Annotated in this window: 53 protein-coding genes and 1 riboswitch (2 of these 54 only partly in view); of the genes, 50 read left to right on the top strand and 3 right to left on the bottom strand. The window is 38.9% G+C overall.

All coding sequences use genetic code 11. The features are described 5' to 3' along the window. The 31 genes from pcrA to IGI42_RS02325 form a co-directional block, all read left to right on the top strand. Positions 1-2,018, top strand: partial view of a DNA helicase PcrA gene (gene pcrA / locus IGI42_RS02475; RefSeq protein WP_438714083.1) — the 3' portion only. Its footprint begins 226 nt before the window's first position; only the last 2,018 of its 2,244 coding nucleotides appear in the window; its start codon lies beyond the left edge, outside the window; its stop codon occupies positions 2,016-2,018. An 11-nt stretch (positions 2,019-2,029) separates the two neighbouring features. Then, a complete protein-coding gene (ligA, locus tag IGI42_RS02470; protein ID WP_438714081.1) occupies positions 2,030-4,063 on the top strand; it encodes an NAD-dependent DNA ligase LigA in 2,034 nt (677 codons plus the stop codon). A gap of 186 nt (positions 4,064-4,249) precedes the next feature. Next, positions 4,250-4,555, top strand: coding sequence for an Asp-tRNA(Asn)/Glu-tRNA(Gln) amidotransferase subunit GatC (gene gatC, locus IGI42_RS02465; RefSeq protein ID WP_010758828.1), 306 nt, complete (start codon positions 4,250-4,252; stop codon positions 4,553-4,555). After that, positions 4,555-6,024, top strand: coding sequence for an Asp-tRNA(Asn)/Glu-tRNA(Gln) amidotransferase subunit GatA (gatA, locus tag IGI42_RS02460; RefSeq protein ID WP_438714079.1), 1,470 nt, complete (start codon positions 4,555-4,557; stop codon positions 6,022-6,024). Before gatC ends, gatA begins: the two co-directional genes overlap by 1 nt. Beyond that, positions 6,024-7,454 carry an Asp-tRNA(Asn)/Glu-tRNA(Gln) amidotransferase subunit GatB gene (gene gatB / locus IGI42_RS02455; protein ID WP_438714078.1) on the top strand — a complete coding sequence of 477 codons (1,431 nt, stop codon included), beginning with the start codon at positions 6,024-6,026 and terminating at the stop codon, positions 7,452-7,454. The genes gatA and gatB overlap by 1 nt, the downstream gene beginning before the upstream one ends. Before the next feature lie 13 nt (positions 7,455-7,467). Continuing rightward, the gene (locus IGI42_RS02450; protein WP_438714077.1) at positions 7,468-8,478 is read left to right on the top strand and encodes a diacylglycerol kinase; all 1,011 of its coding nucleotides are present in this window, start codon (positions 7,468-7,470) and stop codon (positions 8,476-8,478) included. A gap of 117 nt (positions 8,479-8,595) precedes the next feature. Continuing rightward, entirely contained in the window at positions 8,596-9,960 is a 1,365-nt protein-coding gene (rlmD, locus tag IGI42_RS02445) for a 23S rRNA (uracil(1939)-C(5))-methyltransferase RlmD (RefSeq protein WP_438714076.1), read from the top strand. A 2-nt stretch (positions 9,961-9,962) separates the two neighbouring features. Continuing rightward, the gene (locus IGI42_RS02440; RefSeq protein WP_438714074.1) at positions 9,963-10,094 is read left to right on the top strand and encodes a hypothetical protein; all 132 of its coding nucleotides are present in this window, start codon (positions 9,963-9,965) and stop codon (positions 10,092-10,094) included. 33 nt (positions 10,095-10,127) lie between these two features. After that, the gene (locus tag IGI42_RS02435; RefSeq protein ID WP_438714072.1) at positions 10,128-10,541 is read left to right on the top strand and encodes a hypothetical protein; all 414 of its coding nucleotides are present in this window, start codon (positions 10,128-10,130) and stop codon (positions 10,539-10,541) included. Positions 10,542-10,588: 47 nt separating this feature from the next. Continuing rightward, positions 10,589-11,257: a 2,3-bisphosphoglycerate-dependent phosphoglycerate mutase gene (locus tag IGI42_RS02430; protein ID WP_438714071.1), complete on the top strand. Its 669-nt coding sequence runs from the start codon at positions 10,589-10,591 to the stop codon at positions 11,255-11,257. Between the two features lie 33 nt (positions 11,258-11,290). Further along, a complete protein-coding gene (locus tag IGI42_RS02425; RefSeq protein ID WP_438714070.1) occupies positions 11,291-11,902 on the top strand; it encodes an HAD-IA family hydrolase in 612 nt (203 codons plus the stop codon). Between the two features lie 33 nt (positions 11,903-11,935). After that, on the top strand, positions 11,936-12,322 hold the full coding sequence (locus tag IGI42_RS02420; protein WP_438714068.1) for a DUF1149 family protein: 387 nt from the start codon (positions 11,936-11,938) through the stop codon (positions 12,320-12,322). A 202-nt stretch (positions 12,323-12,524) separates the two neighbouring features. Continuing rightward, entirely contained in the window at positions 12,525-13,913 is a 1,389-nt protein-coding gene (locus tag IGI42_RS02415; RefSeq protein ID WP_438714066.1) for an L-cystine transporter, read from the top strand. Between the two features lie 71 nt (positions 13,914-13,984). Continuing rightward, positions 13,985-14,356, top strand: coding sequence for a VOC family protein (locus IGI42_RS02410; protein WP_438714065.1), 372 nt, complete (start codon positions 13,985-13,987; stop codon positions 14,354-14,356). Positions 14,357-14,387: 31 nt separating this feature from the next. After that, a complete protein-coding gene (locus IGI42_RS02405) occupies positions 14,388-15,119 on the top strand; it encodes a metallophosphoesterase (RefSeq protein ID WP_438714063.1) in 732 nt (243 codons plus the stop codon). A 108-nt stretch (positions 15,120-15,227) separates the two neighbouring features. Continuing rightward, the gene (locus IGI42_RS02400) at positions 15,228-16,127 is read left to right on the top strand and encodes a DMT family transporter (RefSeq protein WP_438714062.1); all 900 of its coding nucleotides are present in this window, start codon (positions 15,228-15,230) and stop codon (positions 16,125-16,127) included. A 63-nt stretch (positions 16,128-16,190) separates the two neighbouring features. After that, complete coding sequence (locus tag IGI42_RS02395; RefSeq protein WP_438714061.1) at positions 16,191-18,371, top strand: Tex family protein; 2,181 nt, start codon at positions 16,191-16,193, stop codon at positions 18,369-18,371. Further along, on the top strand, positions 18,364-18,819 hold the full coding sequence (locus tag IGI42_RS02390; RefSeq protein WP_438714059.1) for a SprT family protein: 456 nt from the start codon (positions 18,364-18,366) through the stop codon (positions 18,817-18,819). Before IGI42_RS02395 ends, IGI42_RS02390 begins: the two co-directional genes overlap by 8 nt. Before the next feature lie 114 nt (positions 18,820-18,933). Continuing rightward, complete coding sequence (murC, locus tag IGI42_RS02385) at positions 18,934-20,268, top strand: UDP-N-acetylmuramate--L-alanine ligase (RefSeq protein ID WP_438714058.1); 1,335 nt, start codon at positions 18,934-18,936, stop codon at positions 20,266-20,268. A gap of 187 nt (positions 20,269-20,455) precedes the next feature. After that, the gene (locus tag IGI42_RS02380; RefSeq protein ID WP_438717000.1) at positions 20,456-20,911 is read left to right on the top strand and encodes a MaoC family dehydratase; all 456 of its coding nucleotides are present in this window, start codon (positions 20,456-20,458) and stop codon (positions 20,909-20,911) included. Further along, positions 20,904-21,584, top strand: coding sequence for a Bax inhibitor-1/YccA family protein (locus tag IGI42_RS02375; protein ID WP_438714057.1), 681 nt, complete (start codon positions 20,904-20,906; stop codon positions 21,582-21,584). Before IGI42_RS02380 ends, IGI42_RS02375 begins: the two co-directional genes overlap by 8 nt. Positions 21,585-21,731: 147 nt before the next feature. Continuing rightward, positions 21,732-24,371, top strand: a complete 2,640-nt coding sequence (gene polA, locus IGI42_RS02370; RefSeq protein ID WP_438714056.1) for a DNA polymerase I — start codon at positions 21,732-21,734, stop codon at positions 24,369-24,371. A gap of 46 nt (positions 24,372-24,417) precedes the next feature. Continuing rightward, complete coding sequence (gene mutM / locus IGI42_RS02365; RefSeq protein WP_438714055.1) at positions 24,418-25,248, top strand: DNA-formamidopyrimidine glycosylase; 831 nt, start codon at positions 24,418-24,420, stop codon at positions 25,246-25,248. Between the two features lie 4 nt (positions 25,249-25,252). Beyond that, positions 25,253-25,849, top strand: a complete 597-nt coding sequence (gene coaE, locus IGI42_RS02360) for a dephospho-CoA kinase (RefSeq protein WP_438714053.1) — start codon at positions 25,253-25,255, stop codon at positions 25,847-25,849. Between the two features lie 97 nt (positions 25,850-25,946). Further along, entirely contained in the window at positions 25,947-26,423 is a 477-nt protein-coding gene (nrdR, locus tag IGI42_RS02355) for a transcriptional regulator NrdR (RefSeq protein WP_438714052.1), read from the top strand. Between the two features lie 66 nt (positions 26,424-26,489). After that, on the top strand, positions 26,490-27,815 hold the full coding sequence (locus tag IGI42_RS02350) for a replication initiation and membrane attachment family protein (protein WP_438714051.1): 1,326 nt from the start codon (positions 26,490-26,492) through the stop codon (positions 27,813-27,815). Further along, positions 27,815-28,741 carry a primosomal protein DnaI gene (gene dnaI / locus IGI42_RS02345; RefSeq protein WP_438714050.1) on the top strand — a complete coding sequence of 309 codons (927 nt, stop codon included), beginning with the start codon at positions 27,815-27,817 and terminating at the stop codon, positions 28,739-28,741. The genes IGI42_RS02350 and dnaI overlap by 1 nt, the downstream gene beginning before the upstream one ends. A 113-nt stretch (positions 28,742-28,854) precedes the next feature. Continuing rightward, positions 28,855-29,565: a tRNA (adenine(22)-N(1))-methyltransferase gene (locus IGI42_RS02340; RefSeq protein WP_438714049.1), complete on the top strand. Its 711-nt coding sequence runs from the start codon at positions 28,855-28,857 to the stop codon at positions 29,563-29,565. Beyond that, positions 29,552-30,667, top strand: coding sequence for a Nif3-like dinuclear metal center hexameric protein (locus tag IGI42_RS02335; protein ID WP_438714048.1), 1,116 nt, complete (start codon positions 29,552-29,554; stop codon positions 30,665-30,667). Before IGI42_RS02340 ends, IGI42_RS02335 begins: the two co-directional genes overlap by 14 nt. A 22-nt stretch (positions 30,668-30,689) precedes the next feature. Further along, complete coding sequence (gene pepT / locus IGI42_RS02330; RefSeq protein ID WP_438714047.1) at positions 30,690-31,919, top strand: peptidase T; 1,230 nt, start codon at positions 30,690-30,692, stop codon at positions 31,917-31,919. A 144-nt stretch (positions 31,920-32,063) separates the two neighbouring features. Beyond that, the gene (locus tag IGI42_RS02325) at positions 32,064-33,113 is read left to right on the top strand and encodes a lysylphosphatidylglycerol synthase transmembrane domain-containing protein (protein WP_438714046.1); all 1,050 of its coding nucleotides are present in this window, start codon (positions 32,064-32,066) and stop codon (positions 33,111-33,113) included. A 23-nt stretch (positions 33,114-33,136) separates the two neighbouring features. Here the strand turns inward: IGI42_RS02325 and IGI42_RS02320 are convergent, their stop codons facing one another. Continuing rightward, entirely contained in the window at positions 33,137-34,147 is a 1,011-nt protein-coding gene (locus IGI42_RS02320) for a zinc-binding alcohol dehydrogenase family protein (RefSeq protein ID WP_438714045.1), read from the bottom strand. A 249-nt stretch (positions 34,148-34,396) separates the two neighbouring features. On the opposite strand from IGI42_RS02320, the gene clpB reads away from it, so the two are divergent. The 7 genes from clpB to IGI42_RS02285 all read left to right on the top strand — a co-directional run bounded on the left by clpB (position 34,397) and on the right by IGI42_RS02285 (position 43,851). Then, a complete protein-coding gene (clpB, locus tag IGI42_RS02315) occupies positions 34,397-37,000 on the top strand; it encodes an ATP-dependent chaperone ClpB (protein WP_438714044.1) in 2,604 nt (867 codons plus the stop codon). A gap of 93 nt (positions 37,001-37,093) precedes the next feature. Continuing rightward, a riboswitch (purine riboswitch) is annotated at positions 37,094-37,191 on the top strand. Between the two features lie 75 nt (positions 37,192-37,266). Further along, positions 37,267-37,848 (top strand): xanthine phosphoribosyltransferase, encoded by a 582-nt coding sequence (locus IGI42_RS02310; RefSeq protein WP_438714042.1) that lies wholly within the window; start codon positions 37,267-37,269, stop codon positions 37,846-37,848. A 2-nt stretch (positions 37,849-37,850) separates the two neighbouring features. Further along, a complete protein-coding gene (locus IGI42_RS02305) occupies positions 37,851-39,173 on the top strand; it encodes a nucleobase:cation symporter-2 family protein (protein WP_438714040.1) in 1,323 nt (440 codons plus the stop codon). Positions 39,174-39,322: 149 nt separating this feature from the next. Next, positions 39,323-39,811, top strand: coding sequence for a 5-(carboxyamino)imidazole ribonucleotide mutase (purE, locus tag IGI42_RS02300; RefSeq protein ID WP_438714039.1), 489 nt, complete (start codon positions 39,323-39,325; stop codon positions 39,809-39,811). Next, a complete protein-coding gene (gene purK / locus IGI42_RS02295) occupies positions 39,804-40,925 on the top strand; it encodes a 5-(carboxyamino)imidazole ribonucleotide synthase (protein WP_438714038.1) in 1,122 nt (373 codons plus the stop codon). The genes purE and purK overlap by 8 nt, the downstream gene beginning before the upstream one ends. Positions 40,926-40,939: 14 nt before the next feature. Further along, a complete protein-coding gene (purB, locus tag IGI42_RS02290) occupies positions 40,940-42,235 on the top strand; it encodes an adenylosuccinate lyase (RefSeq protein ID WP_438714037.1) in 1,296 nt (431 codons plus the stop codon). 53 nt (positions 42,236-42,288) lie between these two features. After that, positions 42,289-43,851, top strand: coding sequence for a hypothetical protein (locus IGI42_RS02285; RefSeq protein ID WP_438714036.1), 1,563 nt, complete (start codon positions 42,289-42,291; stop codon positions 43,849-43,851). A gap of 124 nt (positions 43,852-43,975) precedes the next feature. On the opposite strand, the gene IGI42_RS02280 is transcribed toward IGI42_RS02285, so the two are convergent. Next, positions 43,976-44,347 (bottom strand): hypothetical protein, encoded by a 372-nt coding sequence (locus IGI42_RS02280; RefSeq protein WP_438714035.1) that lies wholly within the window; start codon positions 44,345-44,347, stop codon positions 43,976-43,978. A gap of 253 nt (positions 44,348-44,600) precedes the next feature. Between IGI42_RS02280 and purC the strand changes: the two genes are divergently transcribed. From purC to guaC, 12 genes are all read left to right on the top strand, one after another. Further along, positions 44,601-45,320: a phosphoribosylaminoimidazolesuccinocarboxamide synthase gene (gene purC, locus IGI42_RS02275; protein ID WP_438714034.1), complete on the top strand. Its 720-nt coding sequence runs from the start codon at positions 44,601-44,603 to the stop codon at positions 45,318-45,320. Positions 45,321-45,323: 3 nt separating this feature from the next. Next, positions 45,324-45,578: a phosphoribosylformylglycinamidine synthase subunit PurS gene (gene purS, locus IGI42_RS02270; protein ID WP_438714033.1), complete on the top strand. Its 255-nt coding sequence runs from the start codon at positions 45,324-45,326 to the stop codon at positions 45,576-45,578. Between the two features lies 1 nt (position 45,579). Then, positions 45,580-46,260 carry a phosphoribosylformylglycinamidine synthase subunit PurQ gene (gene purQ / locus IGI42_RS02265; protein WP_438714032.1) on the top strand — a complete coding sequence of 227 codons (681 nt, stop codon included), beginning with the start codon at positions 45,580-45,582 and terminating at the stop codon, positions 46,258-46,260. Continuing rightward, positions 46,260-48,479, top strand: a complete 2,220-nt coding sequence (purL, locus tag IGI42_RS02260) for a phosphoribosylformylglycinamidine synthase subunit PurL (protein ID WP_438714031.1) — start codon at positions 46,260-46,262, stop codon at positions 48,477-48,479. The genes purQ and purL overlap by 1 nt, the downstream gene beginning before the upstream one ends. Next, positions 48,464-49,909: an amidophosphoribosyltransferase gene (purF, locus tag IGI42_RS02255; protein WP_438714030.1), complete on the top strand. Its 1,446-nt coding sequence runs from the start codon at positions 48,464-48,466 to the stop codon at positions 49,907-49,909. Before purL ends, purF begins: the two co-directional genes overlap by 16 nt. Before the next feature lie 46 nt (positions 49,910-49,955). Next, positions 49,956-50,999: a phosphoribosylformylglycinamidine cyclo-ligase gene (gene purM / locus IGI42_RS02250; protein WP_438714029.1), complete on the top strand. Its 1,044-nt coding sequence runs from the start codon at positions 49,956-49,958 to the stop codon at positions 50,997-50,999. Next, positions 50,999-51,571, top strand: coding sequence for a phosphoribosylglycinamide formyltransferase (gene purN, locus IGI42_RS02245; RefSeq protein ID WP_438714027.1), 573 nt, complete (start codon positions 50,999-51,001; stop codon positions 51,569-51,571). The genes purM and purN overlap by 1 nt, the downstream gene beginning before the upstream one ends. Beyond that, positions 51,568-53,103 (top strand): bifunctional phosphoribosylaminoimidazolecarboxamide formyltransferase/IMP cyclohydrolase, encoded by a 1,536-nt coding sequence (gene purH / locus IGI42_RS02240; RefSeq protein WP_438714025.1) that lies wholly within the window; start codon positions 51,568-51,570, stop codon positions 53,101-53,103. Before purN ends, purH begins: the two co-directional genes overlap by 4 nt. 14 nt (positions 53,104-53,117) lie before the next feature. Continuing rightward, complete coding sequence (purD, locus tag IGI42_RS02235; RefSeq protein WP_438714024.1) at positions 53,118-54,368, top strand: phosphoribosylamine--glycine ligase; 1,251 nt, start codon at positions 53,118-53,120, stop codon at positions 54,366-54,368. A 503-nt stretch (positions 54,369-54,871) separates the two neighbouring features. Beyond that, entirely contained in the window at positions 54,872-55,786 is a 915-nt protein-coding gene (locus IGI42_RS02230) for an aldo/keto reductase (RefSeq protein ID WP_438714022.1), read from the top strand. 21 nt (positions 55,787-55,807) lie between these two features. Beyond that, positions 55,808-56,245, top strand: coding sequence for a DUF3788 family protein (locus IGI42_RS02225; RefSeq protein WP_438714020.1), 438 nt, complete (start codon positions 55,808-55,810; stop codon positions 56,243-56,245). A gap of 123 nt (positions 56,246-56,368) precedes the next feature. Next, the gene (gene guaC / locus IGI42_RS02220) at positions 56,369-57,346 is read left to right on the top strand and encodes a GMP reductase (protein WP_438714018.1); all 978 of its coding nucleotides are present in this window, start codon (positions 56,369-56,371) and stop codon (positions 57,344-57,346) included. 212 nt (positions 57,347-57,558) lie between these two features. Here the strand turns inward: guaC and IGI42_RS02215 are convergent, their stop codons facing one another. Further along, positions 57,559-57,671, bottom strand: the end of a protein-coding gene (locus IGI42_RS02215; RefSeq protein WP_438714017.1) for a transposase. The gene runs 604 nt beyond the window's last position; 113 of the gene's 717 nt are visible here — the last part of the coding sequence; its start codon lies off the right edge, out of view; the stop codon is at positions 57,559-57,561.

Raw genomic sequence — 57,671 nt, 5'->3', positions numbered from 1 at the left:
GTATTCTCGGTCAGGGTGGTGAAGATGTATGGGTTTCAACCTTTCACTCAATGTGTGTCCGGATGCTTCGAAGAGATGTAGATAAAATTGGTTATGATCGTAATTTTACGATTTTAGACGGTTCTGATCAATTAACCTTGATGAAAAGAATTTTAAAGGATTTGAACATTGATCCTAAGAAATATGACCCGCGTTCGATTTTAGGTACCATCAGCAACGCAAAAAATGAATTAGTAACTCCTGAAAAATACGCCCAATTACAAGGCTCTTTTTTTGAAGAAATTGTAGCCCGTTGCTATGATGCATACCAGCGTGCACTGCGTAATAATCAAAGCATGGATTTTGATGATCTAATCATGAATACTATCCGTTTATTCGAAGACGAGCCTGATGTCTTAACTTATTATCAACATAAATTTCGCTATTTGCATGTTGATGAATATCAAGATACAAACCATGCGCAATACACGCTAGTGAACATGTTGGCAGCTCGTTTCCGCAATTTATGTGTTGTTGGAGACGCCGATCAAAGTATATATGGTTGGCGTGGCGCTAATATGCAAAACATTTTGGATTTCGAGAAGGACTATTCGGATGCCTCGGTTATTCTACTTGAACAAAACTATCGATCAACTAAAAAGATTCTAGAAGCTGCTAATCAAGTGATTCAAAACAATAGTAACCGTCGAAAAAAAGATTTATGGACAGACAACAAAGAGGGCGAAAAAATAACATACTATCGAGCGGATAGTGAACGAGATGAAGCGCAATTTGTGATAAGCCGTATCAAAGCTGAAGTTCAAAATAAGCAACGGACGTACAATGATTTTGCTGTCCTTTACCGAACCAACGCCCAATCTCGAACAATTGAAGACACGTTAGTTAAATCCAACATTCCCTACACGATGGTGGGGGGACATAAATTCTACGATCGCAAAGAAATCAAAGATATCATTGCCTATCTGAACGTGATCAATAATCCTCGTGATGGCGTAAGTTTTGAAAGAATCATAAATACGCCAAAGCGAGGAATTGGTGCAGCTTCGGTGGATAAGCTAAGAACTTTTGCCCAGATGCATGACTGGTCGATGTTAGAAGCTGCTCAAAATGTGGAGTTAGCGAATATTTCTGGTAAAGCTGGTCGTACGATCGCTGAGTTTGGCGTGATGATGGGGCAATTTCAAGAAATGGTTGCCTATTTACCAGTAACTGAATTGGTTGATCAAGTATTAGAACGTAGCGGATACCTTGAGGACTTAAAAAATCAAAAAACCTTAGAAGCTGAGTCACGCTTAGAAAATTTAGAAGAATTCCGAACAGTTACTCAAGAGTTTGACAAGCGTGATGCCGAACAAAGTGAGGAAGACGCAGAAGCTCCAGAAGATAAATTGGCTGTCTTCTTGAATGATCTAGCTTTAGTATCTGACTTAGATGACTATCAAGAGGATACGGCGCAAGTAACATTAATGACGCTCCATGCTGCAAAAGGACTGGAATTTCCAATCGTATTTTTGATTGGAATGGAAGAAAACCTTTTCCCTTTGTCCCGTTCATTAATGGAAGAATCTGAATTGGAAGAAGAACGCCGTCTCGCTTATGTGGGAATTACCCGGGCAGAAGAAACATTGTACTTAACTAATGCCTTTTCACGAACACTTTATGGAAAAACTCAGTATAATCAGCCCTCGCGTTTTGTAGCTGAAATTGATGATTCGTTGGTTAATCCAGAGGGTATGCAGCCCCAAAAAGCAAGTGTTGCAAATCCATTTTCAAAGGCTAGACCACTGACTCAAGCAAAATATCAGCAGGCAACTCGTCAACCAGTAAGTAGTAAAACTGCTTCTGGTGGTGAAAAGGAGAACTGGAATCCTGGTGACAAGGTAAAACACAAAAAATGGGGGACGGGAACGGTTGTAAAAGTTTCTGGTACTGCCAATGATGTTGAATTAGATATAGCCTTCCCACAGCAAGGTGTGAAACGCCTGCTGGCAGCATTTGCCCCGATTGAAAAAATTTAGGAGGGATCACAGTGGAACAATTATCTTTTCAAGAAGCGCAACAACTAGCTGAATCTTTACGCACTGAGTTAAATCAGTATGCTTATGAATATTATGTTAATGATCAACCTTCTGTGGAAGATTACGTTTATGATAAAAAATACCAAGAACTGGTTAATTTAGAAACAGAATATCCTGATCTGATTACGATTGACTCACCTACTCAGCGGGTTGGCGGAAAAGTATTAGATGGCTTTGAAAAAGTCGTTCACGATACGCCTTTATATAGTTTGAATGATGTTTTTAGTAAAGAAGAGTTGCTTGCTTTTGATGAACGAGTAAAAAAAGCGGTAGGTCATGCTGTCTCTTATTGTTGTGAACTAAAAATTGATGGCTTATCCATCTCATTAAAATACGAAAATGGGTTATTTGTTCAAGGAGCTACTCGTGGAGATGGCAGTGTAGGTGAAAACATTACCGAAAATCTAAAAACCGTTAAGTCCATCCCAATGCGTTTGACAGAGCCCCTGACAATTGAAGTTCGCGGGGAATGTTATATGCCGAAAACTTCCTTTGTTAAATTAAATGAACGTAGGGAAGAAGAAGGCAAAGAAGTTTTTGCTAATCCTCGCAATGCGGCAGCCGGAAGCTTACGACAACTGGATTCAAAAGTGACAGCGCATCGGAACCTAAGCACTTTTTTATATACTTTGGCTGACTTCGGTCCGTTGGAAGCAACTACTCAGGATCAAGCCTTAAATGAGTTAGCTCGTTTGGGTTTCCGTACGAATAATGAAAGAAAATTGTGTGAAACCATTGATGAAGTATGGGAATACATCGAAGACTTCCACGAAAAACGCAGTCAGCTATCGTATGATATTGATGGAATTGTAGTAAAAGTAAATGAGTTTGCTTTGCAAGACGAATTAGGGTTTACAGTTAAGGCACCTCGTTGGGCAGCTGCTTATAAATTTCCACCAGAAGAAGCAGAAACTGTGATTGAAGATATCGAGTGGACCGTCGGAAGAACGGGAGTAATTACCCCGACTGCTATCATGAATCCAGTACGATTGGCAGGAACAACTGTTAGTCGGGCAAGTTTGCATAATAGCGACTACATTGAAAAGAAAGATATTCGTCTAAAAGATACTGTTTTAGTCTATAAAGCCGGCGACATTATACCGGAAGTTGCTCAGGTAATTGTTGATAAACGACCAGAAGACAGCGAGCCTTATGCAATACCAACTCACTGTCCAATTTGCAACAGTGAACTAGTTCATTTAGATGAGGAAGTTGCCTTGCGTTGTATTAATCCTAAATGTCCTGCCCAAATTAAAGAAGGGCTAAATCATTTTGTTTCCAGAAATGCGATGAATATTGATGGCTTAGGTCCCAGAGTTTTGGCTCAAATGTATGATAAAAACTTAGTAGGTGATGTAGCTGATCTTTACTCATTGGAAAAAGAACAATTATTGACTTTGGACAAAATAAAAGACAAATCGGCCGAAAACATTTTACAGGCAATTGATGCGAGCCGTGATAATTCGGTTGAACGTCTAATCTTTGGTTTAGGAATCCGTCATGTCGGCTCAAAAGCAGCACGTATCTTAGCTGAGCACTTTGGTAGTTTAAAAGGTTTGAGCCAAGCGACAAAAGAGGAAATTATTGAATTAAATACAATGGGAGAGACGATTGCTGACAGTGTAGTTACTTACTTTGAAAATGATGAAGTGCATGATCTGATGAAAGAACTGGCTGAATGCGGAGTTAATTTGGTGTATAAAGGTTTGCGAACAAATCAGCTGGAAGAAGTTGAGTCACCATTCAAAGGTAAAACAATTGTATTAACTGGGAAACTAGTTGAGTATACTCGTGAAGACGCAAAAGAAAAAATTGAAAATTTAGGTGGAAAAGTCACAGGTAGTGTCTCTAAAAAAACTGATATAGTTGTTGCAGGAGAAGATGCTGGCAGTAAGCTAACAAAGGCACAATCACTTGGAATTGATGTTTGGGATGAAGCCAAAATGATTCAAGCGATTGAATCCAGTCGTGTAGATGATGAATAATGCAAAATCAGCAGTTGACGTGGTTCGTAGAAAACGAGTATTATAAAAAAGCATATGTCTCAACAGAAAAAAATAGGATAAAAAACGTAGTTGCTTTGGAAAAGTTTTATAAAATCCGTGAATTTTGAAAGAGATATGATAAAATGATGAAAATTGGCGAAATCGCCGATAGAAAGTAGGGATAATATGGCAATCAGTGAAGAACAAGTCAAGCACGTTGCAAAGCTTGCAAAGCTTTCTTTTTCTGATGACGAACTGACCGGTTTTACCGATCAGCTTGGAAAAATCATCGATATGGTGGAACAATTAAGTGAAGCAGATACAGAAGGAGTACCATTTACTTCTAATGTAATAGACACAGTGAACGTTATGCGTGAAGACGTAGCAACTGAAGGCTGGTCACGGGATGAACTAATGAAGAACGTACCTGAAAGCGAAGACGGCTTCATTAAAGTTCCAGCAATTATTGATAACGGAGAGGCGGGTGCATAATGGAAAGATTATACGATAAAACAATCGAAGAATTACACAGCCTGCTTGTTTCCAAAGAAATCACAGCAACTGATTTAACAAAAGATACCTTTAAACGCATTGATGAAACAGAAGAACAAATGGAAGCTTTTATCACTTTAAACGAAGAAAATGCTTTGGCTGCCGCTAAAGCAATTGATGAAAAAGGAATCACTGAATCTAATCCATTAGCAGGTATTCCTATCGGTATTAAAGATAACATCGTTACTAAAGGCCTGCTAACAACAGCAGCTTCTAAAATTTTGTCTAACTTCAATCCGATTTATGATGCATCGGTTATGGAAAAAGTATACAGCTCAGATATGATTACTGTAGGTAAGTTGAATATGGATGAGTTTGCCATGGGCGGCTCAACAGAAACCTCTTACTTTAAGAAAACAAAAAATGCTTGGGATCATTCAAAGGTTCCAGGTGGTTCTTCTGGTGGTTCAGCAGCAGCTGTTGCAGCTGGTCAAGTACCCGTTTCTTTAGGGAGCGATACGGGCGGAAGTATTCGTCAACCTGCTGCTTTTAATGGTGTTGTAGGAATGAAACCAACTTACGGTCGTGTTTCACGTTTTGGCTTAATTGCCTTTGCTTCTTCATTGGACCAAATTGGACCATTTACTCGCACGGTCAAAGACAATGCTTTAGCTCTAAGTGCGATTAGTGGTTATGATGCAAAAGATGGCACTTCTGCTGGAGTAGAGGTACCTGATTTTACTGCTGGTTTAACTGGCGACATTAAAGGCATGAAAATTGCTTTACCACAAGAATTTCTAGGCGAAGGTGTAGATGCTGGAGTTAAAGAAGCAATTATGAAGGCTGTTGAAACCTTCAAAGCCTTAGGCGCTACAGTAGAAGAAGTAAGCTTACCTCATTCAAAATATGGTGTACAAGTGTATTATATTATTGCCTCTTCTGAAGCAAGTTCTAACTTGCAGCGTTTTGACGGCATCCGCTATGGTTTCCGGTCAGAAAATGTTCAAAGTTTAGAAGACGTGTATGTCAATACTCGAACTGAAGGCTTCGGTGAAGAAGTAAAACGTCGGATCATGCTAGGCACGTTCTCTTTATCTGCCGGCTACTACGATGCATACTTCAAAAAAGCTGGACAAGTTCGTACGTTAATTATGCAAGATTTCCAAAAAGTTTTTGCTGATTATGACTTAATCATTGGACCAACTTCACCAACTGTCGCTTATGGTATCGGTGAAAACATCAATGATCCAATTACTATGTATCAAAGTGATATTTTAACAATTCCGGTAAACTTAGCAGGCTTGCCAGGTATGTCTATTCCTGCAGGATTGTCTGAGGGCTTACCAGTTGGTTTACAATTAATCGGAAACCACTTCGATGAATCAACGATGTACAAAGCAGCCTATGCTTTTGAACAAGCAACCGATCATCACAAGCAAAAACCAGTGATTTTAGGGGGGAACAAGTAATGAATTTAGAAACAGTCATCGGGCTTGAGGTCCATGTGGAGCTGAAAACCAACTCTAAAATCTTTTCACCTGCACCTGCTCACTTTGGGGCAGATGCAAATACCAATACCAACATTATTGACTGGGGTTACCCAGGTGTTTTACCAGTCATGAACAAAGCGGCAGTAGAATTTGGTATGAAGGCAGCTTTAGCCTTGAACTGTCAAATTTCTAAAAATATGCACTTTGACCGCAAAAACTATTTCTATCCAGATAATCCAAAAGCGTATCAAATTTCTCAATTTGATGAACCAATTGGACATGATGGTTGGATTGAAATTGATGTCAACGGTAAGAAGAAAACCATCCGCATTGAACGGGTTCATTTAGAAGAAGATGCTGGTAAAAATATGCACGGCATCGGCGGCTATTCTTATGTCGATTTAAACCGTCAAGGCACGCCTTTGATCGAAATCGTATCTGAAGCGGATATGCGATCACCGGATGAGGCTTATGCATACTTGGAAGCATTGCGCTCAATTATCCAATTTACTGATGTCAGTGACGTGAAATTGGAAGAAGGTTCTATGCGTTGTGACGCCAATATTTCGCTGCGTCCTTATGGTCAAGAAGAATTCGGAACCAAAACCGAGTTGAAAAACTTAAACTCTATGAGCTTTGTGCGTAAAGGCTTAGTATATGAAGTTCAACGCCAAACGAAAGTCCTTCTTTCTGGGGGCACGATTCAACAAGAAACCCGTCGCTATGACGAATCAACCAATAAAACCATCTTGATGCGGGTTAAAGAAGGATCGAGTGACTACCGTTACTTCCCAGAACCAGATATTCCACGCTTTGTTATCGATGATGAGTGGATTGAAAAGGTTCGTGCAGAATTGCCTGAATTACCAGCATCAAGAAGAGAACGCTATGTGAACGAATTAGGCTTGCCTGAGTACGATTCAATGGTATTGACTTTAAGTAAAGAAATGTCAGATTTCTTTGAAAGTACATTAAAAGAAGGTGCCGATGCTAAACAGGCATCCAACTGGTTAATGGGTGAAGTTTCAGCTTATTTAAATAGCGAAAAACTTGAATTAGCAGAAACCAAATTAACCCCAACTAATTTAGCAGGTATGATTAAGCTGATCAATGACGGAACAATTAGTTCTAAGATTGCTAAGAAGATCTTCCGCGAATTAATCGAAAATGGCGGCGAAGCGAAAGAAGTAGTTGAAGCTAAAGGATTAGTTCAATTGTCAGATCCTGCACAATTACTGCCAATGATTAACGAAGTTTTAGATAATAATCAGCAGTCAGTGGATGACTTTAAAAATGGTAAAGAGCGAGCGGTTGGTTTCTTAGTCGGTCAAATCATGAAAGCTACTAAAGGAAAAGCCAACCCTGGTGTGGTCAATAAGTTATTGCAAGAGGAATTAGCGAAACGCTAGAAGGAGTCCTATTGTGAAAAAAGCACGATTAATCTATAATCCGGTATCCGGCAAAGAAATTATGCGCAACAATCTGGCTGATATTTTAGACGCGATTGAAAAAGCTGGTTACGAAACCAGTGCGTTTGCGACAACACCGGAACCAGATTGTGCAAAAAACGAAGCAAGAAGAGCGGCTCTAGCTGGTTTCGATCTGGTTGTAGCAGCTGGCGGGGACGGTACTATCAATGAAGTAGTGAATGGCATTGCTCCATTGGAAAAACGGCCGAAGATGGCGATTATTCCTGCGGGCACGACCAATGACTATGCGCGCGCTTTAAAAATTCCTAGAAGTAATGTAAAAGCAGCTGCTGAAGTCATTCAAAAACAACAGACTGTGAAAATGGATATCGGAAAAGCTAGAGATAACTATTTTATCAATATTGCTGCTGGGGGTTATTTAACCGAACTGACTTATGACGTTCCTTCTGAGTTAAAAAGTATTTTCGGCTACTTAGCTTACTTGGCTAAAGGGGCCGAGATGCTACCTCGAATCAAACCAATCAAAATGCGTTTGAAGTATGAGAACGGTGAGTACGAAGGCGACGCTTCTATGTTCTTTTTAGGATTAACCAATTCAATCGGAGGGTTTGAAACAATTGCCCCAGATGCGATGCTTGATGACGGGCAATTCTCGTTGATAGTGGTTAAAACAGCGAATTTGTTTGAAATCGTACGTTTGATCACTTTAGTCCTAAACGGCGGTAAGCATGTCAATGATCCTAAGGTTTTATATGTAAAAACAAATTACTTGGAAGCATCTACTTTAGATGAGAACAAGCGAATGATGATCAATCTTGACGGTGAATACGGCGGTGATGCACCGATGCGGTTTGAGAATCTGCATCAGCATATTGAATTTTATGCCAACACTGACGAAATTTCTGATGATGCAATTCAAGGAATTGGCTTGGAAGAAAAAGAAGCCGGCGAAGAATTGGTTAAAGAGTACCAAAAACTAGAAGAACAAGAAGAACAAGAATAGCGACGGAAGGTATTTCTGCTTGTTAGCGGAAATACCTTTTTAAGTTGTCGTTAGAAGTATTGCTTTTTCAAGGTTTATTCTTTAAACTAAGCAAAGCACTTCCTTAAGGAGGAAACTATGGAAACTATTGAAAAAAATCAAACTTACACGGTCACGATCGATGATTTGACCCACGAAGGACTTGGAGTCGCTCATATTGACCGTTTTCCAATATTTATTGAAAATGCTTTACCAGATGAAGAAGTTGAAATCTTGATTGTTAAAACAGGTAAGAAATTCGCTTATGGTAAAGTGCTGAATCGAATGAATGAAAGTTCAAACCGTACACCAGTGAAGAATATGGACTTACTAAGAAGTGGAATTGCTCCAATTAGCCATATGAAATATGAATATCAATTAGAATTTAAGCAAGAACAAGTGAAACGAGTGATGAATAAGATTGCTCATATGCCTGAGGTTCCGGTGATGTCGACGATTGGAATGGATGAACCTTATGCTTACCGCAACAAGGCACAAATTCCAGTTAGAAAATTGGATGAGCAATTAGCAACTGGTTTTTACCGCAAAAACTCCCATGAGTTGCTGCCGATTGAAGATTATTTTATTCAAGATCCAGAAATTGATAAAGCCATTGTAGTTGTCCGGGATATTTTACGCCGCTTTAAAATCAAACCTTATAATGAAGAAGAAAATACTGGCTTCATGCGCCATATTGTTATTCGCCGAGCTCATTATTCTCACGAAATGATGGTTATTCTTGTAACTCGAACTGCTAAATTCTTCCAAGCCCATCGAATTGCTGAAGCGATTCAAGCTGAGCTGCCGGAAGTGGTATCGGTGGTTCAAAATGTAAACAGTGAGAAAACCAATGTGATCATGGGTAAAGAAGAAATCCTAATTGCAGGAAAAGAAAGCATCCAGGATCAACTATTAGGCAAAACGTATCGTATTTCACCTCAATCATTTTATCAGGTGAATACGAAACAGGCAGAAGTTTTGTATCAGACAGCCATCGATTTTGCACAATTGACGCCAGAAGATGTAGTGATCGACGCGTATTGTGGTATTGGAACAATTGGCCTGTCATTTGCTGACAAAGTAAAACATGTTTACGGTGTAGAGATTGTTCCACAAGCTATTGAGGATGCGAAATTTAATGCTGAAATCAATGGGGTAACTAATGTAACCTATCAAATAGGCAAAGCAGAAAAAGTAATGAAACAGTGGGCACAGCTGGGAATTCAACCAAACGTGATTTTTGTTGATCCGCCTAGAAAAGGCTTAGCTGAAGAGTTTATTGTAGCCTCTGCCGAATTAAATCCAGATCGGATTATCTATATTTCGTGTAACCCTGCTACTTTAGCTCGCGACTTAGAACGTTTTGGAGAACTTGGTTATCAGACAGAAAAGGTGCAGCCAGTGGATTTATTCCCCCAAACCTATCATATTGAAGCAGTTGTACTGTTAACAAAGGCGGTGTAAGAATGAATTCAAAAGAAAAAATGCTGGAATTAATTAAAAAGAAGCAAGCTGGCGGCGGCAGATCAAAACAAATGGGCGCTCCTAAAAATGATCGTAAAAACATGCGTAAAGGACCAAAGATTTACAATAAGTAGTTTGATCAGAATATAGAGTTGAAGGAGAATTTGATGCAAGGAATTTGGATGCAGCGTTTACTTAAACTTTATCAAAAGTATGCTCAATTTATACGTGGACGGTACGGCAGATGGGACCAGCTAAATAAGGTAATGGTTATTACCGGTTTGGTTGTTTCGATTTTCAGCCGTTGGATTTCTTATTATATCGGTGATTTGCTAGCTGTCATTTTGGTGGGATTTGCATTGTACCGCTTCTTATCAAAGCGAATCTATCCACGTAGTAATGAGAATCAAAAGTTTTTACAGTTGGTTACCAAAATTAGGCAGAGAGATTTCAAGCTTGACCGTACGTATCGGCATTTTAAATGTCCTTCTTGTAAACAAAAAATGCGAGCACCACGCGGCAAAGGCAAGATCAAAGTAACGTGTAAAAATTGTCATACCCAATTTATTAAAAAGGTCTAGTTTGGTAAACTAGGCCTTTTCTGCTATCCTAAGTAAGAGGTGATGACGTGAAATTGATACTTATTCGACATGGAGAAAGTGAAGCTAATTTTGCTAATTATTGGACTGGATGGCTTGATGTAGATTTGACAGAAAAAGGGGTTCAACAAGCAAAAGAAGCAGGTAGGCTTGTAAAAAGAGCGAACCTTCTGATCGACTGCGCCTTTGAATCGGTATTGAAACGATCAATTAAGACGGCACAATTAGTCTTAGAAGAATCCGATGCAAGCTTTGTACCTGAGTTTAAAACATGGCGATTGAACGAACGACATTATGGTGATTTGGTTGGCAAAAACAAAGAGGAAATGAAACGGCAGTTTGGTAAGGATCAGGTACAGCGATGGCGACGCAACTTTGATGAAGTTCCACCTCTTGCTAAAGCCAATCACTTTGACCGAAGATATGATTGGTTGGATGGACGTCTCATAACTAAAGGTGAGAGTCTGCGTATGACTTCCGAACGGGTGATCCCTTTGTGGCAAGATCAAATTATTCCTCGCATGAAAATGGGTCAAACGATTCTTGTTTGCGGACATGGCAATAGCTTAAGAGCCCTTATTCAATATCTGGAACAAATTCCGGTAGAGCAGATGGATGAAATCGATGTTCCAAACGCTACACCAATCCTATATACTTTTGATGAATCATTAGAAATCCAAAGCAAGAAAAGATTATAAAATCTATTATGTAAATAAAAAGGTGATGATTATATGAAAAATTTTATATGGGATTTTGATGGAACTTTGTACGATACTTATCCGGTAATGATGGAGGCCTTGATGAAAGCTTTAAAAGATTTTAAAGTTGAAGCTGATCGAGAATCCATTTACCGAACAATTAAAATGGAATCAATTCGTCATTTGGTAAAGAAATTTGAACTACCAGAGGATGATTTCAATCGGATTTTTCATCAATATGAAAAACGAATTTTAACCGATTCGTTTCCATTTAATGACACAAAGCATACCTTAATGAAACTAAAAGAAATGGGTGGACAACATTTTATCTTGACTCATCGTACAGTCGAATCAACGTGGCAATTGCTTCATAGGGATCAGTTAGGAGATCTGATTACTGCGATTATTGGTAGCGATTCAGGTTATCCGCGTAAACCCGATCCGTCGTCATTGGATGCACTAATCAAAAAATATAAATTAAACAAAGAAGAAACGGTCATTATTGGTGATCGAAAACTAGATATTCAAGCAGGTAGAAATGCACAAATCGCTACCTGTTTTTATGATCAAGATCACTTTAACCAAAAGCTAAATGCTACTTGGACAATTCATCATTTAAAGGAAATAACCTCTCTTTTTCTTTGATAGTTTGTGTTATAATTTTCAAGGGGGTGCGAGATGGAAATAGTACGTGATAAAGAAATTGTGGAAGCCTTTAATTATGGTTTGCCACCACGAGACCAAGAGATAAAACAAAAAATCCAAATCAATTTTAGTCCATTAGAGTCAACAGATCCAAATTATCCTAAAGTAAACAGCATTATGGGCGTCCGCTTTGAGTTTGTTTTGCCATTTGATGCTTTCATTGTTAGTGGAACTGTTTCTCAGGTAAACCATGTAGTTAATCGTCAGATTAGAAATCAAAGTGATATGAATGAAGCAGAAGCGAATGAAATGGTGGCTCCACTTTTCCGTTTAGTGGAACGTATGATTTACGAAATAACTGAAATTGCTCTGGATCAACCAGGCATTAAAGTCAATTTTGCTTCACCTGCAGCTCAGTAGAACTTTCCCATAGTGGAAGGTTCTTTTTTTAAGCTCTTTAGAAAGACAGAAAGGTCGATGTAGGTTATAATAGGACAGTCACTAAAAATTTCAAGTTTCGCGCACTTATTTTTTAGGGTGGGATATTGAAGAATATTCCCCGGGAACCTTTACTTCCTTTGACAGACTTGTCATTCTAAAATGTTTTTTAAGGAGGAATACAATGACAACTCTGCTCACTGTATTAGTGGTTGCGATCTTTGTCGCTATGCTTGTAGGCTTCTATCAAATGCAACGAAAACATGTGAAGTTCTCAACTCGTGTATTTACTGGGTTAGGATTAGGAATTATTTTCGGCGGTATTTTACAATTGCTTTTAGGCAATGGAAGCTCAGTGATTACTCAAGCGATGGACTGGATCGGGATCGTTGGTAATGGTTATGTATCATTATTACAAATGTTAGTTATGCCATTGGTGTTTATCTCAATCGTTGGAGCCTTCACTAAGATGAAATCCAGCAGCAAATTAGGAAAAATCAGTGCAAATGTTTTGTTTGTCTTATTGGCAACCACAGCAATTGCAGCTTTAATCGGAATCGCAGCGGTTTTGATCTTTAACTTAGACGGTGCTACATTCACTCGTGGTGCTGCTGAGTCTGCTCGGATCAGTGAACTAGCTGAAAGACAAGAAGCTGTTCAGAACTTTTCAATTCCACAGCAAATTTTAGCATTTATCCCAACTAATGTGTTTGCTGACTTTGCTGGAACACGACCAACAAGTACTATCGGCGTGGTTATCTTCGCAGCATTCGTTGGCGTAGCTTATCTTGGTGTTAAAAGAAAAGCACCGAAAGAAGCAGAATTTTTTGCTAACTTAATTGATAGCTTATACAAAATCATTATGCGCATCGTGACTTTGGTTCTTCGCTTGACTCCATACGGGGTTCTAGCATTAATGACCAATGTATTAGCCACAAGTGATTTTGAAGCGATTGTCAATTTGGGCGTATTCATTGTTGCTTCCTACGCAGCTCTAATTGCTGTTTTAGTGGTTCACTCATTACTGTTGATTTTAGTTAAAGTCAGTCCAGTGAATTTTTTCAAAAAAGCTTTCCCAGCATTAAGCTTTGCTTTTACTTCTCGTTCAAGCGCAGGTACTTTGCCAATGAATATTGAGACACAAACAAAAGCTTTAGGTGTTGATGAAGCAACTGCCAATTTTGCTGGAAGCTTTGGTATTTCCATTGGTCAAAATGGCTGTGCCGGTGTTTACCCAGCTATGCTTGCAACGATTGTTGCACCGACTGTGGGTATCAATGTATTTGATTTACAATTTATCATTATGCTGGTAGCAATCGTAACAATTAGTTCTTTTGGTGTTGCTGGTGTCGGTGGTGGTGCAACCTTTGCATCCTTAATCGTATTAGGTGCTATGAACTTACCAGTAGCAATCGTAGGTTTGGTTATCTCAGTTGAACCGCTGATTGACATGGCACGTACTGCAGTTAACGTAAGCGGAAGTATGGTAGCTGGTGTAGTAACCAGTGAACGAATTAATGAGCTGGATCGAGAGATTTTACAGGATAAAAATGCTTCAATTGAAACAAATTAATTTGAATAATTAAGAAGGCTTGGCTAGCGCGACCAAGCCTTTTTTGGTACACTTTTTTAGAGGTGAATGGAATGTTTAACAATCAAGTAAAAGTAATTTTGTACGCACAAGACGTAAAAAAAGCAAGTGAATTCTGGCAAACGCTTGGATTTGTGGAAATAAGTCTAGATAAGATTGATGGATCATTTGTTGCAGAGTTGGCGATAACTGAAACGAGTGATACTCATTTAGTGATTTATGATCGACAATTTGTCGAAAGCAATTCAGGCGAGTCTGTAGACCCTTCTCCTGCGTTAATTTTCAGCAGTGATGATGTAGTAGAACTTTATAAAAGCTTAAAAGAAAAGGGTGTTCAAGTAGGGGAGATCGCTCAAATTGGTGAGGAATTTGTCTTTAATTTCATCGATGCGGACGGCAATTACTTTGTAGTTTCTGGGCAATAATAGTTCTCTTTTTTAGGAAGGAGATAAGGGAATGGAACAAGTATTTGTTATTGGGGATGTTCATGGTGAATTGGATCTATTCAAAGAGATGTTAGAGTTTTTTGATCCTAAGATGCAACAATTGATATTAATCGGAGATCTCAATGATCGCGGTTCAAAAAGTAAAGATTGCTGGCTATTAGGAAAGCGGTTAGTCGAAGAGAGTCAGGCTATTTATTTACGAGGCAACCATGAAGAATACTTTTTGCAGTTTTTAAAGAAACCGGAAGATTGGTTTGAAAGCTACAAATACAATGGTGGTAAAGAGACGATTGAAAGCTTGCTCCATCCAGGTGCTTGTGAAGAGTATTCGCCAACTGAAATAGCTATGTTTATTCTTGGGCGTTACAAAGAATTGGTGGAGTTTCTGATTGAGCGGCCCTTTTATTATGAATGGAATCAATACGTATTTGTACATGCAGGTATTGATTTGAGGAAAGCCGATTGGCGAAAAACGAATCTTCATGATTTTTTGTGGATTCGTGAACCCTTCCACACTGAAAAAAATACAACGGGTAAAGTAATCGTTTTTGGTCACACGATCACACCTATGCTTCATGGTGATATGCAAACAACGACGCTATGGCAATCTGATAATAAAATTGGTATTGATGGAGGGGCAGTGTTTGGCGGCTCGCTCCACGGGGTAATTTTTGATACGCAAGGTATTGTGGAGGATCACGAACTCCCTAATATGAAGGGACCATGGCAGCCAACAGTTTAAGAGAGCGATAAATCTGGCAGGTGATGCCAGATTTTTTTTGCGAAAAACCTAGTGATTCCTCATTTTTTGTGGCATAGTTAATTGTTGAACATGGACTGGAGGTAGAAGATGGAGAAAAATTTGCAAGGACATTTAGCGGCGATTGTTACGGTAATTATTTGGGCGTCTACGTTTATTTCTACAAAAGTACTGCTTGGTGCTTTTTTACCAATAGAGATTTTATTTGTTCGTTTTCTGTTAGGGTTAGTTGTGCTCTTGGTAGTTTCGCCTAAGCTGCTTCCGTTTTCCAATTGGAAAGAAGAGAGTTATTTCGCTTTAGCAGGACTTTTTGGTGTTTTTCTTTATTACTATTTAGAGAATGTGGCCTTAACATATACTTTGGCAATGAATGTTGGCATTATTGGTTCGATTAGTCCTTTTGTGACTGCTTTACTTAGTCGTTTTGTTTTGAAGGAAGGAAAAATATACCCTCTGTTTGTATTAGGGTTTGTTTGTTCGATTATTGGTATATGCTTTATTAGTCTAACGGGAACCTTGAACGTAAATCCAATTGGTGATGGATTGGCTTTTTTCGCTACCTTCTTTTGGGCTGGCTATTCTTTGTTTGTAAAAAAGATCGGGCAATTTGGATATTCCACCATCGCCGTTACTCAGCGTATTTTTATTTATGGGCTCATTTTTATGGCACCGGTTTTCTTTTATTCGATTGGCGGATTTGATATGGCACGTTTTCTGGACTTGAAAAACTTCGCTAACTTGTTGTTTCTAGGTATCGGGGCTTCTGCTTTGTGCTTTGTCACCTGGAATTTTTCAGTTAGGCAGTTAGGAGCTGTTAGAGCGGCAATCTATATTTATTCGATTCCCATGCTGACAACTTTAGCTTCGGTGATTTTACTTGGGGAACAGTTAACAGTAAAAACCTGTATTGGTATCGTATTGACCTTGTTCGGTCTATTTTTATCAGAATGGCAAAATATCGTGGTGCAGCGAAGAATCAACCCTCATTAGAACTTACGGTTCACCAAATGTCATGAGTGTGTTAAAATAGACAAGATTTTGAAGAAACGAGGAATGATCATGAGTGTCAATCAAGAAATCGTCCAATTATTAAATAAGGAATTGACTGGTTATCGGCCACAGCAAACACAAATCGTCTTGGAATTATTAGATGAAGGCAACACAGTTCCTTTTATTGCCCGCTATCGTAAAGAACGCACGGGCAGCTTAGATGAAGTCCAAATTCGTGAAATTGAAGAACGGTACCACTATCTTGAAGGGCTGGAAAAGCGAAAACAAGAGGTTCTTCGTTTAATAGAAGAACAAGGAAAATTAACTGAAGAATTGGCCCAAGAAATTCAATCAGCCATTAAAATGCAAAAAGTCGAGGATTTGTACCGTCCATACAAACAAAAGCGGCGAACAAAAGCGACAATTGCTAAAGAAAATGGTTTAGAGCCGTTAGCCCAGTATCTATTGAGTTTTCCTGTTAGCGGTGATGTTTATGCTGAAGCTGCTACTTATATTAATGAGGAAGTTCCAAGTGCTGAAGCTGCGTTACAAGGTGCCCATGAAATAGTAGCGGAACAAGTCAGTGATCATCCTGAATTCCGGACGTGGATTCGTGATTACACAAAAAATTATGGTTTATATCAAAGCAAAGTAAAAGATGCAGAAAAAGATGAGAAAGAAGTCTATGGCATGTATTATGACTTTGTTGAACCGATTATGAAAATGGTTTCTCACCGAGTATTAGCTTCCAACCGTGGAGAAAAAGAAGACATTTTAAAAGTAGAGATTGCGGTAGATGAAGAAAAAATCTTTTCTTATTTAGAACGAAAGCTAGTTGAAAATAACCAATCTGTTACTGCTAATTTTATTCGTGAAGCGTATAAAGATAGTTATAAACGATTTATTGGCCCAGCAATTGAGCGGGAAATTCGTAACGAATTAACTGAACAGGCAGATGAGCAGGCTATTGCGATTTTTGGTGAGAATTTACGAAATTTATTATTGCAGCCACCGTTGAAAGGTAAGGTTGTCTTAGGTTTTGACCCTGCTTATCGAACAGGGTGTAAACTTGCAATAGTAGATGCAACTGGAAAGGTCCTAGCAATTGAGGTCATTTATCCTCATAAGCCTGCATCACAGGTTAAGCGTCAAGCAGCAGGTCCAGCGTTACGAGCATTGATTGAGAAGTTTGATGTTGAAATGATCGCTATCGGAAACGGAACAGCTAGTCGAGAATCAGAATTATTTGTAGCTGAGCAAATAAAGCAAGTGAACAGAGAAGTTTTCTATGTAATTGTCAATGAGGCTGGTGCCTCTGTTTATTCGGCTAGTGCCATCGCTCGTAAAGAGTTTCCTGATTTGCAAGTAGAAGAACGCAGTGCGGTCAGTATTGCCCGTCGTTTGCAGGATCCATTAGCCGAGCTAGTAAAAATTGATCCTAAAGCAGTCGGAGTTGGCCAATATCAGCACGATGTTTCACAAAAACGCTTGTCAGAACAATTGGACTTTGTCGTAGAAACAGCAGTAAACCAAGTTGGCGTTAACGTGAATACTGCTAGCCCGCAACTGTTGCAATATGCCTCTGGTTTAAATAAAACTACCGCACAAAATATTGTCACTTACCGTGATGAGAATGGCGGATTTACTTCGCGTCCGCAGTTAAAGAAAGTACCTCGCCTAGGGCCTAAAGCATACGAACAAGCTGTTGGTTTCTTACGTATTCCGGATGGGAAAAACGTATTGGACAATACGTCCATTCATCCTGAAAGTTATGATAGTGCCAAAGAAATTTTAAAGCAAGCCAATGTGTCTTTAAAAGAATTAGGCACAGAAGCAGCGACTGAACAATTGAAAAGCCTAAATATAAATCAGCTAAGCCAAACATTGGCGATTGGTAAAGAAACAATCCAAGATATTCTGCAAGCATTACTACAACCAGGTCGAGATATGCGAGATGAAATGGCGGCTCCACTATTGCGTCAAGACGTGTTAAGTATGGAAGATTTGAAACCGGGTATGGAATTGCAAGGAACTGTTCGTAACGTTATTGACTTTGGTGCTTTTGTTGATATCGGAGTAAAACAAGATGGACTGGTTCATATTTCTAAGTTAAGTAATAAGTTTGTGAAGCACCCGACAGATGTAGTGTCTGTCGGTGATGTAGTAACCGTTTGGGTCGAAGCTATTGACGTTAAGAAGGCAAGGATCAGCTTAACTATGATTCCGATGACAGAAAATGACTAAAGATGAATTGCAGCAATTGGTGGAGAAAATATCGTTGGAGGCGTTCCAACAGCCTTTTGTTCATCAAGCGAGTTTTAATCGCCGATTGAAATCAACAGGTGGACGTTACCACTTAACTAATCACAATCTTGATTTTAACCCCTTGATTTACGAGCGTTATGGGATGGATGAATTAGTCAAAGTAATTAAACATGAATTATGTCATTATCATCTTCACTTGGCTGGGAGAGGGTATCAGCATAAGGATCGAGAATTCAAAGAGTTGCTACAACAAACAGGTGGGTCAAGGTATTCTCCTCCACTGGCTAATGCGACAATCCATCACTACTGTTGTCGAAATTGTGGGAAAAAGATTCAGAGACGCAGAAAAATTGATACTGAGCGTTATGTTTGTGGAGGTTGTCATGGTCAATTATTGTTTGTAAAAACGGTAAAACCATCTTTCTAAGTAAGTTTTAGAGCCTCAGGTTTCTATTAGAGAAGAAAAAATTGCTATTTTAGCATTTTTATACGATAATGTGAGTCGAACAAAACGTACCAAAGTAGAGGATAGAGGGATAAGATGAATAACAAGGATACGCTTTATCATTTTGTTGGAATCAAGGGTTCAGGAATGAGTTCTTTAGCACTAGTTTTATTTGAAAAAGGTTATCAGGTGCAAGGATCAGATGTTGAAAAATACTTTTTTACCCAACGTGATCTGGAAAAAGCTGGAATTAAAATTTTGCCTTTTGACAAAGAAAATATTCAACCTGGGATGAAAATCATTGCTGGAAATGCCTTTCCTGATACGCATGAAGAAGTAGTCCGTGCTAAAGAATTAGGTTTGGAAGTCATTCGTTACCATGATTTTATCGGGCAGTTTATTCAACCGTATACCAGTATTGCAGTAACGGGTTCTCATGGGAAGACTAGTACGACTGGTCTGCTGTCACATGTACTCAGTGGGCTTGCACCAACTAGTTATTTAATTGGTGATGGCACTGGACATGGTGTTCCAGATGCAAAATTCTTTTCATTTGAGGCTTGTGAATACCAACGTCATTTTTTAGCGTACTCTCCTGATTATGCCATCATGACCAACATTGACTTCGATCATCCAGATTATTTCAAGAGTATTGATGATGTATTTGAAGCATTCCAAACATTGGCCTCACAAGTCAAAAAGGGGATCTTTGCCTATGGCGACGATGAGTATTTGCGTAAATTAAAGACGGATGTACCTATTTATTTTTACGGTTTGTCTGATAATGATGATATTCAAGCGCGTAATATTGTTCGCACAACTAATGGTTCAGCTTTTGATGTTTACCACAAAGACTGCTTTATTGGGCGTTTCTCCGTACCATCATATGGTAAACATAATATTTTGAATGCACTATCTGTTCTAGCAGTGGCATACTTTGAAGGTTTAGATATGGAAAAAGTAAAAGAAGAAATGTTGACCTTCTCTGGAGTAAAGCGCCGCTTTAGCGAAAAGAAGGTTGCAGACATGGTTATTGTTGATGACTACGCCCATCATCCAGCTGAAATTACTGCAACAATCGATGCGGCTCGTCAAAAATATCCAGATAAAGAATTAATTGCTGTCTTCCAACCGCACACGTTCAGTCGTACGATTGCTTTGATCGATGAATTTGCAGAAGCTTTAGATAAAGCAGATCGCGTGTATTTATTAGATATTTTCTCCTCAGCCCGCGAAACTAGTGGTGAGGTGAAGATTGAAGATTTAGGAAACAAGGTACAAAAAGGTGGCCTAGTTATGCAAGAAGACAATATGTCTCCGTTGTTAGACTATGAAAACGGCGTTGTTATCTTCATGGGTGCAGGAGATGTCCAACGTTTTGAACGTGCGTATGAGGATCTTTTGAGCAACACAACTAGAAATGTATTATAAGTAATAAAATATATAAGCAAAGGGCTGGTTTAATCTCGGATTAGATCAGTCTTTTCTGACTTAAAAAATGCAAAAAAATCTTGATTCTTAGATTTATCTTGTAAAGAATTGAACCAGCTTGTGTTTTTACGACGTTCTGATAAAATATGAATAAGATTAAACAACGGAGGGAAACGATTTGTATAATATGAAGGCGAGAAAAATTGGAAAGACGATTGATGAAATCGAGGAAGGGGACTCGTTATCCTTAACTGAATCAATCGAAGACAATCAGTTGCTCTTGTATCTGGGATTAACGAATGATGCAAATCCACTATATATTCAACATGATTTTGTTAAAGAGACTGAATATGAACGTCCGGTTGTACCATCAATCATGTTAATGGGGATTATCACGAGTGCAATTTCTAAGCATCTGCCTGGTCCTGGTTCCCATGTCGTGAACTTTTCCATCAATTTTATCGACCCGGTGTATCATTACGAAACCTTAACTTTTGAATTTGAAGTGATCAAAGTAGACAAAATGAAAGATGTGGTCACTATTTCAGTAGAAGCGACAAATAGTGAAGAAAAACGAATTTTAGATGCGGTTGTGATGGTTAAGCCACCAACTTTTAAACTAGAGGAGGAAACAAATGAATAATCAACAAGCAATTACTGGATTAAATCGATTTTACGGGAAGATTTATGGCTACCTGGCTTTAGGGATTGGGATTAGCGCAATTGTATCGTACTTGACTTTAGAAGTATTTACTGTGCAAGTAGCTAACTTTGTTAATGGATTTCCGCTAGGCTTTTTTGGCTTATGGATCGTAGAAATTATCTTAGTCATTATGTTAGGAGCTAAGGCACAAACAAACCCTAGTCTGGCAATTGGTGGGTTTATCGCCTATTCAATGTTGAATGGATTGACTTTGTCAGTCACATTGGCGATGTACGAAATTGGGACAGTTACACAAGCATTTGTTACGGCTTCTGTAACGTTTGTAGCGATGTCGTTAGTTGGTACATTTACTAAACGTGATTTGTCAGGTATTGGACGAGCAGCCTTAAGTTGTTTAATAGGTATTATCATCGCAATGCTATTAAATATTTTCATCTTGCACAGTGGTGTAGTAGATCTATTTATTTCTATTTTGATGGTGGTGATTATGTCAGCAATTACTGCATATGACAATCAAATGATCCGTCGAATTTACCAACAAACAAATGGTCAAGCAGGTTCAGGAGTTGCGGTCTTTATGGCATTACAACTATATCTTGATTTTATCAACTTGTTTATCTCATTCTTACGTATCTTCGGCAGCAATAACTAAAAGGCGAGCAATCGCCTTTTTTTGATGATTAAGCTTCTCAAATCAGCCTCACGATCGCATGCTGGCTTGAGAAGTCTTTTTTGTGACTTGGATGCTTTTCAATTTAAGGCATACTTTGGTAGAATAAAGCGTAAAGGAGTCGATAAAATGACTAAAAATAAACTCTTACTAGTAGATGGAAATAGCGTTGCTTTCCGTGCATTTTTTGCTTTACATAATTCATTGGAACGGTTTAAAAATAAAAATGGGTTGCACACGAATGCAATCTATGCGTTTAACAACATGTTTGAGAACGTAATGGATAGGGAAAAACCGACCCATGTTTTGGTAGCCTTTGATGCTGGGAAAACGACATTCCGAACGGAGAAGTATGGCGAATACAAAGGAGGGCGCTCAAAAACGCCTAGTGAATTTCGTGAGCAGATGCCTTACATTCGCGAACTATTACAAGGCCTAGGCGTCAAACATTATGAATTGGATAACTATGAAGCAGATGATATTATCGGCACTTTGGCTAAACAAGCGGCTGATGCTGACTTTGAAGTAGTTGTTCTTTCAGGAGATCGTGACTTAACTCAGTTAGCTAATGATAAGGTTACTGTAGACATTACAGTAAAAGGTGTTAGTGATATTGAGTCTTATACACCTGAACATGTAGCTGAAAAATATGATGGTCTTACACCTAATCAAATCATTGACATGAAAGGATTAGCTGGTGACACCTCAGATAATTACCCTGGGGTGACTAAAATTGGTGAAAAAACTGCGATTAAGTTGCTGAAAGAATATGGTAGTGTCGAAGGTGTTTATGAACACATCGATGAAATGAAACAAAGCAAGATGAAGGAAAACTTGATTAATGACAAAGAACAAGCCTTTCTTTCAAAAGAACTGGCAACGATTGTTACAGATGCACCCGTTACAATTTCGTTGGAAGAGCTGGCTTATTTTGGTAAGGACATGGACAAATTAGTTTCCTTCTATAAAGAGATGGACTTTAAACAGTTCTTGAGCAAGTTGAATGTAGAAGAAGAGCAAGTAGAGATGGAAGATATCATTTATCAAGTAGTAAATGAATATGATGCGTCCATGTTCTCCGCAGATTCAGTTTTGTATGTGGAAATGCTGGAGGATAACTACCACACAGCCGATATTGTGGGTATTGCTTGGGGGACCAAAAAGAAAGTGTACGTAACTGACGACTTGGCAATTTTTGAGAATGCTGACTTTAAAGCTTGGCTGGAAACGGCTAACGGTAAAAAAGTGTATGATGCAAAACGGACTTATGTTGCATTGAATCGTTACATCACAAAAACTGAAGGCATTAACTTTGATGTGTTGCTTGCTGCCTATTTACTAGATACTAATGATAATAGTAACGATATTGCAGGAGTAGCCCAGCATTACGGGTACACAGAGATCCAACCAGACGAACAGGTTTATGGAAAGGGTGCAAAAAAAGGTCTGCCAGAAGACGAAGAGGTCTTTTATAATCATTTGGCTCGTAAAGTTAATGCGATCCACTTTTTAAGTAATCACCTAGAAAAAGGTCTAGAAGAAAAGAAACAAGATGAACTGTTTTACAAAATGGAATTGCCATTGTCCCGTATTCTAGCTGAAATGGAAATCATGGGGATTACAGTTGATGCACAACGTCTTCAAAATATGCGTGGGGAATTTTCAGCACGACTGCAAGATATCGAGCAAAGAATCTATGAAGAAGCCGGTGAAGAGTTCAATATTAATTCGCCGAAACAATTAGGGGTTATTCTATTTGAGAAGATGGAATTGCCAGTAATTAAGAAAACTAAAACGGGGTATTCTACTGCAGTGGATGTTTTAGAACAGTTGCAAGAGCAAGCGCCGATAGTGGCAGATATTTTAAATTACCGCCAAATTGCTAAGATTCAATCGACGTATGTTGAGGGCTTATTAAAAGTAATTCAGTCTGATAATAAAGTGCATACCCGCTACTTGCAGACATTGACACAAACAGGACGCTTAAGCTCGGTGGATCCTAACCTGCAAAATATTCCGATACGGTTGGAAGAAGGCCGCAAGATTCGAGAAGCTTTTGTGCCTAGTGAGAAGGACTGGCTGATTTACTCTTCGGACTATTCACAAATTGAGTTACGAGTGTTGGCCCATATTTCGGGTGACAAGCATTTAATCGAGGCTTTCAAAGAAGGGATGGATATCCACGCCAGCACAGCAATGCGAATTTTTGGTATTGAGAAAGATCAAGTGACACCGAATATGCGTCGCGATGCGAAAGCAGTGAACTTTGGGATTGTTTATGGGATATCTGATTATGGTTTGTCTCAAAACTTAGGAATTTCTCGTAAAGCTGCCCAAGAGTATATTGATACGTATTTTGAGAATTATCCTGATGTGAAACGTTATATGGAAGAAAGTGTTCGTGAAGCAAAAGATCTAGGTTATTCAGCGACACTCTACAATCGTCGCCGGTATCTTCCAGATATTAATTCTCGAAATTTCAATGTTCGCTCGTTTGCTGAACGAACAGCCATCAACACCCCTATTCAAGGTAGTGCAGCAGATATTTTAAAATTAGCGATGATTGAACTAGCTAAGCGCTTAAAAACTGAAAAACTACAAGCTAATATGCTATTACAAGTGCATGATGAGTTAGTGTTTGAAGTACCTGAAACGGAGTTAGAAACATTGGATCAGTTGGTTAAAGAAGTAATGGAAAATACTGTGCAACTAGATGTTCCATTAATCACAGACAGCAGTTGGGGAAAAACTTGGTATGAAGCAAAATAACTAAAAGCTGGAAAATTTCCAGCTTTTCCCTTAGGAGTGACAAATAATGCCAGAATTACCAGAAGTTGAAACAGTCCGTAGAGGCTTAGTTTCATTAGTTATCGGAAAAACCATCAGTGAAGTTGATGTGCTGTGGCCTAAAATAATTGAATCACCTGAAGTGGATCAGTTTCGTAACGAGTTAGTGGGAGAGACGATTGAATCTGTAGGTCGAAGAGGGAAATACTTGATTTTTCACTTTACTCATTACGATATGGTTTCACATTTACGGATGGAAGGAAAATATGAGTTTTTTTCTAAAGCAACGCCATTAGATAAACATAGCCATGTACGTTTTATTTTTACTGATGGATCTGAATTGGTTTACCATGATGTGCGTAAGTTTGGTCGAATGAGTTTAATGAAGAGGAATACAGGTTTAGAGTATAAAGGTATTCAACAATTAGGACCTGAACCTACTGAGGAGACCTTTGATGTAGTTGAATTTGAAAAACGCTTGAACAAGGCGCATACAATGATTAAACCTTTGCTGCTAAATCAGAAAATCGTAGCTGGTCTGGGTAATATCTATGTTGACGAGGTACTTTGGCTGGCTAAAATCCATCCTGAACAACCTGCGAATACCTTAACTAGAAAAGAAATTGAGGTATTGCACCAAGCAATTATTTCTGTGATTACTAAAGCTAAGGAAGCTGGAGGCACAACGATTCGGACATACTTGAATGCTCTTGGCGAAGCCGGACACTTTCAACAAGAGCTTAATGTTTACGGGCAAACTGGGAACCCCTGTCCACGTTGCGGTACACCGATTGCCAAAACAAAAGTTGCTCAACGTGGTACTCATTACTGTCCCCACTGTCAACAATTGAAGAGGTGAAAACATGAGTTATGTGTTAGGAGTTACTGGTGGTATTGCCAGCGGGAAATCAACGGTAGTAAAGATATTTCGAGAGGCTGGATTTCCAGTTGTAGATGGCGACATTGTAGCGCGCCAAGTGGTTGAACCGGGCACACCTGGATTAGCAGCACTAATAGATGTTTTTGGCGGAGAAATTATCACATCAGCCGGAACACTTAATCGCAAAAAATTAGGGAATCTCATTTTTTCAGATGCTAAGGAACGTCAAAAGCTTAATCATACTCTAGATCCTTATATTCGTGATGAAATCGATCAACAAATCAACACAGCCAAACTCGATAGCCCATTAGTAATTGCAGATATTCCACTATTATTCGAGGGACATTATGAAAGAAAAATGGACGCTGTGGCGGTAGTATATGTCGATCAAGCCACGCAGATGCAAAGACTAATGCGTAGAAATAATCTGACGGAAACCGAAGCGACAAGTCGCATCCGAAGTCAAATGTCTTTAGAAGAAAAAAAACAACTTGCCGATTTCGTTTTTGATAATCGTGGGAGCATGGAAGAAACAAAGCACCAGGTAATTCAATGGTTAAAAAAACAAGACTTTGACTAATAAAGATTTTCAAAAAACACAACAAAGCTTTTTTTAGCCATTGGGATATGATAAACTCGTGTTACAATAAAATAATATCATCTGAGAGGTGAAAAACATGCGTTGCCCAAGATGTAATCATAATAACTCCAGAGTCATTGATAGTCGGCAAACTGATGATGGACGCGCTATTCGAAGACGACGAGAATGTGAAAATTGTGGTTTCCGCTTCACGACCTTTGAACGAATTGAAGCCGTACCACTTTTAGTAATTAAACGTAATGGTGATCGAGAAGAATTTAATCGCGACAAAATTTTGCGTGGATTAATTCGTTCAGCTGAAAAACGACCTGTCGCTATGGAACAAATGGAACAAATAGTGGACCATGTAGAAAACCGTGTTCGCAGTTTAGGTGAAAATGAAGTATCGACCAGCCAGATTGGTGAGTATGTCATGGAAGACCTGATGAATGTAGATGAAATTGCGTACATTCGCTTTGCTAGCGTTTATCGTCAGTTCAAAGATATGTCGGTTTTCTTGAAAGAATTACAAGAAATCGTGGATAAAGCAAAATCCACAGATGCAAAAGAATAGACTGCTTTATGAAGGAAAGTATAGCAATTCGAATGGTTAACATAGATTTATTTAGGGGGCTAGTTTGTGACATCTGAATTAAAGCCAACGACGATTTACACTGTCTATGGCAGTCCTCAGCTTGATGAAAGTCGCCAACAATCTTTACTTTTTTTATACCAGCCGATTATCGGTGCTGAAGCATTAAGCCTTTATTTGAGCTTATCAGGAGACATTACCATCGAAGGCAAAAGTCCTGAGTTGATGCATGCTGATTTGTTAGCAGCGATTGACAATGGGTTAGCAGCTATGGTAAAAGGACGAGAAAAATTAGAGGGTATAGGTTTAATGACTACCTACCAAAAGGAAGACTCTGATTTAGGGTTACTAATGTATTACCAGTTAATAAATCCTTTGACCCCGACTACGTTTTTTCAAGACGCGCTAATGTGCTATTTGCTAGTGGAAAAAATTGGTGAAAGGCGGTTTCAACGTTTAGTTGATCGCTTCCGTCCTAAAAGTATTCCAACAGAAGGATTAACAAACATTACTAAACGTTTTCGTGATGTTTATCGTTTTGAAGAAGACCGTTTTGAGTCAAATGCTGAGCTGTTTGATGATACTCACGAGAAATTTATTATGCCAGAAACACCTACCAGTAAGTTTGACTGGAAATTTTTCCGTCAACAATTAAAAAAATTCAATCTGAATTTAGCTGAGGATGATCAAGAAAAACTTGATGCGTTACATCAAATGTATGGAATTGATGAGATGGAAATGTTAGATTTTGCTGTGAAATCTAGCGAGAGAAATCAAATTCAACTGCCGTTTTTACGAAAATTAATTGTAAAATCAAAGCAAGCGAAAATAGCCCCTGTTCAGAATTCGACAGAGATGTCAGCCACAACGACACTTTCTGAAGGTTTTTCGAAGGCGGAACAAGAAATTATTCGGCAAAGTGAAACAATCCCACCGATTAAATATTTGCAAGCGATCAAGAAACAAAAGGGTGGCTATGAAACTAATCAAGAAATTCGCTTAATTGAAGATCTTCTCAGTCGTCATTTATTTCCGAATAGTGTAGTAAATATTTTAATCAATTATATTTTAGTGATACAAAATCAAGCGATAATTAATCAAAATTATCTGAATGCGATCGCTAATGACTGGGCACAAAGAAAAATCCAACGACCTGAAGAAGCTATAGTGCACGTTCGCCAGGCAGATCAAAAACTAGTGAAGAAAACAAGTTCGGGTCGCCGAAATACCGGAGTTCGTAAGACACCAGGCCGAAAAGAAACGCTGCCATCACATATTAAAGAACCGCCGAAAGAGAAAAAAATTAGTCCAGAAAAAGAGGCTGAACTCAATCGTAAGTTGGCAGAATATTTGAACAAAGAGGGTGAAAGTTAATGGAAGATGTAGGCAAAGAGTTAAACCGAATTATAAAATCTCGTGGTGTAGATGGACGCTATCGCGAAATGATGCAAGAAGTGTTGCAGGATACCGATGTCCGCAGCTTCATTGAATTGCATAAGGCTAAGTTGACACAAGAAGATATTGAAAAATCATTTGCTAAGCTGTATGAATTTGTTCAAGAAAAGAAAAAATTTTTAGCGAATGATCCTACGATGATAGCTCCTGGGTATGAACCTAAATTAGCTCTTAACTTTCACTTTATTGATGTTACTTATGTGCCGACAGATGAGTTATTGAAACGTAAAAAAGAAGAAGAAATTCGTAACCGGATTAATTCAGTCGATATGCCTAAGGACATTCGTCAAGCTTCAATACGCACCTTTGAGGTAACCTCTGGAAGAAGTGAAGCGTTGGAAGCTGCCTTGGACTTTATCAACCTGTATCATGCAACGCCAAAAGATTTTCACAAATCTTTATATTTAGTTGGGGATTTTGGAGTAGGAAAAACTTATTTACTAGGTGCAATGGCTCATGAACTGGCAGTAAAAGGACATGAGACAACATTAGTTCACTTTCCAACTTTTGCCAGTGAAATGAAACAAGCGATCTCTACGGATAAAGTGGGACCAAAGTTGGATGAAGTAAAACGAGCCCCCATTTTAATGATTGATGATATTGGCGCTGATTCAATGAGTGCTTGGATTCGAGATGATATTCTTGGAGTCATTCTTCAATATCGGATGCAGGAACAATTGCCAACGTTCTTTTCATCTAATTTTGACATGCTGCAGTTGGAAGAACACTTGTCTGTTACCCAACGAGGAGATGAAGAACCGTTAAAAGCCAAACGGATTATGGAACGAATTCGCTATCTAAGTAAAGAAATTTGGATGATTGGTGAGAATCGGCGAAACGGTTAAAAAAGAATTTGCTGAGAAAAAACAAAATGCCCCATTAAAAAGCGAAGCCGATTCGTCTTTTTTTGGGGTGCTTTTTTTGATGAGTGCTATAATTAAAGACAGGAAGTGACTTAATGAATGCCAATGAATTATCGCCACGTTTACAAATAGTGGCAAACTACGTACCACAGGATGCACGATTAGCAGATATTGGTTCAGACCATGCTTATTTACCGGTTGCTCTCGTGCTAAATAAAAAAATCCAGTATGCAATTGCGGGTGAAGTGGTTCAAGGACCTTATGAAGCGGCACAAAGACAAGTAGCTAAAAATGGACTGGATCAATCGATTGAAGTCCGCTTGGCAGATGGTTTAGAAGCAGTTTTTTTAAAAGATCATATAAATGCTATCACGATTTGTGGAATGGGCGGCGTATTGATTCGCGATATTTTAGCTCGTGGTAAACATCTCCAGCGATTGTCGGGTACCGAAAAACTTATACTTCAACCCAATGTGGGTGAAAAGCAATTGAGAAAATGGTTGGCAGCCGAAGGTTATACAATTACTGCTGAAGAAATTTTGGAAGATCATCGCAAGGTTTATGAAGTAATTGTGGCAGAAAAATTGGAAGATCCTGTCGAGTATGCACCACAGGAATTGTTGTTTGGTCCGTTTTTGTTGAATGAGCGGTCTGAAATTTTTTTAGAAAAATGGCAACGTCAGCTTACTAAGCTGGAAAAGGTTCGCGCAAATTTAGCAAGAAGTGATCAGCAGCTAACTGAAAAAATTAAACAAGTTGAGCAAGAAATTCAATGGATTCAGGAGGTTTTACATGAAAGCAAGTAAATTTATTGAGCGTTTTAACCGGTATTGTCCAGAATGGTTAGCTGAAGAAGGCGATCCGGTCGGCTTACACATTGGAACATTAAACAAGGATATTCAACGGGTGATGATGAGCCTAGACGTGCGTCCAGCGGTAGTAGCTGAGGCTATCGATAAAAAAATTGATTTACTGGTGGTGAAGCATCCACCAATTTTTCGCCCGATTGATCGTTTAGTAACGGATGATGTTCAGACTAAGATGTACGCTGATTTATTGAAGCATGATATAGCTGTTTATGCGGCCCACACCAATATGGACATTATTCCCGATGGATTGAACGATTGGTTTTGCGAACTGTTGGGAGTTGAGGATACAACTTATTTAGTTGAAAGTCATTCGATCCCTATGAAAAAACTGGCGGTTTATGTTCCGATGGATCAAGCAAAAGAGATGCGCGAAGCTTTAGCCAACGCCGGTGCTGGGAAGCAAGGAAACTATAAAGCGACTTCATATACTTTATCAGGTACTGGGCGTTTTACGCCGGTTGGAGATGCAAATCCCACTATTGGCGAAGTAAATCAGCCAGAACAAGTCCAAGAAAGTAAAATTGAGGTTATTTTTCCGGAAACGATCGAGAATCAAGTTGTGTCTGCGATGCTGGCAGCTCATCCCTATGAGGAGCCTGCTTATGATGTTTACACATTAGATAATTCACCCATGAAATATGGAATCGGCCGAATTGGGGAGTTAGCAAAACCTGTTTCAACAGAAGAATTTGTACAGCAGGTGAAAAAGGCTTTTGATTTAGAAGGACTTCGAGTTGTTTATCCTAAGCAATCCAAAGAAACGATTCAGAGAGTCGCAATTTGTGGTGGCAGTGCAGAAAAGTTTTATAAAGACGCTGTACGTCAAGGTGCTGATGTTTACATTACTGGAGATGTCTATTATCATACTGCGCACGATATGCAAGAAACAGGAATGGTAGTGATCGATCCAGGGCACTATATCGAAATGCTGTGCAAAGAAAAAATGGTTGCACTGTTTAATCAATGGAAAGACGAAGAGGATTGGAATGTGTCATTCTTTGTCTCAGAAGTCTCAACCAATCCTTTTTCTTTTAAATAAAATTGTAGAGGAGAGAAACAGTATGTACGAAAATTTATTACCACGTTTTTTACGCTATGTAAAAACAGAAACTCGTTCGGATGCAACAAGCATGACCACTCCAACTACCCAAACTCAGGTAGCTTTTGCCCACGAGTTGATGAAGGAATTAGAAGAGATTGGGATGCAAGATATTATCTATAACGAGTCAAATGGGTATGTCATCGCAACTTTACCAAGCAATATAGATGAAAAGGTTCGTACAATCGGTTTCATTGCCCACATGGATACCGCTGATTTCAATGCTGAAGGTGTGAATCCTCAAATTATTGAAAATTATGATGGTGAATCAACAATAAAATTGGACAAAGACGGAAAATATACCTTGAACACTAAAGATTTTCCTAATTTGAAAAACTATAAAGATCAAACCTTAATTACAACGGATGGCTCAACTCTTTTAGGTGCGGATGACAAATCAGGCATTGCTGAAATAATGACGGCAATGGAATACTTAATTCAACATCCTGAAATTAAACACGGCGAAGTACGAGTGGGTTTTGGACCGGATGAAGAAATTGGTATCGGAGCAGATAAATTCGATGTGAAGCAGTTTGATACAGATTTTGCTTACACAATGGATGGTGGACCATTAGGTGAATTACAATTTGAAACCTTCAGTGCAGCGCAAGCGACTATCACATTGGTAGGTAAGAATGTTCATCCCGGCACTGCTAAAAATACAATGGTAAATGCTTTACAATTAGCAATTGATTTTCATGACCAATTGCCAGAAGGTGAAAGACCTGAAAAAACGGAAGGTCGAGAAGGTTTCTACCATCTATTAGCTTTGGACGGAAACGTTGAAGAGGCAAAAATGACCTACATTATCCGTGATCATGATCGTGATAAATTTGAAGCACGCAAAGAACTGATTTTAGCGATTCAAAAAGAAATGAACCAAAAATTCGATACTGAGCGTGTGGTAGTTGATATGTATGATCAGTACTATAACATGGGAGAAGTTATTGAGAAGGATATGACGGTGATTGAGTTAGCCAAAAGTGCGATGGAAGAAGTTGGTGTAACGCCGGTCATTGAACCGATTCGTGGTGGAACAGATGGTTCAAAAATTTCTTTCCTAGGAATTCCGACTCCAAATATTTTTGCCGGTGGCGAAAATATGCACGGACGTTTTGAGTTTGTTTCCTTGCAAACAATGGAAAAGGCAATCGACGTGATAGTTAAAATTATTGAAAATAATGCTAAATAAAACAACTTGATTGTTGAACTTCTTGCTCATGATTACATAAGTAATTTGTGTAATATGAGTAAGAAGTCTTTTTTTAGGTTAGTTTTTTTGCTCCAACACCAATAGTATGATAGGCTAGACAAAACAGATAAATGAGGGCTTATCATGAAACTTTCCGCCAATCGAAAGTTGTTCTTAAACATCTTCTTATTTTTGGTGGTAATCGGATTAATTATATTTGTTATCCGCGACTCTTTAGGTGAAATTTTCGAGGAATTAACAACCACACCTTGGCCGATTCTAGCTGGTGTTACTGCTTTTGGGGTAATAAGTCAGCTGATCGAAGGGTATACGATAAAAAATATTGCAGGAGAATACAATCCATCGTTTTCTATTATGGATGGTTTCTTTGCATCTGCCTATGCGACGTTTTACCGAGTAGTGACCTTTGGCACAGGATCAATCGTGGCAGAAGTTATTTATTATCGCAAAAAAGAGTTGAAATTGTCTCAGGGGACTGGGGTAACCGCGCTAAGGATGATTACCTATAAAATTGCAGTGATGATTTGGGCGATCATTTTCCTATTTTTAGAATCAGACGTTTTGCAACAAGAAGTCCCTAATGGTATTATGCTTGTTTTAATTGGTATGTCAGTAACTTTAGCAATTGTTGCTGTGTTGCTTTTATTCAGCCTAAATGTCAGTGCTCAAGTAGTCTTTGTAAAGATTTCTAATCGCATCTTTAAAAAACAGCGGTGGAGAGACCTAGTAGACCGTGCCAATTTACAATTTTACTCATTACGGGAGACGATCCAAACATTCATCCAAGATAAACCGGTGGTGTTCAAAGTGTTTGCCTCTAATATGACAAAATTGGCAGTATGGTATGTTATCCCCTATTTTATATTGAGTCAGAGCTATCCAAATTTGTCGATAACTTTGTCTATTGCACTGATTAGTTTTACTGTTACATTGGGTGGTGTTTTGCCAGCGCCGGGAGGAATTGGCGGGCTGGAATTTGTCTATGTCCTGCTATTTAAGCACATTGTAGATGATGTTGATGCAGTATCTTCTTTATTGTTATATCGTTATGCAACCTATTTGATGCCTTTTTTAATAGGTATGGTTTATGTGCTAATAACTAAACAAAAAGAAATCAAAACAGAATATGAAGAAGCAAAAGAAACCAAAAAAGAAGTTGACGAGCAATCGTAACTTCTTTTTTGGTTATTCTTCACTTAATAGCGGATTACTAACTTTCCAATCAGCTGATTAGATTCAACGAGTTGATGGGCTTGATACATGACATCAGGAGAAAAACCATCTAACGTTTTGGTCAAAGTTGATTGAAGCATTTCTTTAGATAATAATTTTGTCAATAATGTTAAGGCTTTACCTTGGGTTTCAATACGGAAGTTATAATCAGTCTTAGCAAAAATATATTCTCCAACAAAGCTGCCAGATTTTTTCTGTAATTTTGTTAAATCATGGTCTTTGGCAGTAGTAACTGTTGAGCCAAGATTTCCAAGTGGACTTAATAACTCAGACATTTCATCATAATACTGGTCTGCAGAATGCAACACAGCTATGTATGGTAATGAATCATAACCTAATTTATTTATTTGCTTTGTCAAATTTTTACGATGATTTATAACGAAATCAGCGCCTAAACTTGTGCACCATTTAATTGATTCTGGTCGTGATGCGGTAGCAATAACAGTCAAACCAAGCCATTTCGCCAATTGAATCATGATGGAACCCACACCTCCAGCGCCATTTATAATAAGTATCGTTCCGATATTGCAATTTTCTTTCGCAGTTAATCCCATCTTTTCAATGAGCAATTCATAAGCAGTTAAAAAAGCTAAGGGCATTGCAGCTGCTTTTTCTGCGGAAAGATTTTCTGGCAATTTTGCAATAATTCGAGAATCGACAATTTGTTTCTCACTATAGCTGCCGTATCGAGTTGTAGTGCCAGCAAATAGGACCCGATCGCCAGCCACAAGGTCTGGAACTTTTCCTCCAACTTGGGTGACAATACCAACGCTGTCGAATCCTAAGATATGTGGTGCTTTGGTTCCTTTTCCTGATTGACGAAGTTGGGTGTCAATGGAATTGATTGAAATCGCAATGTTTTGGACCATTACGTCATATTCAGTTAATTTAGGTAGCATAATTTCAAATGTTTCAAAAAAATTTCCATCAGCTAATCCGAAGCCTTTTTCAAAGCCAATTGCTCTAGAAATCATCTACTCATCTCCTTATGAATTGTTACAAAACTATATTTATCGAGGTCTTCATCTAATTATGCGATTAATTTTTTAGCTATCTACCTAGCTATACAAAGTTAAGCGATTGCCCAGTAAAAAAATTGTAGCATTTTCCTTAAAAGTCTACGAAAGTTATGCTTTTTATATAGAAAATTTTTGACCAATTTTGACCAAAGGAGTATAATTTTATGTGTGAGGGAAACCTCAAAGGTCAAAGGAGGTAATTAAATGAATATTGAAAAAATGACCACCACCTTGCAAGAAGCCATTGCTGAAGCACAACAAATTGCAGTAACCCGCCAACACCAAGAGATTGATATTGCTCATTTATGGAAGATATTTTTTCAGCCTAACCATTTTGGACGTAATTTTTACACAGATGCCGGAGTTGACGTGGAAGCCTTTGAAAAGGAAGTGGATCGAGCATTAGATGAGTATCCAACTGTTGCTGGAGGCAATGTGCGCTACGGTCAGAACCTTAGTCAAAATTTGTTTTCACTATTGAGTGAAGCGGATAAATTGCGGGAACAATTCCAAGACGAGTATCTCTCAACTGAGATTATTTTACTTGCTCTGATGAATTTAAAAAACTATCGTTTGACTAAGTATTTGAATCAAACGGGCTTAAATAAAAAAGAAGTACAGAAGAATATTGAAGAAATTAGAGGAGGGGATCGTGTGACTTCTCAAAACCAAGAAGAAACCTACAAAGCATTAGAAAAATATGGTGTTGATCTGGTTCAACAAGTAAAAAATGGGAAACAAGATCCAATTATTGGTCGTGATGAAGAAATTCGCGATGTGATTCGGATTTTATCTCGTAAAACGAAAAACAATCCTGTGTTGATCGGAGAACCCGGTGTTGGTAAAACTGCGATAGTCGAAGGGTTGGCCCAACGTATTGTTCGTAAAGATGTTCCAGAAAATTTAAAAGACAAAACGATTTTTTCTTTAGACATGGGCTCGTTGATTGCTGGTGCTAAATTCCGAGGTGAATTTGAAGAGCGTTTGAAATCTGTTTTAAAAGAAGTAAAAAAATCAGACGGTCAAATTTTATTGTTTATTGACGAAATTCATAACATTGTTGGTGCTGGTAAAACAGAAGGTAGCATGGATGCTGGAAACCTTCTAAAACCAATGCTGGCTCGTGGAGAATTACATTTAATCGGAGCAACAACTTTAGATGAATACCGACAGTATATGGAAAAAGACAAGGCATTAGAACGTCGATTCCAAAAGGTGTTGGTAAAAGAACCGACTGTTCAAGATACAATAAGTATTTTGCGGGGGTTAAAAGAACGATTTGAAATTCACCATAGTGTAAATATTCATGATAATGCGTTGGTAGCTGCAGCTACACTGTCGGATCGCTATATTACGGATCGCTTTTTACCAGACAAGGCAATTGATCTAGTCGATGAAGCCAGTGCAAGCATCCGGGTGGAAATGAACTCAATGCCAACTGAACTGGATCAAGTAACCCGTCGTTTAATGCAGCTAGAGATTGAAGAAGCGGCTTTGAAAAAGGAAACGGATGATGCCAGTAAAAAACGTCTAAGTAATCTACAAGAAGAATTGGCGGACTTACGGGAAGAAGCCAATGCCATGAAGCTGCAGTGGGAAACTGAAAAAGAAGAAGTCAATGCAGTATCCAATAAACGGGCAGAAATCGATCAAGCGAAACATGAATTAGAAGATGCCGAAAATAATTATGACTTAGAACGAGCTGCAGTTTTGCGCCACGGCACGATTCCACAATTGGAAAAAGAATTGGCAGACTTGGAAGCAAAAAATGAGTCCAATGATATTCGTATGGTACAAGAATCTGTTACTGAAAATGAAATTGCTCAAGTAGTTGCTCGTCTGACTGGGATTCCAGTTACTAAACTGGTGGAAGGTGAACGAGAAAAACTGTTGAGTCTGAATAATACACTGCACCAACGAGTGATTGGGCAGGATGAAGCTGTCGATGCTGTGAGCGATGCAGTCTTGCGATCTCGGGCAGGACTACAAGACCCTAACCGACCTTTGGGTTCATTCTTATTTCTGGGTCCAACGGGGGTCGGAAAAACTGAACTTGCTAAGGCATTAGCTGAAAACTTATTTGACTCCGAAGATCACATGGTGCGGATTGACATGAGTGAATACATGGAAAAACATTCCGTCTCACGTTTAGTTGGAGCACCTCCTGGTTATGTGGGTTATGAAGAAGGCGGTCAATTAACAGAAGCTGTGCGTCGTAATCCTTACACTATCATTTTATTAGATGAAATCGAGAAAGCTCATCCAGATGTTTTTAACATTTTGTTGCAAGTTTTGGATGATGGCCGTTTGACTGATTCGAAGGGGCGCGTCGTTGATTTTAAAAACACAGTATTGATTATGACTAGTAACATCGGTTCACAGCTATTGTTAGACGGTGTGACCGCCGATGGAGAGATTCCCGAACCAATCCAAGAGCAGGTAATGAATCTGCTGAGAAGTCATTTTAAACCAGAATTCTTGAACCGGATTGACGATACGATTTTGTTTACTCCGTTGAGCTTAGAGAACGTTAAAGGTATCGTTGAAAAATTAGTGGCACAATTATCCTCGCGACTAGAGGATCAAGAAATACAATTAGTCATTACTGATCAAGCAAAAGCTTGGATAGCTGAAAATGCTTACGAACCACAATATGGAGCAAGACCGTTGAAACGCTTTATTACTCGCGAGGTAGAGACTCCGCTAGCTAAAGAAATTATAGCTGGTCGCGTGTTGCCAAAAACGCAAGTGACGATAGAACTGTTAGCCGATCAATTGGTCTTTCAAAACGAACCAATTGAAGACTGATAGTTGAGCGATGCAAGTGAAAATGATAAATTTGTGATGAAATTTTTCATGAATTATCATTTTCGCTTGCTTTTTTCTTTCAAAATGTGGATAATGCTACTATATTTTTACGCTTATATATCGTCATGATAGGGATGACAGTTTCTACCTTGTGCCGTAAACGCAAGACTATAAGCAAAAATCGTACGTTTGGCGTACCTTTTTTGCTTTTTGCAGAATTGGTGCGTCTTTTGTTTAAACAAAAGACCACAGAGAGGGAGAGAATCATGAAAGAATTAACGGATCGTATTAAGAAAAATGGACGAGTATTGGGTGATGGTGTATTGAAGGTTGACGAGTTTGTTACGCACCAAGTTGATCCAGTGTTGATGGAAGCTACTGGCCAACGTTTTGCTGAAGTTTTTGCTGATCAAAAAATCACGAAAGTTGTCACTATTGAGTCATCAGGAATTGCACCTGCGGTTTATGCGGCCCAAGCTTTACAAGTACCAATGATTTTTGCCCGCAAGTCTAAAAGCTTAACTATGGATGAGGAATTATTAACTTCTTCGGTTTACTCATTTACTAAGCAAGTAACTAGCACGATCTCAATTTCTCGTAAATTCTTGTCTAATGAGGATCGAGTATTGTTGATTGATGATTTTTTGGCAAACGGTCAAGCAGCAAAAGGTTTGATTGAATTGTGTCAACAAGCTGGAGCTGAAGTAGCTGGTATTGGTATTCTGATTGAAAAATCCTTTCAAGATGGTCGTCAATTATTAGAAGACATGGGTATCTCTGTCGTTTCTCTTGCTAGAATCAAATCCCTAAATGACGGTAAAGTAGCATTTTTAGAGGAGGATGCATAATTTTGTCAAAGCAAGATGGAAATGGAAAAGCCGCTGTCCTGGGATTGCAGCATTTATTAGCAATGTATGCGGGAGCGGTGGCTGTTCCCTTATTAATCGGAACAGGTTTAGGATTTAATGAATCACAAATGACGTATTTGATTTCCATTGATATTTTCATGTGCGGTATTGCAACGTTACTTCAACTAACGGTTAATAAATTTTTTGGAATTGGTCTGCCAGTTGTTCTCGGTTGTGCTATCCAAGCAGTTGCGCCGTTGATTCTAATTGGTCAAAATAAAGGAATCGGAGCGATTTATGGTTCGATAATTGCCGCAGGGGTCTTTATTGTGTTGATTGCTGGATTTTTTTCTAAAGTAGAAAAATTGTTTCCCTCAGTAGTAACTGGAACCGTAATTACTACAATTGGCTTAACTCTGATCCCAGTAGCGATTACTAAAATGGGTGGTGGTGATGCTACGGCTGAAAACTTTGGGAACCCAACAACGTTAATGCTAGCTTTTGTAACAATCGCACTTATTTTAGTAGTACAAATTTTCGGAAAAGGTTTTGTTCGATCAATTGCCGTTCTGGTGGGCTTAGTAGGAGGTACGCTACTAGCGATGGCCTTAGGACAAGTAGATTTTTCTGCAATTGGTCATGCTCCATTATTTCATGTTCCACAGCCTTTTTACTTCGGGACACCAACTTTTGATGTGTCCTCGATTCTATTAATGATCATTATTTCTATAGTAAGCATGGTCGAATCAACAGGTGTGTACTTTGCATTAGGTGACATTACTGGTAAAAAGGTACAGGAGGATGACTTGAAGCGTGGTTACCGGGCGGAAGGATTGGCGGTAGTTTTAGGTGGGATTTTTAATACCTTCCCATATACTGGTTTTTCGCAAAATGTTGGCTTGGTTCAGTTATCTGGAATCAAGACCCGCAGACCTATTTACTTTTCGGCATTTTTCTTGATTATCTTAGGCCTATTTCCGAAAATCGGTGCGCTGGCACAGATCATTCCTGAACCTGTTTTAGGCGGCGGGATGCTTGTGATGTTCGGTATGGTAGCTGTCCAAGGAATGAAAATGTTATCGAGTGTTGACTTTCATGATGAAAAAAACCTCTTGATCATCGCTATTTCGATTGGATTTGGTTTAGGATTCAATGCGATGCCAACTTTATTTAACCAATTACCAGAAACTGTTCAAATGTTTACTGGCAATGGTATCGTTATGAGCAGCCTTTCTGCAATTATTTTGAATTTAGTTTTTCATGGATATCCTCGCAAATCGAAAGTGTCTCCAGAGGTTGCAAAAGCTTCACATTTACACTCGTAAAAATTCTAGACATGTGTCGGACTCGACACATGTCTTTTTTTGACCAAATACGAACGATAGTCGTAAAAAATTAAATATCATTCGAATATTGTTTTGACTTAAATTTGATTGATTGATAGAATGTGAATGACAAATGAAAGGAGCAACTTATGAAGCCAGAAGTAGCGATTATCATGGGAAGTACCTCAGATTGGGAAACAATGAAACATGCATGTGACAGTTTAGATGAGCTAAAAATTTCATATGAAAAGCAGGTGGTGTCAGCACATCGAACACCTGACTTAATGTTCGATTTTGCAGAAAAGGCTCGTGGAAGAGGAATAAAAGTTATTATTGCTGGAGCAGGCGGTGCTGCTCATTTACCGGGAATGGTTGCAGCGAAAACTACCTTACCAGTGATCGGAGTACCGGTTCAATCTAAAGCACTAAACGGGTTAGACTCGCTTTTATCGATTGTTCAAATGCCTGGTGGTGTGCCAGTAGCTACAACGGCTATTGGAAAAGCAGGGGCAACAAACGCAGGTCTACTTGCGGCACAGATGCTTTCAATGTATGATGAAACCATAGCTGAACGTTTAGAACAAAAGCGTCGGAAAATGAAAGAATCTGTATTGGAAAGTAGTGAACAACTTGGTTAAACCATTACAACCGGGCGCCACGATTGGAATCGTTGGCGGCGGTCAATTAGGTCGCATGATGGCGATCAGTGCGAAAGAGATGGGATTTCGTACGGGTATCATAGATCCTACGGAAGATTGTCCAGCTGCGCAAGTTTCTGATTGGCACATTGTTGCGCCTTATAATGATCAGGCAGCGTTAGAAGAGATGGCACGTCGAACACAGGTTATTACCTATGAATTTGAAAATGTCGATGTAGATACGTTGAATCAAATCATCGATCACGCTAACATCCCTCAAGGAACAGATTTGTTAGCAGTCACACAAGACCGTTTGATGGAAAAGGCTTTTTTAGAGAGTAACAATATTGTTATTGCACCCTATGGAACCATTATTAGTCCAACTGACATTCAAGATGCTATTGAAGGTATTGGCTTTCCGTGTGTGTTGAAAACTACTCGTGGCGGTTATGATGGGCATGGACAGTATGTATTGAAAGGTACCTCTGATTTAGCGCCTGCCATGAATTTATTGCGTTCAGGAACTTGTGTGTTAGAAGCATGGATACCTTTTGAAAAGGAGCTTTCTGTTTTAGTTGCCGGTAACGGGTATGGGGAATATGTAACATTTCCAGTTGTTGAAAATATTCATCGCAATAATATCTTGCATGAAACCATCGCGCCAGCTCAAATTGATTCAGCAGTAGTTGAAGAAGCTAAGCGTATTGCTAAAGTCATCGCAGAAGGTGTAGATTTGGTAGGCACACTATGCGTGGAAATGTTTTTAACTAAAGCGGGCGCTCTATATGTTAACGAAATGGCCCCACGTCCACACAATTCAGGACATTATACAATTGAGGCATGTTCCATTAGTCAATTTGATGCGCATATTCGAGGTGTCTGTGGTTGGCCACTAGCTCAGCCGAAGCTTTTATCTGATGCGGTAATGGTCAATGTTTTAGGCGAACACCTTCTGGGAACCTATGAGATTATTGATGAAAAACCGGATTGGCATTTTCATTATTATGGGAAAGCTGTGGCAAAACAAGGTCGCAAGATGGGGCACATAACTTTATTGACTGATGATATTGCTAGAACACTTGAAGAAATCAAAAATACTGAAATCTGGGATTAAAAGGAGAAAAAATCATGATACCTCGTTACACACGACCTGAAATGGGTGAAATTTGGAGCGATGAAAATCGTTACCGTGCTTGGCTGGAAGTTGAAATTTTAGCAGATGAAGCGTGGGCAGAGTTAGGTGATATTCCAAAAGAAGATGTCAAAAAAATTCGTGAGAATGCTGATTTTGATATTGACCGTATTTTAGAAATTGAACAGTCTACAAAGCATGATGTAGTAGCCTTTACACGTGCGGTCTCTGAAACGTTAGGTGAAGAACGTAAATGGGTTCACTACGGTTTAACTAGTACTGACGTAGTAGATACTGCTTATGGTTATTTATATAAACAAGCCAATGATATCTTACGCAAAGATTTAGCTGACTTTTTGACAATCGTCGGTGAAAAGGCGAAAGAACACAAATATACAGTTATGATGGGACGTACGCATGGTGTACATGCAGAACCTACGACCTTTGGTTTAAAATTAGCCACTTGGTATTCTGAAATGAAACGCAATATTGAACGCTTTGATCGTGCGGCTAAAGGAGTCGAAGCTGGAAAGATTTCTGGTGCTGTCGGTACATTTGCTAATATTCCACCTTTTGTTGAAGCGTATGTTTGCGAACACTTAGGCATTCGCCCGCAAGAAATTTCTACGCAAGTATTGCCACGAGACTTGCATGCGGAATATTTCTCAGCGTTAGCATTGATTGCAACTTCTGTTGAACGCTTTGCCACTGAAATTCGTGGCCTGCAAAAGTCAGAAACGCGTGAAGTAGAAGAATTCTTTGCTAAAGGACAAAAAGGTTCGTCAGCAATGCCGCATAAACGTAATCCGATCGGTTCAGAAAATATGACTGGACTGGCTCGTGTGGTACGTGGTCATATGGTAACGGCATACGAAGATGTTGCTTTGTGGCATGAACGGGATATCTCCCACTCATCAGCTGAGCGGATTATTGTTCCTGATACTACTATCTTAGTGGATTATATGCTGCATCGTTTTGGTAATATTGTTAAAAATCTAACGGTCTTCCCTGAAAACATGAAGCGCAACATGGATGCGACCTTTGGCTTAATTTACAGCCAACGAGTATTGCTGAAGCTGATTGACAATGGTATGACTCGTGAAGAAGCCTATGACTTGGTACAACCGAAAACAGCTTATGCGTGGGACAATCAGACTGCCTTCCGTCCGTTGTTGGAAGCTGATGAAAAAATTACTAGTGTGTTATCAAAGAGCGATTTAGATGATGCTTTTGATTATAATTATCATTTAAAGAATGTTGATCAAGTCTTCGAGCGAATTGGGATTAAATAGGTAATGGACTATATGTTACCATCCCAACTACCAGGTTAAAGAGGAGTTAATCAGTGAACTTTAAAAAAATTACTTACAGGTTTTTTTCGATTTTTTCAATAATTTTAATGCTATGGGTAGTTGGTACAACAATAATCATCCCGAAAATCGGTCCGATTTTTGGGATGTTTAGAGCCCAACACTCACCTAAAATTATAATTATTTTGAATATAGGTTGCCTTACACTTGTTTGTTTATTGTATTTTTTTCTATGGAGAATACTAAAGAAAAGATCGAGTCAAATGCGTTTAAGTGATAAAAATACATTAATTATTTTAGGAGTGGAGCTTCTAATTTACATCATCAGTTTACTACTCTTTTTTAGATTTATTGGTTTTACCAATCCAGTGGATGATACTAGTATCACTCTTAACTATTTAGATCAATTATCTGCAAACAACCATTTAGGATATGACTATATGTATTCAAATCCTCAAAATTTATTTTTGATGTTTATTTTTGAAGGTATCCATACTTTGTTTGGAAGAGAATATTCCACAATAATTGTCGCATTTTGTTTGTTGCATGCTATTACAATACTTTTTTCTTTTTTCGCTATGAGAAATATTAAAATCTGTAATCTAGTGTCGTTAATAGCTATTCAATTTTGGATATTTGCGGTTCAAATATCTTTGCACGTAGGGGTGGCTTATACGGATACGTTGGCATTATTTTTTGTGTCGATGGCATTATTCTTTTTCACGAAGTTTATCAAAGAAAATCAATCAATGAACATTAGTAAAAACTTAGAAAGAAAAGTCAACTGGATATATTTAAGTCTTACTTTGATTAGTTTGACTTTAGGCTATATTGGAAAAGGAACAGTTTTGATTGTTATTCTAGCTTTTTTTGTAACATTTTGGATTTCATTTTCGGGACGTTTAAAAATTATCAGTTTTTTACCGATAGTATTTTTAATACTAGGAATTTTTGGTTGGAAACAAATTATAATAAATCAAAACATATTTCCTGATAGCAATTTTGGTCAGCCTAATACTCACTATCTCATGATGGGACTTAGTAATGCAAAAAAAGGCGAGAGTAACCCGTATTCTTGGGCGCCAGGTGTTTATAACTCTGATGATCAGGCGTTTACTTGGAAGTTATTTTTAGAAGAGAAAAAACCAAAAACAGAAATTACTCAAACTCATTTTGAAATTATCAAAGATCGTTTGAATCAACTATCTTTAGTTGAAAAAATTAATTTTGTCAATCACAAAGTTTCAGTAACATGGAGTTCTGGCGATTTAAAATCAACTTTTGAAATGATTTTAGGAGCAAATAAAGAAAAGAATAGGATGACGTTACTTTACAATAAAACATCAGGTCTTATTCTCTATATAGTTATGATGGTAGTACAATACTGTATTTATGTTGGAGTGATCTTGTCAATATGTCAATTCTTCCGAAAATTTGACGTTTTTGTTCTTTTGGGAAATATTTTTATTTCTGGATACTTTTGTTTTCTTATTTTGTGGGAAGCAAGCCCACGTTATGCGATGCTGCTGTTTCCTTTCGCAATAATCATGATAGCAAAGTACTTACAGTCCTATAGCTTGAAAAGTATAGTGGAGTAAATATTATATGGTTTTAATCGAAAAGAAAAAGCGTATAGAGGTGTATAATCTATTGGCTATTTCTTATTTGATCGTTCGGAAAACGTAGTAAAACCCGCATGTTAACATTAACATGCGGGTTTTACTATGCGTAAGATTCCATCTCAATGAAGTAGTTTTGTTTTAATGAGTCTAACAAGGAAGAAATCAAAGAATAATCATAGGAATGATTATTATATAAAATTTCGATCCGATAAGAATTCTTCAAAAACGAATGATCCTTTAGTTGTGTGATAATTAATTCATCGTGGTGATTATTTTTAAAATGTAATGACTGCATGCATTCAGAGCGCTTAGGATTTAAGATCTTCTTCAGGTTGCGACAAGAATAAAAGCTGACATTGCAATTGATTGTATGAGATTCATTTAAGCCTAATAGTGAATTAAGTAACAATTGTTGATCGTGCTCAGAGAGTGTAGCGATAAATTCTTGAGCAGCAGACTGTGGATCTAACATAATCATTCCTCCGATATTGTTCTCTCAAATAGAATATATCATCCTTAGAATCAATTGTAAACGTTATCTGAAACGAATTAGTCACCTCCCAACGTCTTGTCAGGTAAAACACGAACTATATAAAGAAAAATATATTATAATATACGATAAAGCGTTGACCAGCATATTTTAGCTTGTTACACTATAAATGAAAACAAAACGAACAATTTTAGTCGAGTTTCATAAATTGTTCACTATAAAGGAGCGTTTACGCGTGAAAAAAGAGGCATTGCTCTATGAAGGCAAAGCAAAACAGTTGTTTAAAACTGATGATCCGAAAGTTGTTTGGGTAGAGTACTTGAATCAGGCAACTGCTTTAAACGGAGCAAAGAAAGATCAGATTGCTGGCAAAGGCGAACTTAACAATCAGATTACAAGTTTAATATTTTCTTATCTTCATGAAGTGGGCATTGATAATCATTTTATCAAGCAACTCTCAGAAACAGAGCAATTAATCCGTTCTGTTGAAATCATCCCCCTTGAGGTTGTGGTGCGAAATGTTGCCGCAGGTAGCTTTGCGAAACGACTAGCAATTACGGAAGGGACCCCGCTAAAATTTCCTATTGTTGAATTCTACTTCAAAAATGATGCCTTGGACGATCCCATGATTACTGAGGACCATATTAAAGTGCTGGATATTGCAACTGCTGATGAAATTGAAACGTTGCGCAAAATGGCACTGGACGTTAATGAAGCACTAAAAAAACTATTTACTGAAATTAATATTAAACTAGTGGACTTCAAACTAGAGTTTGGTCGTACGGAGTCAGGTGAGATTTTACTGGCAGATGAAGTTTCGCCAGATACTTGCCGTTTGTGGGACTTAACGACTAATGACCACTTAGATAAAGATATTTACCGTCGTGATTTAGGGGATATTATTCCCGTTTATCAAGAAGTATACAATCGATTAAACAAACGAAAAGGAGCTTAACCCATGTATTTTGTAAAAGTTTATGTCACTTATAAAGAGTCCGTTCTTGATCCTCAAGGAGAAGCTGTTAAAGGAGCCGTTCACCGTTTAGGCTACGAAGAAATTGAAGAGATCCGTATTGGAAAATACTTTGAGATGAAAGTTGCCAAAAGTGATCGTTCGGTAGAAGAGATGATTGAAGAAGTTTGTGACAAGTTATTGGCAAATGTCAACATGGAAACCTATCGTTTTGAAGTCCTTGAGATGGAGGAAGCCTAGCATGAAATTTGCTGTCATTGTATTTCCTGGTTCTAATTGTGACATGGATATGTATTGGGCGATGAAAGAAATCATGGGGGCCGATTGCGAATATGTTCGATATGACGCCGACAGCTTAGAAGGCTTTGACGGCGTATTATTGCCAGGCGGCTTTTCTTACGGCGATTATTTACGCTGTGGAGCGATTGCCCGTTTTGCTAATATTATGAATGAAGTCGTTCGTTTTGCAGAACAAGGTAAACCTGTTTTCGGCACTTGTAACGGATTCCAAATTTTAACTGAAGCCGGCTTATTGCCAGGAGCATTACGCCGAAATGATTCACTGAAGTTTATTAGCAAAATTACGCCACTAAAAGTGGTAAACAATCAAACAAAATTCACTAGTGAATACGAACAGGATGAAGTGATTCAAATTCCTGTTGCTCATGGCGAAGGAAATTATTTCTGTGATGAAGAAACGTTAGCTGAATTGAAAGCCAACAATCAAATCGTCTTTACCTACGAAGGTGACAATATCAACGGCAGTATCGAGAATATCGCCGGTATTATTAATAAAGAAGGCAACGTCCTCGGTATGATGCCCCATCCAGAACGGGCGATGGAAGAATTGCTGGGCTCAGAGGATGGTAAGAAATTCTTTGCTTCTATCTTAAACAACTTCGGAAAGGTGACCGCTAACTAATGATAAACGTAGAACCAACACCACAACAGATTAAAGATCAACGTATTTATGCTGAATGGGGCTTAACCGATGAAGAATACCGCTTAATTTCAGAAGATATTTTAGGTCGGATGCCGAACTATACAGAGACAGGTTTGTTTTCTGTTATGTGGAGTGAACATTGTTCGTACAAAAACTCTAAACCAGTCTTACGTAAATTTCCGACCGATGGCGAACAAGTTTTACAAGGACCAGGAGAAGGAGCAGGGATCGTTGATATTGGCGACGGGCAAGCGGTTGTTTTTAAAGCCGAAAGTCACAATCACCCTTCTGCAGTGGAGCCTTATGAAGGTGCAGCTACTGGAGTAGGCGGAATTATTCGCGACATTTTCAGTATGGGTGCTCGGCCTATCGCTTGTTTAGACTCCTTGCGTTTTGGCGAATTAGATAATGAACGAACTAAATATTTGTTAGAAGAAGTGGTAGCTGGTATCAGCGGCTACGGTAACTGTATCGGAATTCCAACAGTAGGTGGAGAAGTTGCTTTTGATCCGTGTTATGACGGCAACCCATTAGTTAACGCAATGTGTGTGGGCTTAATCGATCATAAAGATATTCAAAAAGGCCAGGCTAAAGGAGTCGGCAACTCAATTATGTATGTTGGTGCTAAAACAGGCCGAGATGGCATTCATGGAGCGACCTTCGCATCAGAAGAATTTGTTGAAGGGGAAGAACAACAACGTTCTGCGGTTCAAGTAGGCGATCCTTTTATGGAAAAACTACTATTAGAAGCATGTCTAGAATTAATCTTGGATCATGCGGATATTTTAGTTGGGATTCAGGATATGGGCGCAGCTGGTTTAGTTTCGTCAAGTGCTGAAATGGCTTCAAAAGCTGGATCAGGATTGAAATTGTACCTTGACGATGTACCTCAACGGGAAACTAATATGACCCCTTACGAAATGATGCTTTCAGAATCACAAGAACGGATGCTGATTTGTGTTGAGCAAGGACACGAAGAAGAAGTGGTTGAATTATTTAAAAAATATGAATTAGATGCCGTCACTATCGGCGAAGTAACTGACGATGGTTTGTATCGGTTATATCATCATGGTGAAGAAGTGGCGAATTTACCAGTTGATGCATTGGCTGAGGATGCACCAGTTTATGAAAATGAACGGACAGAACCAGCACGGATCAAAGAATTTGCAGCAATGGCGGATTTTGTGCCTGAAGTAAATGATGCTACGGAAACTTTGCTAGCGTTACTGCAGCAGCCAACAATTGCCTCAAAACGTTCAATTTACGAAACCTATGATTCACAAGTAAGAACCAATACAGTTGTTCGTCCTGGAAGCGATGCCGCGGTTTTACGTGTTCGTGGTACAAACAAAGCTTTGGCTATGACAACTGACTGTAATGCTCGTTACTTGTATTTAAATCCAGAAATTGGTGGACAAATTGCAGTAGCGGAAGCGGCACGTAACATTGTTGCTTCAGGTGGACAACCGTTAGCAATTACTGACTGCTTGAACTATGGTTCTCCTGAAAAACCAGAAGTATTCTGGGAATTGTGGACTTCTGCCGATGGTATCTCAGAAGCTTGTCGTACATTAAATACTCCTGTTATTTCGGGAAATGTATCTCTTTACAATGAAACGAATGGAAAAGCCATTTATCCTACACCAATGATCGGTATGGTTGGTTTAATTGAAGACTTGGCACATATTACTACGCAGGAATTTAAAAATGCTGGTGATTTAGTTTACGTAGTCGGTGAAACCAAAGCAGACTTTAATGGAACAGAAATTCAAAAAATGCAGTTAGGTCGTATTGAAGGTAAGATCATGGATTTTGATTTAGCAACTGAAAAAGCGAATCAAGAAGCCATGCTTAAAGCAATCAAAGCAGGATTAGTCGCTAGCTGTCACGATTGTGCCGAAGGTGGCGTGGCTGTAGCAATTGCAGAAGCAGCTTTCAATAATGAATTAGGTGTAGCAGTTAAACTGAATATGCCAAAAGAAAACCTGTTTGCTGAAACCCAATCACGCTTTGTTGTTTCGGTTTCAAAAGAAAAACAAGCGGCTTTTGAGGAAATAATGGCAGAAGCAGCGCAGTTAGTCGGAGAGGTAACAGATAACGGCGAATTGTCAATCCAAGTAGAAGATGGTCAAATTCAAGTGGCAACGAAACAAGCGGCAGATTTATGGGAGGAAGCTATTCCATGTCTTATGAAGTAAGAAGCTTAAATGAAGAATGTGGCGTATTCGGCATCTGGGGTCACCCAGATGCTTCCCGCGTCACTTATTTTGGTTTGCACAGTCTTCAGCACCGGGGACAAGAAGGTGCTGGAATTGTTGCGAACGATCAAGGAAAACTAACTGGTTACCGAGGATTAGGTCTCCTATCCGAAGTATTTGAAGATGATGCACAGCTGTCTAGCTTAACAGGACAAGCAGCAATCGGTCACGTTCGTTATGCAACAGCAGGTAATGGCAGTGTGGATAACATTCAGCCTTTTCTTTTCAAATTTTACGATGGTGACGTGGCATTGGCCCACAATGGTAATTTAACAAATGCCAAAAGTTTACGAAATGAACTTGAAAAAGATGGAGCGATTTTTCATTCCAACTCTGACACAGAAATTTTGATGCATTTGATCCGCCGCAGTCACAAGGAAACGTTCCTTGATCAGCTGAAGGAATCTCTGAACGCTGTCAAAGGAGGTTTTGCCTACTTGATGATGACAGAAGATTCAATGGTGGCTGCTTTGGATGCTAATGGTTTTCGGCCGTTGTCAATTGGCCGGATGGTTAACGGTGCTTATGTTGTAGCTTCAGAGACCTGTGCCTTGGAAGTTGTCGGTGCAGAATTTATTCAAGATGTGAATCCTGGGGAAATCATCATCATCAATGATGAAGGTTTAACAGTAGATTATTTCACTAAGGATACTCAACATGCGATTTGCTCCATGGAATACGTTTATTTTGCACGGCCTGACTCTAATATTGCAGGTGTCAATGTTCACAGTGCCAGAAAGAAAATGGGCAAAATATTGGCTCAAGAATCGCCGATTGATGCAGATATGGTAGTTGGTGTTCCTAACTCATCCTTATCAGCAGCTAGTGGGTACGCTGAAGCGTCAGGAATCCCTTACGAAATGGGCTTAGTAAAAAATCAATATGTAGCTCGAACCTTTATTCAGCCGACTCAAGAACTTCGTGAACAAGGCGTTCGGATGAAGCTTTCAGCCGTAAGCGGTGTTGTTGAAGGTAAAAAAGTTATTATGGTTGATGATTCCATTGTTCGGGGAACTACTAGTCGACGGATTGTTAACTTGTTAAAAGAGGCTGGAGCCAAAGAGGTTCACGTACGAATTGCTTCGCCACCACTACGGTACCCTTGCTTTTATGGTATTGACATTCAGACGCGCAAAGAATTAATAGCAGCCAATCATACGGTGGATGAAATTCGCGACTGCATTGAAGCCGATTCTTTGGCCTTTTTAAGTGAAGAAGGATTAATTCAATCAATTGGATTAAACTTTGATGCTCCATATTCTGGTTTGTGTATGGCGTATTTTAATGGCGATTTCCCAACCCCATTGTATGATTATGAGGATCAGTACCAAGCATCATTAAAAGAAAAAACATCATTCTTTCTAAAATAGAACTGAGCAAGAAGACTAACTTTTAATTTAAAAAGGGGCGAATTTAGTGGCAAACGCGTATGCAAAAGCTGGTGTAGATGTAGAAGCTGGTTATGAAGTAGTAGAACGCATCAAAAAACATGTAAAACGAACAGAACGAATGGGAGTCATGGGAGCCATTGGTGGATTTGGCGGTTGTTTTGATTTAAGCCAATTTGAGATAAAGGAACCGGTCTTGGTTTCTGGAACAGATGGTGTTGGGACTAAATTAATGGTGGCGATTCAAGCGGATCAACATGATCAAATCGGGATTGATTGTGTGGCAATGTGCGTGAACGATATCGTGGCACAAGGCGCTGAACCTTTATACTTTTTAGATTATATAGCAACGGGTAAAAATGTTCCGGCTCGCTTGGAACAAGTAGTAGCTGGTGTAGCAGAAGGCTGTGTGCAAGCTGGTGCGGCGTTAATCGGTGGCGAAACGGCTGAAATGCCGGGCATGTATGGGGAAGACGATTACGATTTAGCTGGATTTACAGTTGGGATCGCTGAAAAGAGTCAAATGATTACTGGTGACAAAATTAATGCCGGAGATGTATTAATCGGCTTACCGTCTTCTGGTATTCACTCAAACGGTTATTCTTTAGTTCGCAAAATCTTTTTTGAACAAAAGCAATTGACTGTGGACGCTAAAATCCCAGAATTAAACGATAAAAAGCTGGCAGATGAATTGTTGACTCCAACTAGAATTTATGTTTCAGCTGTATTGCCTTTAGTGAAAAACGAATTAGTGAACGGCATTGCCCATGTGACTGGCGGTGGATTCGTGGAAAACATTCCTCGGATGTTACCTGATAACTTAGCTTGTGAAATTAACTTAGGTTCATGGCCGGTACTGCCGATTTTTGAGGTAATGGAAAAATACGGCGAAATCCCAGCTATGGAAATGTACGAAATTTTCAACATGGGTATCGGCATGGTTTTAGCTGTTTCACCAGAAAAAGTTGACAAAGTTGAAGCAACCTTAAAAGAATTAAAAGAAGACTTCTATACTATCGGTCAAGTGGTCGAACGTAAAGATGAAGCCATCAGTTTTAAAGGAGCTAACTAATGAGATTAGCGGTATTGGCCTCTGGCAATGGTTCAAACTTCGAAGCAATCGCTCAAGCTGTCAAAGCAGGAGATATTCCGGCTGAAATTGTTCTGCTTTTTTCTGATCACCGGGATGCTTATGTATTGGAGCGAGCGAAAAACAACGACATTCCAGCGACGGCTTTTGAATTAAAAGAGTTTGAAAATAAAAAGGCTTATGAATCAGCTTTGCTTGAATTATTAGCAGAGCATCAGGTAGATTTGATTGTATTGGCTGGTTATATGCGAATTATCGGTGAAGGTTTATTAGAAGCTTACCCCAATCGGATTTTAAATATTCATCCAGCGCTGCTGCCGAATTTTCCTGGCTTGCACGGGATCAAGGATGCTTATGAAGCGAAGGTTAGTGAAACAGGTGTGACTGTTCACTACATCGATAGTGGTGTGGACACTGGCCCGATTATCGCCCAAGAAGCGGTAACGGTTGATCCAGAAGAAACCTTGGAACAATTAGAAGAAAAAATACATCAAGTGGAGCATCAGTTGTATCCACGAGTAATTGCTGAAATTGTAAAGGAGACGTCAAAATGAAACGAGCACTAATCAGTGTATCAGATAAAACAGGAATCGTAGAATTTACCAAAGGCTTAGTTCAACAAGGAATCGAAATCATTTCGACTGGAGGCACCAAAAAAGCCTTAGACGAAGCCGGAATTGCTACCTTGGCAATCGACGAAGTGACGGGCTTTCCTGAAATGATGGATGGACGAGTAAAAACGTTACATCCAAAAATTCATGGCGGTTTGTTAGGACGTAGAGATCTAGCCAGTCATATGGATGCCATGAAAGAGCATGATATTCAACCGATCGATTTTGTCTGCGTGAATTTGTATCCTTTTAAAGAAACGATCAGTAAAGATGGTGTGACAGAAGAAGAAGCAATCGAAAATATCGACATCGGTGGGCCAAGTATGTTGCGTTCTGCTGCTAAAAACTTTGGATCAGTCACTGTGGTTGTTGACCCAAAAGATTATGCAATTATTTTGAGCGAGCTAAAAGAAAATCAAGAAACAACTCTAGCAACCCGCAAACGTCTAGCTGCTAAGGTTTTCCGTCATACTGCTGCTTACGATGCTTTGATCGCAGATTACCTGACAAAGGCAGTGGATGAAGCTGAACCAGAGAAGTTAACTCTGACTTATGATTTAAAGCAATCATTACGTTATGGTGAAAACAGTCATCAAAATGCTTCTTTCTATCAGTCAGCAATACCTGTTCCTTTCTCAATTGCTAGCGCAAAACAATTACATGGTAAAGAGTTGTCTTATAACAACATTAAGGATGCTGATGCGGCTTTACGGATTATTCGGGAATTTGACGAACCGACCGTAGTTGCTTTGAAGCATATGAATCCTTGTGGGATCGGTAGCGGAAAAACTATTTCGGAGGCTTATCAGTTTGCCTATGAAGCAGATCCAAAGTCAATTTTTGGTGGGATTCTAATCGCTAATCGCCCGATTGATTTAAAAACAGCCGAAGAAATGCACAAGTTATTTTTGGAAATTATCGTAGCACCTGACTTTGACCAAGAAGCTTTTGATTTGCTGGCAACGAAGAAAAATCTGCGTCTGATGCAATTAGACTTCGATCAAATGAAGGAAGACAATTCACCAGAAACAGTCTCGGTCTTGGGTGGTTTATTAGTTCAAGATCAAGATTTAGTAACGGAAGTTAGCGACAGCTGGGAAGTGGTCACTGACCGCACACCTACAGAAGAAGAGCTGAAAGCCTTAAGTTTTGCTTGGAAAGCAGTAAAACATGTGAAATCTAACGCAATTGTAGTAGCAAACGAACGACAAACAGTCGGAATCGGTGCTGGACAAATGAATCGCGTTGGCTCAGTAGAGATCGCATTGGAACAAGCTAAAGATAAAATGGATGGAGCTGTTTTAGCCAGCGATGCATACTTCCCAATGGATGACAGTGTGGAATACGCAGCTAATCACGGAATCAAAGCAATTGTTCAGCCAGGTGGTAGTATTCGCGACAAAGATTCAATTGCAATGGCAAACAAATACGGTGTCGCAATGGTCTTCACTGGCGGCCGTCATTTCAGACATTAATAGGGAGGTAACAAATGAAGGTATTAATTATCGGCAGTGGTGGACGTGAACACGCAATTGCTAAAAAAATCCTTGCCAGCCCCAAGGTTAGTGATGTTTATTGCGCCATGGGAAATCCCGGTATGGAAAAAGATGGGATCCAAACTGTGGCGATCAACGAAGATGACCACGTTGAACTAATCAAATTTGCAAAAGAACAGCAAATTGCTTGGACGTTTGTTGGTCCAGAGGTTCCATTATTGAACGGTATCGTAGATGATTTCCAAACAGCTGGCTTAAAAGCGTTTGGTCCCAATAAACAAGCGGCAATGATCGAAGGTTCTAAGGAATTCGCAAAAGAAATTATGATGAACAACCAGATTCCAACTGCTGAATATCAAGCATTTACTGATTATGATGAAGCGGTTGCTTACGTGAATGAAAAAGGTGCGCCGATTGTTATCAAAGCAGATGGGTTAGCTGCGGGTAAAGGTGTAACTGTTGCGATGACTTTGGATGAAGCCCTAGAGGCATTGAAAGAAATGATGACAGATCTGAAGTTCGGTGCTAGTGGCTCTAAAGTCGTAATCGAAGAATTTTTAGAAGGAGAAGAATTCTCCTTGCTGGCCTTTGTTCGGGATGAAGAAGTCTACCCTATGGTGATTGCCCAAGACCACAAACGGGCTTACGATCAAGATCAAGGACCAAATACTGGGGGAATGGGGGCATATTCACCAGTTCCCCAAATTTCTGATGAGATTGTGCAACAGGCGATTGACGGAGTTCTTCATCCAGCAGCTAGCGGAATGATGAAAAATGGGACGCCATTTACGGGTATTTTATATGCCGGGTTAATCGCTACGGTGTCTGGTCCCAAAGTAATTGAATTCAACGCTCGTTTTGGCGATCCAGAGACCCAAGTTGTATTGCCGCGAATGGAAAGCGATCTTGCAGAAGTTATTGATGATCTACTGAATGACAAAAAACCAGAACTGAAATGGAAAAATACTGCTTCTGTGGGTGTAGTGGTGGCTGCTGAGGGTTACCCTGCTTCTTACAAAAAAGGGATGGCCATTCCAAATTTTGAAGATGACGTTACAGTCTATTATGCGGGTGCTGCGGGTGACAAAGATCAATTAACAGCCTCGGGTGGAAGGGTATTTTTAGTTGAAGCAGAAGCGGCAACGATTAAACAAGCCCAAGTTAAAGTTTACCAAGCGTTAAATAAAGTCGATACAACGGGCTTCTTCTATCGCAACGATATAGGAGATAAAAGCTTAAAATAATAAGACACAGCAGATACTCTATAAAGGAGTATCTGCTTTTTTGTAAGTGAATAGATACGGTTAAGGATTATCTCTATTAATAAACTTGCTAAAGTATCACTGTGTTCATAGACAAAGTTTGTTGAATATAAATTAAAAAAATAAGGAACTTTGAAGAGCAGTTTAACCGATTTTAGGATTATCATTCTGGAAATGTGCGAGTTTACACAGTATTTTCCATAACTTCATCTTCTTAAAGTAAAGATAATAAATCAGCCGTTACTTCTTTACAGATAATCACATAAGAGCGATAATAGACGAAGTGCCGACAGAAAACTCATTAAATGAGGCAATGATTAGTTTTTGATGGGTGTTTTTGTGGCGCAGTTTTACTGGTTTGGTAACGCTTTTAATCAATTATTTTCAGAATCGAAAGGATATTGCATTTAGAATGACAGAAACCGGTTTAAATGGTAAAATTATTATGAAAATATGATTAGAAAACAGGAAAAGGGGATTAGTATATGCGTAAAATCAAATTTGGTTCGACTGACTTAGACGTTTCAGCCGTTATTTTGGGCTGTATGCGAATGAATAAAGCAGAAGACCCTGTTCGCGTTATCGAAACAGCTTACGAGCACGGAATCAATTTCTTTGATCATGCTGATATCTATAGTAAAGGGGAATGCGAAGAAGTCTTTCGTGACGCTTTGAAGAAAACGAGTATCAAGAGGGAAGACTTGATTATTCAAAGTAAATGTGGAATTGTTCCAGGAGTAATGTTCGACTTTTCGAAAGATCATATCATTGAATCAGTAGAGGGTAGTTTACAACGCTTAGGAACGGACTACCTTGATGCTATGCTGTTACACAGACCCGATGCTTTAGTTGAACCAGAAGAAGTAGCAGAAGCTTTTTCTAAATTGGAAAAAGAGGGAAAAGTTCGTTATTTTGGAGTGAGCAACCAAAATCCAAGTCAAATTGAATTACTGAAGACGGCGGTAAAACAACCGTTAATTGCGAATCAATTACAATTTGGAATTATGCACACCGGAATGATTGACCAAGGCATTCATGTGAATATGAAGGACGATCGCAGTGTGGATCATGATGGTGGTTTGATCGAATATTCTCGCATCAACCAGATGACCATCCAAGCTTGGTCACCGTATCAATATGGTTTCTTCGAAGGGGTCTTTATCGATAATCCAAAATTCCCAGAGTTAAATAAACAACTAAAAGAATTGGCTGCACGTTACGGCACAACACCTACAGGTTTAGCGAGTGCTTGGATCTTACGTCACCCAGCCAATATGCAAGTCATTGCCGGAACGATGAATGAACAACGAATCAAGGAAATTGCGGAAGCAGCTGACATTGTACTGTCAAGAGAAGATTGGTACAGCATCTATCTTGCTGCAGGAAATGACTTACCTTAAGTTATGAAAGAGGCGAGTATTATGGAAAACAAGTGGCAAATATCGCAAATGGAAGCAGCCAAGCCAGATTTAGATCAGTTTATGGACTTTTTGCCAAACGCCCATTACTTAAAAATTTTACTTGCACAATTGAACCGCCATTACGATCCTGACATCAAGATCATGTTTCAAAAAAGATTTGGCTGGTATATAGAGGTAGTTCAATATGGTGGCGTTTTGTGCCGGATTATTATCCACAATGACTACTTTTCTGTAGTGACACCTTTTCCAGAATTCAGTCGAAGTTACTTAAATCCGATGTTGCAAGTGATGTCTGATGAATTTAAGGAACAATATAAACTGGTAACAAGGGATACGAAACAGTTTGAAATGAGCGTAACAACAGAAGCTGAAATGGAAGATGTCATTTATCTAGTAAGTCTTCAAGCGAAAAAATTAAGAGAAACGCAAAAAGTTTAACTGAATGTTCGTGATTCACGAACATTAGTCAAAAAAAGCTTGCATTTTATTTTGAATTGTTGTAAATTACATAGGGCTGGAAAGCCCTATGTTTTTTTATGTCATTAATTATGGAGGAAACTCATGAAAGTATTTGATTATGAAGATATTCAATTAATCCCCAACAAGTGTATTGTAAACAGTCGGTCAGAGTGTGATACTAGTGTGACTTTAGGGAAACACACCTTTAAAATGCCAGTGGTTCCTGCTAATATGCAGACAATCATTGATGAGGAAATTGCAGAATTTTTAGCTGAAAATGGCTATTTCTATATTATGCACCGGTTCTATGAAGACCAACGTATTCCGTTTATTAAAAAAATGCGTAAACGTGGATTCATTACCTCCATTAGTGTGGGAGTTAAGCATTATGAATATGACTTTGTGAAAGAATTGGCAGAAAAAGACTTAGTGCCTGATTATATTACAATTGATATTGCTCATGGACACTCAGAACCCGTGATTAGAATGATTAAGTATATTAAAGAACTGCTACCTGAAACCTTTGTAATTGCTGGAAATGTTGGTACCCCTGAGGCAGTAAGAGAACTAGAAAACGCTGGTGCTGACGCTACGAAGGTTGGGATTGGACCAGGAAAAGTCTGTATTACTAAAATCAAAACCGGTTTTGGTACAGGTGGCTGGCAATTAGCAGCACTATCTTGGTGTGCGAAGGCTGCGCGTAAGCCCATTATCGCAGATGGTGGGATTAGAACGCATGGAGACATTGCGAAGTCTGTTCGTTTCGGTGCCTCAATGGTTATGATCGGTTCATTATTTGCTGGACACGAAGAATCTCCGGGCGAGACAATGGTACAAGACGGTGTTGTTTATAAAGAATACTTTGGCAGTGCCTCAGAATTCCAAAAAGGTGAAAAGAAAAATGTCGAAGGTAAAAAAATCTGGATTCCTTATAAAGGACGCTTGCAGGACACTTTAGTGGAAATGCAGCAGGATTTACAATCTTCCATATCATATGCTGGTGGGAATGATTTAGAGGCTATTCGTACAGTCGATTATGTTGTTGTTAAGAATTCAATTTTTAATGGAGATACAATTTAAGTAATATATATAAACGAATAAAATATCCCGATGCAGCTTTTTTAGCGGCAACGGGATATTTAGCTTTAAATAGTCAAGGCAACATGAAAATCTCTTAAATAGTCTTTCAAGGCAGCTAAGTCTTTGTGAAAGACAAAACCCTTTAGCAAGATAAAAAAGCACTTAAATTCTGTCTCGTGAATTAAACAGAATTTTTAGTGCTCATCACATTTTTATTTAGGCAAGGCAGAATCAAAACCGATAACATCTTCGACAGGGATGGATAATACAATACCTTGTGCTTCACTAAGCAGGCCACACTGTTCACCTATAGCTCTCATAATTT

The organism is Enterococcus sp. AZ109, assembly GCF_051714625.1.
Lineage (GTDB): Bacteria > Bacillota > Bacilli > Lactobacillales > Enterococcaceae > Enterococcus_A.
The sequence above is the reverse complement of the archived record's forward strand: the minus strand, read 5'-3'. Positions and strand labels throughout refer to the sequence as shown.

Coding starts and splice junctions, on each gene's coding strand:
- IGI42_RS02425 (WP_438714070.1), top strand. CDS start 11,291: ATGAAAAATTTTATATGGGATTTTGATGGAACTTTGTACGATACTTAT.
- IGI42_RS02230 (WP_438714022.1), top strand. CDS start 54,872: ATGCGTAAAATCAAATTTGGTTCGACTGACTTAGACGTTTCAGCCGTT.
- coaE (WP_438714053.1), top strand. CDS start 25,253: ATGAGTTATGTGTTAGGAGTTACTGGTGGTATTGCCAGCGGGAAATCA.
- gatA (WP_438714079.1), top strand. CDS start 4,555: ATGGAAAGATTATACGATAAAACAATCGAAGAATTACACAGCCTGCTT.
- gatB (WP_438714078.1), top strand. CDS start 6,024: ATGAATTTAGAAACAGTCATCGGGCTTGAGGTCCATGTGGAGCTGAAA.
- IGI42_RS02410 (WP_438714065.1), top strand. CDS start 13,985: ATGTTTAACAATCAAGTAAAAGTAATTTTGTACGCACAAGACGTAAAA.
- IGI42_RS02340 (WP_438714049.1), top strand. CDS start 28,855: ATGAATGCCAATGAATTATCGCCACGTTTACAAATAGTGGCAAACTAC.
- IGI42_RS02400 (WP_438714062.1), top strand. CDS start 15,228: ATGGAGAAAAATTTGCAAGGACATTTAGCGGCGATTGTTACGGTAATT.
- IGI42_RS02440 (WP_438714074.1), top strand. CDS start 9,963: ATGAATTCAAAAGAAAAAATGCTGGAATTAATTAAAAAGAAGCAAGCT.
- IGI42_RS02380 (WP_438717000.1), top strand. CDS start 20,456: ATGAAGGCGAGAAAAATTGGAAAGACGATTGATGAAATCGAGGAAGGG.
- IGI42_RS02420 (WP_438714068.1), top strand. CDS start 11,936: ATGGAAATAGTACGTGATAAAGAAATTGTGGAAGCCTTTAATTATGGT.
- IGI42_RS02435 (WP_438714072.1), top strand. CDS start 10,128: ATGCAAGGAATTTGGATGCAGCGTTTACTTAAACTTTATCAAAAGTAT.
- rlmD (WP_438714076.1), top strand. CDS start 8,596: ATGGAAACTATTGAAAAAAATCAAACTTACACGGTCACGATCGATGAT.
- IGI42_RS02325 (WP_438714046.1), top strand. CDS start 32,064: ATGAAACTTTCCGCCAATCGAAAGTTGTTCTTAAACATCTTCTTATTT.
- polA (WP_438714056.1), top strand. CDS start 21,732: ATGACTAAAAATAAACTCTTACTAGTAGATGGAAATAGCGTTGCTTTC.
- IGI42_RS02375 (WP_438714057.1), top strand. CDS start 20,904: ATGAATAATCAACAAGCAATTACTGGATTAAATCGATTTTACGGGAAG.
- mutM (WP_438714055.1), top strand. CDS start 24,418: ATGCCAGAATTACCAGAAGTTGAAACAGTCCGTAGAGGCTTAGTTTCA.
- pepT (WP_438714047.1), top strand. CDS start 30,690: ATGTACGAAAATTTATTACCACGTTTTTTACGCTATGTAAAAACAGAA.
- purQ (WP_438714032.1), top strand. CDS start 45,580: ATGAAATTTGCTGTCATTGTATTTCCTGGTTCTAATTGTGACATGGAT.
- IGI42_RS02280 (WP_438714035.1), bottom strand. CDS start 44,347: ATGTTAGATCCACAGTCTGCTGCTCAAGAATTTATCGCTACACTCTCT.
- purE (WP_438714039.1), top strand. CDS start 39,323: ATGAAGCCAGAAGTAGCGATTATCATGGGAAGTACCTCAGATTGGGAA.
- murC (WP_438714058.1), top strand. CDS start 18,934: ATGAATAACAAGGATACGCTTTATCATTTTGTTGGAATCAAGGGTTCA.
- IGI42_RS02390 (WP_438714059.1), top strand. CDS start 18,364: ATGACTAAAGATGAATTGCAGCAATTGGTGGAGAAAATATCGTTGGAG.
- purH (WP_438714025.1), top strand. CDS start 51,568: ATGAAACGAGCACTAATCAGTGTATCAGATAAAACAGGAATCGTAGAA.
- IGI42_RS02405 (WP_438714063.1), top strand. CDS start 14,388: ATGGAACAAGTATTTGTTATTGGGGATGTTCATGGTGAATTGGATCTA.
- guaC (WP_438714018.1), top strand. CDS start 56,369: ATGAAAGTATTTGATTATGAAGATATTCAATTAATCCCCAACAAGTGT.
- IGI42_RS02320 (WP_438714045.1), bottom strand. CDS start 34,147: ATGATTTCTAGAGCAATTGGCTTTGAAAAAGGCTTCGGATTAGCTGAT.
- IGI42_RS02415 (WP_438714066.1), top strand. CDS start 12,525: ATGACAACTCTGCTCACTGTATTAGTGGTTGCGATCTTTGTCGCTATG.
- purF (WP_438714030.1), top strand. CDS start 48,464: ATGTCTTATGAAGTAAGAAGCTTAAATGAAGAATGTGGCGTATTCGGC.
- purN (WP_438714027.1), top strand. CDS start 50,999: ATGAGATTAGCGGTATTGGCCTCTGGCAATGGTTCAAACTTCGAAGCA.
- IGI42_RS02310 (WP_438714042.1), top strand. CDS start 37,267: ATGAAAGAATTAACGGATCGTATTAAGAAAAATGGACGAGTATTGGGT.
- purB (WP_438714037.1), top strand. CDS start 40,940: ATGATACCTCGTTACACACGACCTGAAATGGGTGAAATTTGGAGCGAT.
- purS (WP_438714033.1), top strand. CDS start 45,324: ATGTATTTTGTAAAAGTTTATGTCACTTATAAAGAGTCCGTTCTTGAT.
- clpB (WP_438714044.1), top strand. CDS start 34,397: ATGAATATTGAAAAAATGACCACCACCTTGCAAGAAGCCATTGCTGAA.
- purL (WP_438714031.1), top strand. CDS start 46,260: ATGATAAACGTAGAACCAACACCACAACAGATTAAAGATCAACGTATT.
- dnaI (WP_438714050.1), top strand. CDS start 27,815: ATGGAAGATGTAGGCAAAGAGTTAAACCGAATTATAAAATCTCGTGGT.
- nrdR (WP_438714052.1), top strand. CDS start 25,947: ATGCGTTGCCCAAGATGTAATCATAATAACTCCAGAGTCATTGATAGT.
- purD (WP_438714024.1), top strand. CDS start 53,118: ATGAAGGTATTAATTATCGGCAGTGGTGGACGTGAACACGCAATTGCT.
- IGI42_RS02225 (WP_438714020.1), top strand. CDS start 55,808: ATGGAAAACAAGTGGCAAATATCGCAAATGGAAGCAGCCAAGCCAGAT.
- gatC (WP_010758828.1), top strand. CDS start 4,250: ATGGCAATCAGTGAAGAACAAGTCAAGCACGTTGCAAAGCTTGCAAAG.
- IGI42_RS02395 (WP_438714061.1), top strand. CDS start 16,191: ATGATCATGAGTGTCAATCAAGAAATCGTCCAATTATTAAATAAGGAA.
- IGI42_RS02335 (WP_438714048.1), top strand. CDS start 29,552: ATGAAAGCAAGTAAATTTATTGAGCGTTTTAACCGGTATTGTCCAGAA.